At 64.6% G+C, this 42,595-nt stretch carries 44 protein-coding genes and 2 pseudogenes; 34 read left to right on the forward strand and 12 right to left on the reverse strand.

Annotated elements, in window-relative coordinates; genetic code table 11:
* Together ACE3P6_RS06330 and ACE3P6_RS06335 are read left to right on the forward strand one after the other, a co-directional pair.
* Positions 1–604 (forward strand): HAD-IC family P-type ATPase (locus ACE3P6_RS06330; protein WP_374392848.1); only part of this gene is annotated, 604 nt, incomplete at its 5' end.
* A gap of 82 nt (positions 605–686) precedes the next feature.
* Positions 687–914, forward strand: a complete 228-nt coding sequence (locus ACE3P6_RS06335; protein ID WP_374392850.1) for a hypothetical protein — start codon at positions 687–689, stop codon at positions 912–914.
* 35 nt (positions 915–949) lie between these two features.
* On the opposite strand, the gene ACE3P6_RS06340 is transcribed toward ACE3P6_RS06335, so the two are convergent.
* From ACE3P6_RS06340 to ACE3P6_RS06360, 5 genes are all read right to left on the reverse strand, one after another.
* Positions 950–1,669, reverse strand: coding sequence for a sulfate/molybdate ABC transporter ATP-binding protein (locus ACE3P6_RS06340; RefSeq protein WP_374392853.1), 720 nt, complete (start codon positions 1,667–1,669; stop codon positions 950–952).
* A 10-nt stretch (positions 1,670–1,679) separates the two neighbouring features.
* Positions 1,680–2,543 (reverse strand): sulfate ABC transporter permease subunit CysW, encoded by an 864-nt coding sequence (gene cysW / locus ACE3P6_RS06345; protein WP_374392855.1) that lies wholly within the window; start codon positions 2,541–2,543, stop codon positions 1,680–1,682.
* Complete coding sequence (gene cysT, locus ACE3P6_RS06350) at positions 2,536–3,372, reverse strand: sulfate ABC transporter permease subunit CysT (RefSeq protein ID WP_374392858.1); 837 nt, start codon at positions 3,370–3,372, stop codon at positions 2,536–2,538. The genes cysW and cysT overlap by 8 nt, the downstream gene beginning before the upstream one ends.
* Positions 3,373–3,381: 9 nt before the next feature.
* On the reverse strand, positions 3,382–4,476 hold the full coding sequence (locus ACE3P6_RS06355) for a sulfate ABC transporter substrate-binding protein (protein WP_374392860.1): 1,095 nt from the start codon (positions 4,474–4,476) through the stop codon (positions 3,382–3,384).
* Positions 4,477–4,656: 180 nt separating this feature from the next.
* Entirely contained in the window at positions 4,657–5,121 is a 465-nt protein-coding gene (locus ACE3P6_RS06360; protein ID WP_374392862.1) for an Rrf2 family transcriptional regulator, read from the reverse strand.
* A gap of 216 nt (positions 5,122–5,337) precedes the next feature.
* On the opposite strand from ACE3P6_RS06360, the gene ACE3P6_RS06365 reads away from it, so the two are divergent.
* A complete protein-coding gene (locus ACE3P6_RS06365) occupies positions 5,338–5,811 on the forward strand; it encodes an Lrp/AsnC family transcriptional regulator (RefSeq protein WP_374392863.1) in 474 nt (157 codons plus the stop codon).
* A gap of 396 nt (positions 5,812–6,207) precedes the next feature.
* Here ACE3P6_RS06365 and ACE3P6_RS06370 read toward each other — a convergent pair whose 3' ends face one another.
* The 3 genes from ACE3P6_RS06370 to ACE3P6_RS06380 all read right to left on the reverse strand — a co-directional run bounded on the left by ACE3P6_RS06370 (position 6,208) and on the right by ACE3P6_RS06380 (position 11,946).
* The gene (locus tag ACE3P6_RS06370) at positions 6,208–7,512 is read right to left on the reverse strand and encodes an McrC family protein (protein WP_374392864.1); all 1,305 of its coding nucleotides are present in this window, start codon (positions 7,510–7,512) and stop codon (positions 6,208–6,210) included.
* On the reverse strand, positions 7,509–10,316 hold the full coding sequence (locus ACE3P6_RS06375; RefSeq protein WP_374392865.1) for an AAA family ATPase: 2,808 nt from the start codon (positions 10,314–10,316) through the stop codon (positions 7,509–7,511). Before ACE3P6_RS06375 ends, ACE3P6_RS06370 begins: the two co-directional genes overlap by 4 nt.
* A gap of 85 nt (positions 10,317–10,401) precedes the next feature.
* On the reverse strand, positions 10,402–11,946 hold the full coding sequence (locus tag ACE3P6_RS06380; RefSeq protein ID WP_374392866.1) for a Fic family protein: 1,545 nt from the start codon (positions 11,944–11,946) through the stop codon (positions 10,402–10,404).
* Between the two features lie 551 nt (positions 11,947–12,497).
* Here ACE3P6_RS06380 and ACE3P6_RS06385 point away from each other — a divergent pair.
* From ACE3P6_RS06385 to ACE3P6_RS06490, 22 genes and pseudogenes are all read left to right on the forward strand, one after another.
* Complete coding sequence (locus ACE3P6_RS06385) at positions 12,498–13,241, forward strand: hypothetical protein (protein WP_374392867.1); 744 nt, start codon at positions 12,498–12,500, stop codon at positions 13,239–13,241.
* A 245-nt stretch (positions 13,242–13,486) separates the two neighbouring features.
* Positions 13,487–14,440 (forward strand): ArdC family protein, encoded by a 954-nt coding sequence (locus ACE3P6_RS06390; protein ID WP_374392869.1) that lies wholly within the window; start codon positions 13,487–13,489, stop codon positions 14,438–14,440.
* The gene (locus ACE3P6_RS06395) at positions 14,437–14,838 is read left to right on the forward strand and encodes a DUF2958 domain-containing protein (RefSeq protein ID WP_374392870.1); all 402 of its coding nucleotides are present in this window, start codon (positions 14,437–14,439) and stop codon (positions 14,836–14,838) included. The genes ACE3P6_RS06390 and ACE3P6_RS06395 overlap by 4 nt, the downstream gene beginning before the upstream one ends.
* Positions 14,839–15,189: 351 nt before the next feature.
* Entirely contained in the window at positions 15,190–17,484 is a 2,295-nt protein-coding gene (locus tag ACE3P6_RS06400) for an AAA family ATPase (protein ID WP_374392871.1), read from the forward strand.
* A 136-nt stretch (positions 17,485–17,620) separates the two neighbouring features.
* The gene (locus tag ACE3P6_RS06405) at positions 17,621–18,205 is read left to right on the forward strand and encodes a poly-gamma-glutamate hydrolase family protein (RefSeq protein WP_374392874.1); all 585 of its coding nucleotides are present in this window, start codon (positions 17,621–17,623) and stop codon (positions 18,203–18,205) included.
* 36 nt (positions 18,206–18,241) lie between these two features.
* Complete coding sequence (locus ACE3P6_RS06410; RefSeq protein WP_374392875.1) at positions 18,242–18,556, forward strand: hypothetical protein; 315 nt, start codon at positions 18,242–18,244, stop codon at positions 18,554–18,556.
* Between the two features lie 215 nt (positions 18,557–18,771).
* Positions 18,772–20,910: a ParB/RepB/Spo0J family partition protein gene (locus tag ACE3P6_RS06415; RefSeq protein ID WP_374392878.1), complete on the forward strand. Its 2,139-nt coding sequence runs from the start codon at positions 18,772–18,774 to the stop codon at positions 20,908–20,910.
* Positions 20,911–21,001: 91 nt separating this feature from the next.
* The gene (locus ACE3P6_RS06420) at positions 21,002–21,307 is read left to right on the forward strand and encodes a hypothetical protein (RefSeq protein WP_374392880.1); all 306 of its coding nucleotides are present in this window, start codon (positions 21,002–21,004) and stop codon (positions 21,305–21,307) included.
* Between the two features lie 416 nt (positions 21,308–21,723).
* Positions 21,724–21,888, forward strand: a complete 165-nt coding sequence (locus ACE3P6_RS06425; RefSeq protein WP_107325957.1) for a hypothetical protein — start codon at positions 21,724–21,726, stop codon at positions 21,886–21,888.
* A gap of 195 nt (positions 21,889–22,083) precedes the next feature.
* Positions 22,084–22,632 (forward strand): hypothetical protein, encoded by a 549-nt coding sequence (locus ACE3P6_RS06430; RefSeq protein ID WP_374392882.1) that lies wholly within the window; start codon positions 22,084–22,086, stop codon positions 22,630–22,632.
* A 66-nt stretch (positions 22,633–22,698) separates the two neighbouring features.
* Entirely contained in the window at positions 22,699–23,115 is a 417-nt protein-coding gene (locus ACE3P6_RS06435) for a hypothetical protein (RefSeq protein WP_374392885.1), read from the forward strand.
* A complete protein-coding gene (locus ACE3P6_RS06440) occupies positions 23,108–23,752 on the forward strand; it encodes an antitoxin of toxin-antitoxin stability system (RefSeq protein WP_374392887.1) in 645 nt (214 codons plus the stop codon). Before ACE3P6_RS06435 ends, ACE3P6_RS06440 begins: the two co-directional genes overlap by 8 nt.
* 146 nt (positions 23,753–23,898) lie before the next feature.
* Positions 23,899–24,300: pseudogene (locus tag ACE3P6_RS06445) on the forward strand (hypothetical protein); the annotation flags it as partial.
* Positions 24,281–24,466, forward strand: a complete 186-nt coding sequence (locus ACE3P6_RS06450) for a hypothetical protein (protein WP_374392937.1) — start codon at positions 24,281–24,283, stop codon at positions 24,464–24,466. The pseudogene ACE3P6_RS06445 and the gene ACE3P6_RS06450, both read left to right, overlap by 20 nt.
* On the forward strand, positions 24,466–25,518 hold the full coding sequence (locus tag ACE3P6_RS06455; protein ID WP_374392932.1) for a toprim domain-containing protein: 1,053 nt from the start codon (positions 24,466–24,468) through the stop codon (positions 25,516–25,518). The genes ACE3P6_RS06450 and ACE3P6_RS06455 overlap by 1 nt, the downstream gene beginning before the upstream one ends.
* 339 nt (positions 25,519–25,857) lie before the next feature.
* Positions 25,858–26,784, forward strand: a complete 927-nt coding sequence (locus tag ACE3P6_RS06460; RefSeq protein ID WP_374392889.1) for a DUF2493 domain-containing protein — start codon at positions 25,858–25,860, stop codon at positions 26,782–26,784.
* Positions 26,785–27,062: 278 nt separating this feature from the next.
* Positions 27,063–27,503, forward strand: a complete 441-nt coding sequence (locus ACE3P6_RS06465; protein ID WP_374392892.1) for a hypothetical protein — start codon at positions 27,063–27,065, stop codon at positions 27,501–27,503.
* 570 nt (positions 27,504–28,073) lie between these two features.
* Positions 28,074–28,400 carry a DUF736 domain-containing protein gene (locus tag ACE3P6_RS06470; protein WP_058096062.1) on the forward strand — a complete coding sequence of 109 codons (327 nt, stop codon included), beginning with the start codon at positions 28,074–28,076 and terminating at the stop codon, positions 28,398–28,400.
* A 280-nt stretch (positions 28,401–28,680) separates the two neighbouring features.
* Positions 28,681–28,929: a helix-turn-helix transcriptional regulator gene (locus ACE3P6_RS06475; protein WP_058096061.1), complete on the forward strand. Its 249-nt coding sequence runs from the start codon at positions 28,681–28,683 to the stop codon at positions 28,927–28,929.
* 57 nt (positions 28,930–28,986) lie between these two features.
* Entirely contained in the window at positions 28,987–29,262 is a 276-nt protein-coding gene (locus tag ACE3P6_RS06480; RefSeq protein ID WP_374392894.1) for a DNA -binding domain-containing protein, read from the forward strand.
* A 123-nt stretch (positions 29,263–29,385) separates the two neighbouring features.
* Complete coding sequence (locus tag ACE3P6_RS06485; RefSeq protein ID WP_374392897.1) at positions 29,386–29,709, forward strand: transcriptional regulator domain-containing protein; 324 nt, start codon at positions 29,386–29,388, stop codon at positions 29,707–29,709.
* Entirely contained in the window at positions 29,618–30,151 is a 534-nt protein-coding gene (locus tag ACE3P6_RS06490; RefSeq protein ID WP_374392899.1) for a DUF2285 domain-containing protein, read from the forward strand. Before ACE3P6_RS06485 ends, ACE3P6_RS06490 begins: the two co-directional genes overlap by 92 nt.
* 300 nt (positions 30,152–30,451) lie before the next feature.
* Here ACE3P6_RS06490 and drt5 read toward each other — a convergent pair whose 3' ends face one another.
* A complete protein-coding gene (drt5, locus tag ACE3P6_RS06495; protein ID WP_374392901.1) occupies positions 30,452–32,062 on the reverse strand; it encodes an antiviral reverse transcriptase Drt5 in 1,611 nt (536 codons plus the stop codon).
* Between the two features lie 451 nt (positions 32,063–32,513).
* On the opposite strand from drt5, the gene ACE3P6_RS06500 reads away from it, so the two are divergent.
* From ACE3P6_RS06500 to ACE3P6_RS06535, 8 genes are all read left to right on the forward strand, one after another.
* Positions 32,514–32,795, forward strand: coding sequence for a helix-turn-helix transcriptional regulator (locus ACE3P6_RS06500; protein ID WP_374392904.1), 282 nt, complete (start codon positions 32,514–32,516; stop codon positions 32,793–32,795).
* Between the two features lie 114 nt (positions 32,796–32,909).
* Positions 32,910–33,947: a replication initiator protein A gene (locus ACE3P6_RS06505; RefSeq protein WP_374392907.1), complete on the forward strand. Its 1,038-nt coding sequence runs from the start codon at positions 32,910–32,912 to the stop codon at positions 33,945–33,947.
* Positions 33,944–34,126: a hypothetical protein gene (locus ACE3P6_RS06510; RefSeq protein ID WP_374392909.1), complete on the forward strand. Its 183-nt coding sequence runs from the start codon at positions 33,944–33,946 to the stop codon at positions 34,124–34,126. The genes ACE3P6_RS06505 and ACE3P6_RS06510 overlap by 4 nt, the downstream gene beginning before the upstream one ends.
* Positions 34,123–34,641, forward strand: a complete 519-nt coding sequence (locus tag ACE3P6_RS06515; RefSeq protein ID WP_374392912.1) for a DUF2840 domain-containing protein — start codon at positions 34,123–34,125, stop codon at positions 34,639–34,641. Before ACE3P6_RS06510 ends, ACE3P6_RS06515 begins: the two co-directional genes overlap by 4 nt.
* Positions 34,638–35,183, forward strand: a complete 546-nt coding sequence (locus ACE3P6_RS06520) for a S26 family signal peptidase (RefSeq protein WP_374392915.1) — start codon at positions 34,638–34,640, stop codon at positions 35,181–35,183. The genes ACE3P6_RS06515 and ACE3P6_RS06520 overlap by 4 nt, the downstream gene beginning before the upstream one ends.
* A gap of 33 nt (positions 35,184–35,216) precedes the next feature.
* Complete coding sequence (locus ACE3P6_RS06525) at positions 35,217–35,552, forward strand: DUF736 domain-containing protein (protein WP_374392918.1); 336 nt, start codon at positions 35,217–35,219, stop codon at positions 35,550–35,552.
* Positions 35,553–35,557: 5 nt separating this feature from the next.
* Positions 35,558–36,232, forward strand: a complete 675-nt coding sequence (locus tag ACE3P6_RS06530) for a lytic transglycosylase domain-containing protein (RefSeq protein WP_374392921.1) — start codon at positions 35,558–35,560, stop codon at positions 36,230–36,232.
* 1,263 nt (positions 36,233–37,495) lie between these two features.
* Positions 37,496–37,948 carry a DUF3363 domain-containing protein gene (locus ACE3P6_RS06535; RefSeq protein ID WP_374392935.1) on the forward strand — a complete coding sequence of 151 codons (453 nt, stop codon included), beginning with the start codon at positions 37,496–37,498 and terminating at the stop codon, positions 37,946–37,948.
* Positions 37,949–38,560: 612 nt separating this feature from the next.
* On the opposite strand, the pseudogene ACE3P6_RS06540 reads toward ACE3P6_RS06535, so the two are convergent.
* The 3 genes and pseudogenes from ACE3P6_RS06540 to ACE3P6_RS06550 form a co-directional block, all read right to left on the reverse strand.
* A pseudogene (locus tag ACE3P6_RS06540) lies at positions 38,561–39,361 on the reverse strand (DEAD/DEAH box helicase); the annotation flags it as partial.
* Between the two features lie 8 nt (positions 39,362–39,369).
* Positions 39,370–40,245, reverse strand: coding sequence for a WYL domain-containing protein (locus ACE3P6_RS06545; RefSeq protein ID WP_374392924.1), 876 nt, complete (start codon positions 40,243–40,245; stop codon positions 39,370–39,372).
* A 247-nt stretch (positions 40,246–40,492) separates the two neighbouring features.
* Positions 40,493–41,581: a site-specific integrase gene (locus ACE3P6_RS06550; protein ID WP_374392927.1), complete on the reverse strand. Its 1,089-nt coding sequence runs from the start codon at positions 41,579–41,581 to the stop codon at positions 40,493–40,495.
* Between the two features lie 152 nt (positions 41,582–41,733).
* Here ACE3P6_RS06550 and dusA point away from each other — a divergent pair.
* A partial coding sequence (dusA, locus tag ACE3P6_RS06555) for a tRNA dihydrouridine(20/20a) synthase DusA (protein WP_374392929.1) occupies positions 41,734–42,595 on the forward strand: 862 nt, incomplete at its 3' end.

Here is a 42,595-nt window from a genome sequence, read left to right on the forward strand (position 1 = left end):
GGACGGCCGGATGGCGGGCTATCTCGTCATGGCGGACCCTCTGCGCGAGGGCGTCGCGGCGACGCTGGAGGGGATGCGCGCCCGCGGCGTGGAGCGCATCCTCCTGGCCACCGGCGACCGCGCCGAAGTGGCCGAGGAGGTGACCGCGGGGCTCGGTCTCGACGGGCTCAGATCGGGGCTCAGGCCCGACCAGAAGGTGCTTCTGGTGCTGACCGAGCGCAAGAACGGCCCGGTGATGATGGTGGGCGACGGCGTCAACGACGCGCCGGCGCTGGCGGCGGCGGATGTCGGCGTGGCGATGGGGGCACGGGGCGCCGCGGCCTCGGCCGAGGCCGCAGATGCGGTGCTGCTGGTGGACCGGCTCGACCGGCTCGGTGCGGGAATGGAGATCGCGCGGGGTGCGCGTGCGATCGCGCTGCAAAGCGTCGTGGCCGGGATCGGGCTTTCGGTGCTCGGCATGGTGGCCGCCGCGCTTGGCCATCTGAGCCCGGTCGAGGGCGCGCTGATGCAGGAGGCGATCGACGTGGCGGTGATCCTGAACGCGCTCAGGGCGCTCAGGATCGCGCCGCGGGGGCGGGCGGGCGCGGCAGAGGCGGCGGCGTGAACGCGCCGGCATCGGCGGCGGGAAGCGCGTGGGGCTTACGCTGCGCCCCCGCGAGGCCCATATCGCCCCGAGGGAGGCGGAGATGACGTTCAGGGCGCGGCTCAGACGGACATTGGTGCGGATCCGGCAGCGGGTGCCGCCGGGCTTGCGCACGCTGCTCGGTCTTCTGCTGGTTGCCGGGGGGATCGTGGGCTTCCTGCCGGTCCTCGGCTTCTGGATGATCCCGCTCGGGGTGCTGGTGATCGGGCTCGACGTGAAGCCGGTGGTGCGGCGGTTCCGCGCCTGGCGCGCGGGCGGGCCCGGGCGCTGAGCAGAGATCCTGGCGCCGGGGCATGCGCCTGCGGGTCACGCGGTCAGGAAGTCCCGCACGAAGGGCGTTGCCGGCCGGGCGCGGATGTCCTGCGGCCTGCCGATCTGTTCGATGCGGCCCATCGACATCACCACCACCAGATCGGCGAGTTCCATCGCCTCCTCCTGATCGTGGGTGACGAAGACCGTGGTCAGGCCGGTGGTGTCATGAATGTCGCGCAGGCCCTGGCGGAGGTCCTTGCGGACCTTGGCGTCGAGCGCGCCGAAGGGTTCGTCGAGAAGCAGCATCCGGGGTTCGATCGCCAGCGCGCGCGCCAGCGCCACGCGCTGGCGCTGGCCGCCGGAAAGCTGGCACGGGTAGCGCTCGTCGATGCCGGGCAACTGGATCAGTTCCAGAAGCTTCGTGACCCGGCGGGCGATCTCCGCCCTCGCGGGGCGCGAGGCGCGCGGCCGGGCGTTCAGGCCATAGGCGATGTTGTCGAACACTGTCATGTGCCGGAAAAGCGCGTAGCTTTGGAACACGAAGCCCGCACGGCGGTCCTGCACGGTCAGGCCGGTGGCATCCTGCCCGTCGAAACGGACCCGGCCCGAGGTCGGGAACTCGAGCCCCGCGAGGATGCGCAGCAGCGTGGTCTTGCCCGACCCCGAGGGGCCAAGCAGCGCCACCAGCGCCCCCGAGGGGATGGCAAGCGACACGGGATGCAGCGCCGCGGTGGTGCCGAAGATCTTGGAGATCTCGTCGATTTCGATGTGCATGGGCGGTCTCCTAACGGCGGTGCGTGGCGGCAATCTGGTCGGCATGACGGAGTTCCAGCGCGGTCTTCAGCAGAAGGGTGACAAGGCCGAGAAGGGCCAGAACGGCCGCCAGGCTGAACGCCGCGACCGGGAGGTATTCCTGGTAGAGCATCTCGATCGTGGTCGGCATCGTCGCGGTCTGGCCCCGGATTTTCCCCGAAACGACCGACACCGCGCCGAATTCGCCCATCGCCCGGGCGTTGCAGAGCAGGACGCCGTAGAGAAGCGCCCAGCGGATGTTGGGCAGCGTCACGGTCCGGAAGGTGCGCCAGCCGCTTGCCCCCAGCGTCAGCGCCGCCTCTTCCTCGGCCCGGCCCTGTTCGATCATCACCGGGATCAGCTCGCGCGCCACGAAGGGGAAGGTCACGAACATCGTGGCGAGGATGATGCCCGGCATGGCGAAGACGATCGGGTGGCCGTGGGCGACCAGCCAGCCGCCGACGAGGCTGTTGGTGCCGAACATCAGGACGATGCAAAGCCCCGCGACGACCGGCGAGACCGAGAAGGGCAGGTCGATCAGGGTGATCAGGAAGGCCTTGGCGCGGAAGTCGAACTTGGTGATGAACCAGGCCGCCGCGATGCCGAAGACGGCGTTCAGCGGCACCGAGATGGCGGCGATGGTCAGCGTCAGGCGGACCGCGGCGCGGGCATCGGGGCTGGCGAGGCTTTTCAGCGCCGCCGCCACGCCATCGGCCAGCGCCTCGACGAAGACGGCGACGAGGGGCGCGAAGACGAGGATGGCGAGGCCGGCGAAGGCCAGGCCGATCAGCGACCGGCGGGCCAGGGGCGTTTCCTCGGTGGCCGAGCGGAAACGGAGCGGCGCGGTATCAGACATTGCCGATCCTCCGCCGGCTCCAGACCTGGATGAGGTTGATCGCCATCAGCATCGCGAAGCTGATCAGGAGCATGGCGATGCCGATCGCGGCGGCGGCGTCATAGTTGAATTCCTCGAGTTGGATGACGATCAGAAGCGGCGCGATTTCCGTCACCAGCGGGATGTTGCCGGCGATGAAGATGACCGAGCCGTATTCGCCCACCGCGCGGGCCAGCGACAGGGCGAAGCCGGTCAGCGCGGCGGGCGCCAGCATCGGCAGGATGACATGGCCGAGCGTGTGCAGCCGGGTCGCGCCGAGGGTGGCGGAGGCTTCCTCCACCTCGCGCTCGATCTCTTCGATGACCGGCTGGACCGTGCGGGTGACGAAGGGCAGGCCGACGAAGACCAGCGCGATGAAGATGCCCCACTGGGCATAGGCGATCTTCCAGCCGATCGCCGCGGCCAACTGCCCGAAGACCCCGTTCGGGGCGTAGAGGGCGGTCAGCGAGATGCCGGCGACGGCGGTGGGAAGCGCGAAGGGCAGGTCGACCGCGGCATCGAGGATGCGGCGGCCGGGAAAGCGGTAGCGCACCAGAACCCAGGCCAGCAGCACGCCGAAGACAAGGTTGAAGAGCGCGGCGAACAGCGACAGCCGGAACGAGAGGAACAGCGCCGCCCAGACGCGTTCGCGGTTCACGGTTTCCCATATCCCCGCCAGCCCATAGGTGGCGCCCTTCAGGAGAAGGGCGCCGATCGGCAGCAGGACGACGAGCGAGAGCATCGCCAGGGTAATCCCCATGCTGAGCCCGAGGCCGGGCATGGGAGAGCGGTGGATCAGCGGTCTGCCCATCGGATCAGCTCACTTCGGCACATAGATCTGGTCGAAGATGCCGCCGTCGCCGAAGTGTTCGGGCTGCACCTTGGCCCAGCCGCCGAAGTGGGCGATGTCGACCAGTTCCAGCTTGGGGAAGCGGGCCACATCCGCGGGGTCGGCCCTGGACGCGTCCCAGGCGCGGTAGAAGTTCCTGAAGGCGATCGCCTGGCCTTCGGGCGAGTAGAGGAAGTCCAGATAGGCCTGGGCCAGCTTGCGCTGCCCCTCCGACCTGATGTTGCCGTCCACCAGCGCGACCGGCGGCTCGGCCAGCACCGAGACCGAGGGCACGACGATGTCGAACTGGTCCTCGCCGATCTCCTTCAGCGCCAGATAGGCCTCGTTCTCCCAGGCCAGCAGCACGTCGCCGACGCCGCGCTGCGCGAAGGTGGTGGTCGCGCCGCGGGCGCCCGAGTCCAGCACCGGCACATGCTGAAACAGCGCCTTGACGAAGGCCTGCGGGTCCTGGCCGTTCTTCTCGGCCCAGGCCCAGGCGGCGAGGTAGTTCCAGCGCGCGCCGCCCGAGGTCTTGGGGTTGGGCGTGATCACCTCGACCCCCTCCGCGACCAGATCGCCCCAGTCCCTGATCCCCTTCGGATTGCCCTCGCGCACCAGGAAGACGATGGTCGAGGTATAGGGCGAGGAATTGTGCGGCAGCTTCGTCTGCCAGTCGGCGGGCAGCTTCCCGGTCTGGGCAATCTTGTCGATGTCGCTGGCCAGCGCCAGCGTCACCACCTGCGCCTCGAGCCCGTCGATCACCGCGCGGGCCTGAGAGCCGGAGCCGCCGTGGCTGGCCTCGATGGTTGGGGTTTCGTTGCCCTGGGCGACCCAGAAGGCGGCGAAGGCCTCGCTGACCTCGCGGTAGAGCTCGCGGGTGGGGTCGTAGCTGACGTTCAACAGCGTCTCCGCCCTGAGCCCGGCCGGCGCGGCACCCAGCGCCAGCACCGCCAGGGCGACGGCGGACAGCAATCCGCGCAGCGTTCGGGCGCCCCGCCGTCCGGCCGGGCGACGCAGCACCGCACGGGTGACATGGCCGCCGGAGTGAACGGTGGCGGCGCCCGCGTGGGTGAGGGTGGCAAGCATGGTCTTCTCCTTCGCTGTCGGTCAGGGCCCCGGGCCCGTCACGGCAGTAATTACGACAGAGATTGTCGAGTATTGCAAAGGAAAATTCACGCTAAAGTTTGTCGTGTATAGAGAGGATTATTCTCCGCCCGGCGGGCGCGACGCCCGCTTCGCCATTAAATCCCGTTGTCCTGGAAAGGCTTACGCCTGCTGCGCGCTGCTCATGACCTGATCTGCCACCGCCGCGGACCGCAACATGTCCTCAAGGGTCAGCGAGTCGATCATCACCAGATAGGACCAGAACAGCTCGGCAAAGACCTTGCGAATCCGGCAGGTGGCCTCGTCCGCGCAATCCTCGCAGCGCTGATAGGCACGGCGGGACAGGCAGGGCAGGGGGGCGATCGGCCCGTCAATCGTGCGCAAAAGCTCCGAGATCGATACCTCGGAAGGCTTCCTGATCAGGACATAGCCGCCGGACCGCCCGCGGATCGAGGCGATGACGCCCGCGTTGCGCACCTCCAGCAGGATATGTTCCAGAAACCGTTTCGGCGTGCCGGACCGCCTGGCGATTTCTTCGATCGTCAACGGTTCGGGCTGGCCCTTGGCGGCCTCGTCGGCAAGCGCCAGAAGCGCCTTCAGGGCGTATTTCATCTTCTGCGTGATCATGTCCCAGAGGTATCCGCGGGAATGACGAGAATCAATGTCGGGTTGCGGACTCCGGACGGCAGGCCCGGCGATCGCCCGAAACCGCCGGGAAGCAGTGGAAAAGGGTCGACGATCCGAAGCCGCCGACTATACACGATCAAGATTGTAGACTTTATGTGGATTTGGCGCATTCTGATCTTCAGGCCCGCCCGACCGGGCCCGAAAGGCAGCAGGCCCATGACCGACCTCGACCTCATCGACCGCAAGATCGTCGCAGAACTGATGCGGGATGCGACACTGCCCATCGTCCAGATCGCCGAGAGGGCGGGCCTGTCGCAGACGCCGTGCTGGAAGCGCATCCAGAAGCTGGAGGCGGCGGGGATCCTGACCGGCCGGGTCGCCCTGGCCGACCCCGCCAGGCTGGGCTTCGGCCTGACGGTCTTCGTCGGCATCGAAGCCCCCGACCACTCGGCGGCCTGGCGCGAAGCCTTTGCGACGGCGGTGGACGCGATCCCCGAGGTGATGGAGGTCTACCGCATGGCCGGTGAGATCGACTATCTCCTGCGCGTGACGGTGGCCGACATGGCGGCCTTCGACCGGCTCTACAAGCGGCTGACCGATGCGGTGCCGATCAGGACCGTGACCAGCCACTTCGCGATGGAGCGGATGAAGTTCACCACGGCCTACCCGCTGGACACGGTGTCGCGCTGAGGGCGGGATCGTGCGCCGCCCCGGTCGTCTTGGCCTTGCCGCACCGGCCGGTGGTCCGGCGCCTCAAGGCGTGGTATCTGCGCCGCGGGGTGCGCACGAGGTGACGCGCGCCGAGGAGACCGCCGCATGCCCCTGAACGCAGCCCCCGAGGCCGCCCGCCTGTCCGTCGCGCCCATGATGGATTGGACGGATTTCATATAGAAAACAATTGCTTGCAAGGTGGCGTGTGCACTGGATGTTCCCGTTTTGATCGCAGAATTTCGCGCTCTGGCGTAGGGCAGCGTGGGTCCTTTGGATGACTGGACCGATCGGGATTTCGCGCAGGTTGGATGAGGCAGATACCGGTTCATGCCTCTCCGATGGCAGCCTCTCCGCTCGCCTCGCCCGGCGCGTTGCTTAGGCCGCCACGGCAGCCGGCAACACCCGCCCCAACAGCGTCTTCAGCGCATCGACATGCGATCCCGAGGGACCGGTCATGACAAGGGTTGCGATGTGAAGGGTCTCTTCGGCGCCTTCACGTGCGATGGCGTATCGGGTGCAAATCGGTTCTGGCGGGAGATCGCCGTGATGGGGGTAGAGCAACATGACGTCCCGGCAGCCATAGAGTTGGCTGTAGGCCATCAACTGATACACGTCGGCCTGGCTGATCCCCTGTTTGGGGTCGTCGATGCGAGAGGCCATCCGCTTCCACTTGGTGTCGACGACGAGGACGGTTCGATCTCCGTGCCTGATAATGAGGTCCGGCTTGGTCCGAAATCTGCCCGTATCGGCTTCGAACAGGCAGTCCCGGTGGCCACCTTGCGCTGAAACACGGTAACCGCTTCCGGCCAGAGCGCGGGTGACCAGTCGGGCGACGTATTGCTCGAACAAGGCATTCATCTCGAACAGGAGCGCATGGCCATCCATGGATCCTGCGCTGGTCTGCTGATGCCGATCCCCGAGAAGCAGGCGCGCGAAGGAGAGGAGCTCGCGCCACCTTTGGTTTGTCCGATCCAGAGTGATCTGGTCCCATCGCAACGCTGACACGGGAACCTCGCCCACATCCGCATAGGCGAAGCCCAGTTCGCGCAGGATACGCTGATTGTCGGGGGCCTGGGCCACGCGCTGCAAACGGGTCACGGCGGCGCGTATCACCTGGTTGAGCGCGATGTCGGAGGACAGCTCGTCGTACCGACAGGCCAGCCGCTGCGGTGCGACCGCATGGCGGGAAAACTGTCGGGTGACGTCGAGCCTTCCGCGCAGGGCGGGGAGGTCGTCTGCATGATCCACATACCGGCGCGGCAGACCCATCCGCACCGCTTCCATCAGGCGGGCGCAAAACAGGCGGATCAACAGTTCCAGAATAGTGTCCTTCTGCCATCCGAGCTGCGCCATCGATCCTGCATCGATCCGCAGATCGTGAACCACCGCCAGCATGTGGATGAGACGGCGACGAAGGGTTTCGTCAGAAGCGTCGTGCTCTCCAAGACCTTCGATCTTGGGGAGGATCTCCAGCTGACATCCTGGCGCGGCGATCACACCGACCACACCGCGGGCCCGAAGGCCTTTGCGGCCGTGTTCGAGCACGCCTTCGCCACCTCGGCCCGCGAAGCTGGAACGCGCCGCGACGGCGGCAATCCGATCAGCCTCGGCCGTCGGGATGGTCGAGTCGTCATCCCCGTAGCCGATGCGCTGCCACTCGCGGAGCGTGCGGCGGATCATGAGCCGAGCAGCCGCGCATAATCGAAGCTGTCTTCGCGCACGTCCCACCGGAAGCGCGGCATCGCCTCACCATTGTCGAGCCCAGGCGGTGCCTTCAGGACGGACCTGTTCAGAAAGCCCCCCTTGATCGGCCTGTCATGCGTTTCCAGATCGCCGAGTACCGCGGCGATCTTGCCCCAGTCCTCGAAGAAGTACTCGGCCAGCAGCGGGATCACCTTGTGCCGCATCACCGCGTCGACATCCGCGCGGGTGTCGCAGCCGGTGAAATAGGCATGACCGATCTGGTGATCGCGATCGTAGAGATATTCGATGCGTTCATTGATGATCGTCAGAAGGTTCGGCAGATCGATGCCCGTGCGGGTCGCGGCCTTCTTGAGGACGGCCGGATCGGGCATCATTTCCCGGAATGTGAACCGCCGCCGCAGTGCTGTGTCGAGCAGCGCGATGGAGCGGTCTGCCGTGTTCATCGTGCCGACGATATGCAGGTTCGACGGAACACCGAACTCATCCGCCGAATAGGGCAGGCGCACCTTGAGCTGGTTGGGCTGGCCGAGCCGCTTGTCGGGTTCCAAGAGCGTGATCAGCTCGCCGAACACCTTGGAGATATTGGCCCGGTTGATCTCGTCGATGATCAGGACGAAGGGTTCGGGTTCGGACGGTCCCTCGGTTTGCTGGCTGTTCATGTAACGCTCAAGGGCCGGCACGTTGAGCTCGGCGTCGTAGAGAGCGTAGATCGACTTCTGGGAGAACTTCCGGGAATAGATCTCGCCGACCGGCACGCCGTCCCGATCGATCCAGAGCCAGCGGACGGCGCGGCGATGGGCATACCCGCCTTCGGGGCGGGGGGCAAACTCGTACCCGCCCGTGAATTCCCCGATGGCTCGAAACAGTCCATTGCCTTTGGACACGATGACGATGTCGCCCTTTCGGACCCAGTTCCGGAAGATGAAGGGCATTTGCACCATGCCGGATCTGGCATCCACAGTGCCGTTCTGGCTGCCCTGGGCTTTGCAGGCTTCGATGATCGCCTCTCTGCTTTCGAACTTGTCGTCCGACCAGTCAATGTCCTCGAAGCCGAGTAGGGCATAGTTGCCCTTGATCGCTTCTTCGAAGAGATGCGCGTCCTCGGGGTTGTTCGCTTCGCCAATCGACATCTTGAAGACCTGGCGGCCTTCAACACGTGTCGACTCCTCCTCGGATGAATGCCCACGGCTGGTCTCGGCGCGTTTCGCGATGCGCCGGAAGATGCCGGGCACCGTCTCCAGCCGGAAGCCGGCCGAGGATGTGTCCTCGCCATCATCTGCGCCGGTCATCGGCTGGCGACCCTCGACGAACTCTTCATAGGCCATCGACTGATGGAAGGTGACGAATTCAATCCGACCGGCGGCCAAGAGGCGTTGGTAGGATGACATCAGAGTGGCGCGGTCATCCGGGACAGGTTCCCCGCACAACCGAACGGCCTCCTCAGCGGTCCGGTATGTCTTTCCGGTACCGGGAGGGCCGTAAAGGATGATGTTGTGATAGGTTGATCCCATGATCGGCACGGCCCTTTCGACGTCTGTTTTCGCGGGTTCCGCGTTTTCCCAAAGCTTTTCCAGCGCCCGCGCTGCTGCGGGCTTGATCAGAATTCCGGAAGACTGAGGGCTCCAGTCCTGCCCGCTGATCTTGCTCGTCAAGACCGCATGCGGGATGTAGGCATCCTTCCCTGGGTCCCGTATGTCCTCGAATTCCACATCGATGAAATCCGCGGTCTCACCCGCGGCAGCCCGCTCTTTGTCCCAGTGGAGGTCGGAGTAGGCGGCCTTCGCAACCCGTCCCCTTGCGATGATGCCACGGAAATCATCACCGGTTCGGATCAGGAAGACCTTGTCGTCCGGCTTGGGCTTTTTCGAACTCGTGCGCCACCGATGGACCACGGTGCCTCCGGACGCGGTCTGCTGGCGGTCCGGCGCGAAAGTCTCCCAGTCCCAGCGTGACGGATTCCAGCTGATCAGATAGGTCGCGCCGCTGTCGCGCCAGCGCTGTTCAATCTCCGGCTCATAGAAATCGATCTCTCGGCCGAGCTCGGTCTCGAGCTTGCGACGCAGGGTCAGCAGATGGGAATCCAGCTCGGAAATCCGCATCTTCCGGATGTCCTTCCGCGTTGCGACGTCAAAGCCTTCAAGGATCTCTCGCTTGTGCCGCGGGCTTGAAATCCGCTCATAGAGATCGGGAAACAGGAGATGAGGAAGGATCTGACGCAGTTGGCGGCCATCGACCCTGGGCACCTTGTCCAGAAACGCGCAAAACGCTTCATGGTCCTTGCGCTGTTGGGCCTGCATCTCAGGCGGCAACTCCTTCCAGTCACGAACCAGGGCAATCAGAAAGCTCAGCTCCCGCCATCTGTGCGTGTTATAGGCCGTGCCCGCGTGGCCGATGCCTTCCAGAACCTCCGCGCTCAAGGCCGCAACACCCTCGGGAAGCGGGGTGCCCGACCAGGACCAGATCTCTCTGACTCTCTGCGCTTTGGTCGCCGGTCCCATGTCGCTGGGAAAGGTGAACAGGACCCAGTGCAACTCAGCCATCAGCTGGCGGCTTTCCGGTGTGCCTGAGGACATCTGCTGCTCGAGCTTCATGTAATAGCTGTCCGTGCCTTCATCGGGATTCTGGACAAAGGTGCGGTCGAGCTCCGCGAGGTTCTCGGCTGTCCAAAGCTGAAGGTCTGGCTGGAGGATGGAGCGATCCTGCAGCAAGCAGCGGTCGGCGAAGTCCGAAACCACAGGATACAATGCGGCGCTTTTCTGGTGCGGGTTGAATCTCGCCATTACTGCTGTCCTGTGCTTTCGAGGGCCGTCAAATCGGATGTTTGCGCGTATTTGGATAGGGCGCCGTGCGGGGTGCGGGTTGAATTCAATTCGAGAACGCCGTCGTCACGATCTCCTCCAGCTCTGCAATCTCGGCATCGGTGAGTTTGTCGAAGGGGTCGCGGTCGCGCCTGCGCTTTGGGAACCGCCCCTCATTCTGGGTGACGAACAGGATCACCTGCCTTGCCAGAGCGTCCGGCATCTCGATGCGGTTCATGATCCCGCGCATCGCCGCGTCGTGGCGCTTGAGATAGGCGATTTCGCGGGGCAGGTCCTCCTCGATGGTCTTGCGGACGCAGTCATAGAGGAATTCGGCCTCCGCCGTGCAGTCGTAGAAGCGATAGAAGTCGGCCGTGTCGTTCAGCACCTCGACATTGCCGGTGGGCGTTGCGCGCCACGCGATGTGCTCCATCAGCGGGGCGGAGTGGCCCTGCAGAACCGCCCGGTAATCGTCGATGCGGTCCAGCATCACGGACGAGACCGGGAAAACCATCCCGGGTGGGGTGAACTTCCGCTCGGCGAGAACGTGATGGATCAGGCAGCGGTGCAGGCGACCATTCCCGTCCGCCAGCGGGTGGATATAGACGAAGCCGAAGGCGATGATGGCGGCCTGCAGGACGGGATCGACCTCTTCGGCATCCGTCAGCCGCAGCCGGTTGTTGCAGTCGTTCAGCGCTGTCATGAGGTCGGGAACATCCTCGGGCCGCGCGCCGATGAACTCGGGCAAGGGGTCGTTGCTGTGGTCCCGTTCGCCCAGAAAGACCCCGTCGTCGCGATAGCCGATCGGGGTCAGGCGATCATCGCCGATCAGGATCCGGTGCAGGCGGTAGATCTCGGTCTGATTGAGGGGGCGCTTGCCGGCCTCGAGCACGGCGCGTCCCCAACGCTCCAGGCGGTTGACGGGCGGGCGCTCGCCTTCGATCTCGAAACTCGCGCGGCTGTCGGCCAGCAGCATGAAGCTCGCCGCACGCGTCACGACATGGCCGCCCGTCTTGCCGATGGTCTCCTTGGCCCGCCCGGCCAGATCGAGCGCGATCAACGCCTCGAGCTTTGCGGTGCGCCGGATCACCGGGCAGAGGGCGCCGGTGCCAAGCAGATTGTCCCGGACGCGGTGGCGCTGCGAGAAGCGCTCTTTGCCGGTGAAATAGTGGGCGGGGTCCAAGGCCGGGACCGCCGTGACGGTCGGCGCATCCTCGAGATCGAGCCTGCGTCCCGTCAAGGTCTCGAAGAAGAACCATAGCCGCCGGGAGAAGGCACCAGTTGGTGTGGCGCGGACAATCGCTTCGATGTCCTGTTGCGGAACGGCGTCGAAAACACGCTTGAGGATCAGGAGGTCGATGCTCTCGTGCCGAAGGGCAAAGCCGAGATGGCCCTCCAGCGTCGCCTCGGGCAGGTATCGCTTGTCATAGACCTGCCAGATTCCATCCGCGCGGACGTTGCCGCGCACATGTCGTTCCGAAATGCAGGTGGGGTTGCGCACCGGCGCAGGAATGCCGAAGGCGGAGACCAGCGCGGCCCAACCCGCGAGGCTGGCGCCCTCGGGAAGAGGCTCATCCTGGAAGAAGGAGGGCATCAGGCTCTCGGGTCTCATGCGTCGAAAAGGCCTCATGCGCGCGGATTATGGCCACATATCATGGGCCAGTGTCGAAAATCCTTATACGCCCATCGCGCCGAAAATCAATCACGAACGTCGAAAAGCCGTCATGACAATGCGCGATGCAGAAAATGGCATGATGCGGGGCCCGGGTTGAGCCGGTTGCCCTGTCAGTGGCCACGGCGGCGCGTCGTTGCATTGCGCCGACAGCGGGACGGCCGATCGCCTTTGACCTGCGTTCACCCGGGGGGAGCTTCGCGCCTCTTTTCCCGCGCCAGTCGCAGCTCCTCTTCATAGCATTCGCGCGCCGCCTGCTGTGCGAGAAGGCGGACAAGGCGCATCAATCTGGGGTCGGGCGACCCACGGGGGGTGAAGGTCAATTCAGGCCCTTCGAAGACCATGCTTTCGCGAAGCACCTCGAATTCGCTTGCCTGGGTCGGGCCTTCTTCTGGGCGGTCTTGCTTTGTCATCGCGGAAAACTCCTGAATCAAGGCGTTGAAACGGGGGGAACCCGTGGTTGAGCCTATGGCGCATTCAAGGAGGAAGACATGTTCATGAACCAGCGAACCCAAGTCGTTTACAGCCTTCTAGCCGAGTATGTGCGCAGCCCCTCCCTGCGCCACATGCGGGAGGAGCGGTCCCTCGCCAAGCTGGCCCTCGAGATTGTCACGAAGCTCGATCAGGACAGTTCGGTCTGGAAGAAATGGGAAGGGCCGCGCGACAAGATACTTGGCGCTGCCATCGAATGCTGGATCCCGAAAGAGGACATGCTCGAATTCCTCAACAGCCTGCCGGGTCCGGCCCTGACGGTGACGGACCTCGAGCAGCGCATGAAATCGATGATCGAGGAGGAGTATCTCGGGGACCCCGAGCCGAAACTCGAGGCCGAGTGCCTCGCGATCTATCAGGCCGAGAAGGAGGCGGGCACGGAGATGCCCGCGATCATCGGGCGGCTGGCGGATTACACCAGCGCGCAGTTCCAGCGGCTGCGCGATGAAAGGCGTGCCGAGGAGGAACGGCGTCTGGACGAAGCGCGGCTGGAGCGGGAGCGGCGGCTCCTCTCCTATGCCGATTGTCCCTGGACCCAGATCAAGGGCTCGAAATTCGTCTATTGCCGCAAAAACGGTCGGGTATTCCAGCTCAAGCCCAACAGCGACAAGAGCCTGACCCTCTACCGGGTGCAGGCGGTCGATGATGCTGCCGCCGGTGAGATGATCGGCCGATACCGATCGCGCGGGGATGCCAGCAAGGTGGTGGCCAAGGCCGCCTACGAGCCGGAGCCCTGGCGCTAAGGCAGAAGCTGACGGCTGTGCCGGGCCGGGATGAGGAGGAAGGTGGCACAGTTTTCATAGGATGAGGGTCGAGGATGTTTGTGGGGGAAGGCCTTCCCCCTGGTCGGCACTGACGTTGCCGACGCACCCCCTTCGAGCGGGGAGACCCCGCAACGCCCCCTCAGAGGGAGAGTGCAGAGGGGATTTCCGTGACGGGTTGAGGGTCGGGGGAGAGGCCCCCGGCGCCCGTCGTGGAGATCACCCCGATGGCCAGACAGGACCGCGCGCCCCGCAACAGTGGCGCCCGCAGCAGCATCTATGACGACATCACCACCCGGATCATCGCGGAACTGGAGGCGGGGCGGCTGCCCTGGGTCCAGCCCTGGGGTACGGCCTCGGCCAAGGCGCCGCTCGCGCTGCCGCGGAACGCGGCGACCCAGCGTCCGTATTCCGGGATCAACATCCTGATCCTCTGGGGCGCCGTGGTCCAGCAGGGCTATCCGACGCAAGCCTGGCTGACCTCCCGTCAGGCATTGGCGCTCGGCGGCAATGTCCGCAAGGGCGAGCGCGGCACAACCGTCGTCTATGCCGACCGCTTCACCCCCGAGGACGAGAAACGCCGCGCCCGGGAAACGGGGGAAGCGCCCGGACAGATCCCCTTCCTCAAGCGCTTCACCGTCTTCAACGCCGCCCAATGCGAGGGCCTGCCCGAGGAGATCGCCCTCGTGGCACCCCCACCACCGCCCGGCATGATCGAGCCGCAGGTGGAGGCGCTGATCCGCGCCACCGGCATCGACTTCCGCATCGGCGGTGACCGGGCCTTCTACGTCCCGGCGCTGGACTACGTTCAGGTTCCCCCTCCGCAGGCCTATTTCGAGCCGATCAACTGGCATCGCACGGCGCTGCATGAACTTGGCCATGCCACGGGCCATGCCTCGCGGCTGGGGCGGGACTTCTCTGGGAGTTTCGGGACCAGGGCCTACGCCTTCGAGGAACTGGTGGCAGAGATGAACGCGGCCTTCTGCTGCGCCTCGCTTGGGATCGTGCCCACCGTCCGCCATGCCGATTACATCGGCACCTGGCTCGAGGTGCTGCGCGAGGACAACCGCGCCATCGTCCGCGCAGCCTCGCAGGCGAGCAAGGCCGCAGACTGGCTGCTGGCCCATCTGCCGGAGCCTGTCGCGGCCGAGGCGACCGGACAGGGGAGGGCTGCGGCATGATCCTCCTGACCCCCAGCCAGCGCGCCCGGCTTCTTGCCAATGGCCGGGTTCCGGACGCCGATCACATCCCTGTCGTGAAGTTCTTCAACCCCTTCGGCCAGGGCACCTGGCTGGCCACCGAGCTCGATGAGGACGGCGACACCCTCTTCGGTCTCGCCGATCTCGGCTATCCGGAGCTCGGCTCCTGGTCGCTCAGCGAGATGGTGGCGATCCGGCTGCCCTTTGGCATGGGCATCGAGCAGGACCTGCACTTCGAGGGGCTGTTCCCGATCTCGGTCTGGGCCGAGGCGGCGCGGGCCGAGGGCAGCATCAGCGCGGCGGAGCGGGTGCTGTATGCGCGGGCGCAGAGGGAAGGGGGCGCGAGGTTCGGAAGGACGGGGTTAGGTGGGTGCCCTTGATGCCCGTAGGAGCCTTTTAGCAGACGACCGCGCCGCTTTCCTAAGCAAGGGGGCGGCGCGGTCCGGTCGGTTGATGCAGAGCCGTTGCATCACACGAAAGGCGTAGAAGCTGTCGTCCGTTGCCTGGCTACCCAGAAGTCAACCAGGCGGACGAGGCACTAAAATTGCGTCTTTCCCATGTCTTGCATCAGCGGCGAATAGGCCGAGGCGTTGCGCCATGTGGCCCTTGAAACGTTGGCAAGCATAACACACAATCCAACATAGCGGCTGCCCACAGGGGACTTATGGCTACCGTGCACCTCTCAGGACATCGAGGCCGCTAAAAAATGCCGAAGGACATGACTGAGAAAAATGACGATTGAGCGTATTTCTTTACTTCGTAATGTGGGTCAATTTGACAACGTATCGTCTGGCGCGCACTTGCCGCTAACTCCTTTCTCGGTGATCTATGCGGAAAACGGTCGCGGCAAGACAACGTTATCGGCCATTTTAAAGTCGCTCTCGTCGGGCGATCCTTCCCTTATCCAGAATCGGAAGCGTCTGAAGGCCCAGCATGAACCGCACGTTATAATTCAGTTTTCTGGCGCATCGGCAATCTTCCAGAATGGCGCATGGTCCGCGACGCAGCCTGAGATACATGTCTTCGATGACGCATTTGTTGCAGAAAACGTATGTTCAGGGATCGAGATTGAGACCAGCCATAGGCAAAATCTACACGAGTTGATCCTCGGCGCGACGGGCGTGGCGCTGAGCAAAGCACTTCAGGGCCATGTCGAACGGATCGAGCAACACAACAAAGACCTGCGGGCGAAACAGGATGCGATCCCGGCGGCGGCCCGCGGCCCGTTTAGCGTCGACGCCTTCTGCGGCCTTAGCCCGAAAAAGGACATCGACCAGGAGATCGAGGAAGCCGAGCGCCGGCTGGCGGCGGCCAAGGCCGCAGGTGCGATCCATCAGCGCACTGCGTTTCAGTCCCTCAACCTGCCAGGCTTCGACCTTGATCGAATTCGCGCCGTGCTGGCTCGGAGCCTTCCGGAGCTGGAGGCCGCAGCGGCAGCCCTCGTAAGGGAGCATCTGCGGAAGCTCGGCCGGGACGGAGAGAACTGGGTCGCCGATGGCATGCCTCGGATAGAGGCGGCCTCAGCCGGGCTTGATCACAACGCGTGCCCATTTTGCGCCCAAGACCTCGCGGATTCCAACCTGATCCCGCACTACCAAGCCTACTTCAGCGATGCCTACAGCCAGTTGAAGGCCGATATTCGAACCCTCGGCCGAGGGATCGCTGCGGACCATGGCGGCGAGGTGATGGCCGGCTTCGAGCGATCCATTCGGGACGTCTCGGAGACCCGAGATTTTTGGAAGGCCTTCACGCCGATTCCGGATATCCACGTCGATACCGCCGCGGTCGTCCGGGCATGGACTGCCGCCCGGGAAAGCGTTCTCGAGATCCTACGGGCCAAAGCAGTGTCGCCGTTGGAGCCCATGAAGCTGCCCGACCAGGCTGTCGAGGCAGTCGCCGCTTTCGATGAACAGCGGAGGTCGGTCGCAGAGGCGTTCGACAAGTTCCTAGCCTGCAATGAGGCTATCAAGACGGTGAAGGAGCAAGTGGCTTCGGCGGACGTATCGGCTCTGGAAGGCGACCTTGTGCGCCTGAAGTCGATCAAGGCTCGCTTTGAGCCGGATGTGGCGGCGAAGTGCGACGATTATCTGAAAGAGAAGGCCGAGAAGGCAAGGACGGAAGCGGCCAGGACGAAGGCGAGGGAGGCCCTCGACAGATACCGCGAGACGATTTTTCCGGCTTATGAGGTCGCAATCAATGCCTACCTCGCAAAATTCAACGCGGGGTTCCGGCTGGGATCAGTGACCTCGGTCAACAACCGGGGCGGCTCGGCCGCGAACTACCACGTCGTTATAAACAACGAGAACGTACCGCTGACGGCTGACGCTGGCCCATCGTTCCGAACAACGCTGAGCGCGGGCGACCGAAACACGCTTGCCCTCGCGTTCTTCTTTTCGTCGCTGGAGCAGGCAGGCAACCTGGCCGACAAGATCCTCGTGATCGATGACCCCATGACCAGTCTGGATGAACACCGATCGCTCACGACAATGGAGGTCATGCGGGAACTGTATGACAAGGTCCGGCAGATTATCGTGCTGTCCCACTCGAAGCCCTTCCTTTGCGACCTGTGGGCGTCGGCTGACAAGAATGGCCGGTCCTCGGCGCGGATCGCACGCTCAAACCCGGGGTCAACGATCTTGGCATGGGACGTCTCGGCCGACGCGGTGACCGAGCACGACCGGCGGCACAAGCTCGTCCGGGACTACCTTCATGCCGCCGATCACACCAAGGAGCGCGAGGTTGCCGCTGCTCTCCGGCATATCCTCGAGAGCTATATGCGGGTCGCATGCCCCGCCCATTGCCCGCCCGAGCGCCTCCTCGGCAATTTTCTTCTTGAATGCGAGCGGAAACTCGGCGCTCAAGACGAGATACTGTCGGAAGCGAACGTGAGGGAGCTAAAGCAGCTTCTTGGGTATGCGAACCGCTTCCACCACGACACAAACCCGGCCTGGCAAACAGTGCTGATCAACGATGCCGAACTCGTGGGCTTTGCACAGCGCACGCTGAAATTCCGCTCAAGAACTTGACCCATCGTACTACTCATTACCGAACGCAGCGACCACGTCTCTACCCAGAATCGCGCGAAAGACATTGACTTTCACTCAGCAAATCTGGGTCCCGTGTTTGTTTGATGCGCGATTTCGTCCCTATGAAAGGTGGACTATGCCCGACCGCTACACATCCTTCGTCGATCTTGCCGCCAACGAACAGCCCGACATCGACTACTGTATCCGAGTAGTGGATCGTGGCTCAGAGATCGGCATCTTGGCGCCCCACGGCGGATGGATTGAACCCGGGACCTCAGAGATCGCTGAAGCAATTGCCGGGTCCGTCTTTTCCTTCTACACCTTCGAGTCATTAAGAAACGCTCCTCACGGCCATTTTCACATAACGTCACACCGTTTTGACGAACCCAAAGGCGTGGCACTCGTCAACAGATGTTGGATGTCAATTGCGATTCATGGAAGGCGCGACGAGGGGAACAATGCGGTCTGGCTGGGTGGTCGCGCCAACCGCCTGCGTGACGCTATCGGAGTTTCGCTGCGCGACGCAGGGTTTGAGACCGCGCTCAACAATCGGCTGCCAGGTAGAGAAGAAACAAACATCTGTAATCGAACGCGCTCCGGACAGGGTGTGCAGCTCGAGCTTCCACGTCGGTTACGCAGTCAATTGATGTCCGACGCCAATCTTTTGCGAAGCTTCTGTGAAGCTGTTCGAAACCCCGCGCTGCAATCACCGACAATGTGAAATCAGCCAATGGTTGAATGAAGGAGATTATGAGCGATGGAACTGATCTACCCAATTAACTTCATCGGCCACGATGAGTGGATACATGGCGGGTACGACCCCGGACTTGCGCAGGGTGACGTGATCACTCGCGATGGGGAAGTCATAGGCAGTTGGCGCGCTGTCGGCTATGATCCGAATGATGAGTATTCCGGTGGGCGTTTTGAGTTCATACCTTCCGGGGAAGATACAGCAAGGTTTACTGAGGAGTTTGCGTCGCTTGATATCCGCATGAGCCGCGGCCTTGCACTTTCAAACCTGACCAGAACCATTCGCGAATGGTATGAGCTCAACAACTCGACAATCTCCTAACTGGATCACTTTGAAGGATTTGTCGGCAACGCAGCTTGCATCTGCGAAAGTGCTGCCGACCATTTGTTGCCGGCCATGGAGCGGCTGGTGCGCGTCCCGCGATGCGAAGGATCATCGGGTTCCCCACGCCTAGAGATAGAGGTGGGGTTTGGGTTCCGTGACGGGTTGGAGGCCGGAGAGAGAGGCTCCCCGGCGCCCGTCATGGAGTTGCGACCATGGCCTCTGCCATCCACAAGATCACGCTGTCGTCCTCGCGCGACATTCCCTTCAACAAGCTGGTGCTGAGCCAGGCGAACGTCCGGCGCGTCAAGGCCGGGGTTTCGGTCGAGGAACTGGCCGAGTCGATCGCCCGGCGCGGGCTGATCCAGTCCCTGCATGTCCGGCCCGTCCTTGACGCCGATGGTCAGGAAACCGGCCAGTTCGAGGTCCCGGCGGGTGGGCGCCGCTTCCGGGCGTTGGAGCTTCTGGTCAAGCAGAAGCGCCTCGCCAAGACCGCGCCCGTGCCCTGCGTCCTGTCCGAGGCGCAGGCCGGCATCCTGATCGACGAGCTGTCGCTCGCCGAGAACATCGAGCGTGCGCCGCTGCATCCGCTGGATCAGTTCCGCGCCTTCCAGGCCATGCGCGACAAGGGCATGACCGAGGATGCCATCGCTGCCGCCTTCTTCGTGGACGCCAAGGTGGTCAAGCAACGCCTCCGCCTCGCGTCGGTCTCTCCCGCGCTTCTGGAGATCTACGCCGAGGATGGCATGACGCTCGAGCAGCTGATGGCCTTCACTGTCTCGGAGGATCACGCCCGGCAGGAACAGGTCTGGGAGGCGATTCGGAACGGCTGGCAGAAGGAGCCCTATCACATCCGCCGCCTTCTGACCGAAACCACGGTGCGCGCCTCGGACAAGCGCGCCCTGTTCGTCGGCATCGACGCCTATGAGGCAGCGGGCGGCTCTGTCCTGCGCGATCTGTTCCAGCAGGACGACGGCGGCTGGCTGCAGGACCCCGTCCTGCTCGACCGTCTGGTCGGCGAGAAGCTGAAGGCCGAGGCTGAGACGATCGCCGCCGAGGGCTGGAAGTGGATCGAGGTCGCCGTGAACTTCCCCTACGGCCATCTGCAGGGGCTTCGGCAACTGGCGGGAACGACCGTCGACCTGACCGACGACGAGCGCGCGACGCGCGAGGCGCTGCGCGACGAATACGACCGGCTGGAGGCCGAGTATGCAGAGGCGGAGGAGCTGCCTGATGACATTGACCAGCGGCTCGGCGAGATCGAGGCGGCGCTCGAAGCCTTTGACAGCCGCCAGATGGTCTATGCCCCCGGTCAGATGGCAAAGGCGGGTGCTTTCGTCAGCATCGACTCCGACGGTCGGCTGCGGGTCGAGCGGGGGTATGTCCGGCCCGAGGACGATGCGGTCGCGGAACCCGAGGGTGAGGGGGCCGATGGCGCAGAGGGGTATCCGCCCGCAGGGACTGAACCGGGCCAGCGGCAGCGGGCTGTCATCACGATCGGCGGCGCGGCCGTGGAGGGCGATGACGATGAGGATGGGGCGGATGCGATCCGACCCTTGCCGGATCGGCTTGTCACCGAACTGACCGCCCATCGCACGCTGGCCTTGCGGGATGCGGTGGCGAAATCCCCCCATGTCGCCCTGACCGCGCTTCTGCATCGGCTGGTGTCGGACAGCTTCCTGCGGCAGTCGGGAAGGGGCTGCCTCGAGGCGCAGGTCCGCGAGGTGCATTTCCCGGCGCAGGCCGAGGATCTGCGCGACAGCGCCTCGGCCCTCTCGATCGCCGAGCGGAATGAGCGCTGGGGCGATCACGTGCCGGCCGATGACGCGGCGCTGTGGGACTGGCTCGACGCCCTCGACCACGCATCGCGTCTGGAACTTCTGGCGCATTGCGTGAGCTTCGGGGTCAACGCGCTCTACGAGAAGCCGAACCCCTATGGCGGCATGGGAGTGAGCCAGCACGGACTGGCGCAGCGCCTTGCGCAGGCTGATCGTCTGGCGCAGGCGACGGGCCTCGACATGGTCGCGGCAGGCTGGCGGCCCACCGTCGAGAACTACCTCGGCCGGGTGACCAAGCCGCGCATCATCGAGGCGGTGCGGGAGGGCGCGGGTGACCGCGCGGCCGATCTGATCGCGCACCTGAAAAAGGGCGAGATGGCCAAGGAGGCCGAGCGCCTGCTGGCGGATACCGGCTGGCTGCCGGAACCGCTTCGCCGGGCGCTTCCGGATGCGGGCGCCGATATAAACGCGGCCTCGGGGTCCGAGGGCGAAAACCTGCCCGACTTCCTCGCGGGTGAGGACGATGCACCGGCCGAAGATGAGGATGAGACGCAGCCCCCCGTTGCTGCCGAGTGATCACTCCGGGGCGGCGCGGGTCGCCCGATTCCGCCCAAGCTTCAATTCCTGGCCCGGCCATGTGCCGGGCCTTTCCGCTTTTGGAGACCCCATGCCCCCTGTCATCGATATCGACGAGATCTTCCGCGAAGACCGCACCAACCCGGTGGCCGAGCGGTCGCTTCCCTGGAAAGAGACATGCGACGGGATCACCGTCGTCGTGGAGCCGAAGCCTCACTGGGCCGAAGACCTGCGCGCCTTCCGTCTGGAAGCGCGCGAGTATTGCCGTTACGCCGACTGGCTGCACCATGGCGCAAGGGCCCGGTTCTTTGGCCATGCCGACCTGTCCGGCGACGAGGTCATGCTGAAGGCGCGTGCGATGGTCGCGCGCGAGATTGCGGAGGGGCTCTGGGACTGAAACCCCGGCGACACTGTCCGTCGATGCAGGGCGTGGCTGCATGCCCGTGCGTGGATCAAGTGCCAGTTTCACCCCGCCTCTCGACCCGCATTCTGGCGTCGGGATCGGGTGCGAAATCACCGGCCCCCGGTTCTGCTTGAATCGTCACGCTGCGCGTCAAGGCTGGCGCGGCAGGGCATCTGCGACGGGTATCCGGCTGCAGGTCCGTGGCAAAGACCATCCCCGCTTCCATTCGCTGACCTTGGTCTGATCCGTCTCTTTGGCATTCAACCCCAGAGGGGTCGGCTTACGCACGCGTGCCGCCCTCGGCGTTCAGCGATCTGAACGCGCGAGGGTGAGTGCAGATCCGGTCAGACACTTCGGGCGCCTGTCGCGCGGGGGATGGTCCCTCGCCTCCAAGACAGGAGCCGGAACCCATGTCCTACGCAGATGCCATCGCCTTCGCCGCCAGCCTCGCCGCCACATTGCTCGTGTCGATCGTCGTGTTCGAGGCCGGTGACGGCACCCATGGCGCCATGCCCGCCGATGAATTCGACGGCGAGGAGAGCATGGTGAAACTGGAGCTCGATCCCTGGGCCTGAGGCGCGGCAGCGCCACAGGCCTGCACGGCCCGGACCCGCGCGCGGGTTCCGGGTTTTTCCGCTGCCATTGCAGCGCCTCGGCGCGCGCGAGCCCGGGACCGCAGCCCCCGGCGGAGAGGAAGAGGGCGGGCATTCGGGCCGTGACGGGTGCGAGGTGGAGGAGAGGCCTCCGCCGCCCGTCGCGGAGTGATCCCGATGACCCTTGTCCGACAGGGCGGTTTCCGCCCCATCGGCCAGATCTTGGCCCATGACGTCCTTCCCGCGCTGCAGGGCGCGCGGAGGCTGCCGCTGCGCGTCTCCTGCCTCGGCAGCATCAGCCCTGACGATGCCGACGCGCCGCGGGACCACTGTCTTCCCCTCGGCGAGGTCACCTGTGCCGAAGAGGCCATGCGCCTTGCTGCGCGGGGCGTGTCGAAGGGCGACTATCCGGGCGCGGTCGCTCTTTCCGACTTTCAGCCGCGTCTGGCGGTCATCGAGGATCGCGCACATGGCCTCGTCCTCGCCGGAGCGATCCGCGCCGGGGTCATTCTCTGGCAGTCGCCGGTGGCTTCGGACGCCGAGGCGCGCCGGATCGTGACCGAGGCGAGCCTGCTACGCGGCCAGGCCTTCGCCGCCGAAGGGCGCGGTGATCGCAAGATCGCAAGGACCCTGCGGGACCGGGCCAGCCTTCTCGAGCCGCGGCTGGTCGATCCCGTCTGGCGGGAAGAAGCGGCGGCGCTGCTCAGCCTGCCGCAAGCCGCCTGATTTCTGTGTCCTTTTCCCGAAACCGGCCCGGTCGCGTACCGGGCCCTCGCCTGTCCGGAGGCTGTCATGGCTGATTACTACACGCAGTTTTCCTGCCTGCTTGATGTGGGCACGCCTGAGAACGCTGCCCGCGCGCTCGAGCTCTATACCGCCTTGTCGATGCAGAACGCGTCCGAGGACCCGCCCTCGGACTGGTTCGTGGTGTCGATCCAGCCGGAGCACGGCGGCACGGTGCTCTGGATGCGCGACGAAGGCACCGGCGATCCAGCCCATGTCCTCCAGTTCGTCAGACGCTGCGCCGCCGCCTTTGGCCTAACGGGCCGGTGGGGCCTGCAATACGCCTCGACCTGCTCGAGGCCGCGGGTCGACGGGTTCGGGGGCGGGGCGCATGTCATCGACCTCGCGACCGGCGAGACGGTCGACTGGATCTCCACCGATGGCTGGCTGTCGGCCCTGCTGAAGGGAGTTGCGAGCCATGCCTGAAGTGATCGAGACCACGGTCTACCGCCTCGATGAACTGTCCGAGGTGGCGAAGGAAAAGGCCCGCGCCTGGTATCGCGAGGGCGGCTTCGATTACGACTGGTACGATGCCGTCTACGAGGATTTCCAGAGCATCGCCGAAATCCTCGGCATCCACTTCCGGACCAGGACCGTCCGTCTGATGGGCGGCGGCACGCGTCAGGACCCCTGCATCTGGTTCCGGGGCTTCTGGTCGCAGGGCGACGGCGCTTGCTACGAAGGGGGCTGGCGACATGCTAGAGGGGCAGCGGCCCGACTGCGTGCCTATGCTCCGCAGGACGCCGTGCTGCACGGGATCGCGGACCGGCTCCAGGCGATCCAGCGGCGCAACTTCTTCCAGCTGCGCGCCGAGATCACCCATCACGGGCATTACTCGCACGAATACAGCATGCGCATCAGTGTCGAACGCGACAGCCCGACCGGGCATGACATGACAGCCGATGCCGAGGACATCGTCACCGAGGCGCTGCGCGCCCTCGCCCGTTGGCTCTATCGGCAGCTCGAGCGGGAATACGAGTATCTCACCTCGGACGAGGCGGTCGACGAGAGCCTACGCGCCAACGATTACACCTTCACCGAAGCCGGTCGCCGCTTCGGGTGACCTGAAGCGCCCCACCGCGAGGTCGGGGCGCTTCCTTTTTGCGGCGCGTGCGAGAGGGAGAGGGGGGCCGCGACAGGGCGGGTCCGGGCGGGGGAGAGAGCGCCGTCCGGAACCTTGCCCATCCCGCTCTCCCGAGGTCATCCGACATGAACAGCCTTTCCCCCGCGGCCGGACCGGCCGCATCGATTTCGCCTGCCACGGCCATCCTGGCCGCGGCCCGGCTTCTGCTTCCCCATCTCGAGCGTGGAGCGCGGATCGACGCTGCGATCCTGCGCGCGGCCATGGAGAGCGCCTTCGGGGCCTCCGACGCTGCCGGCGTTTGGGACTGGAAATCCGCCTATGAGGCCTGCGAGGTCGCCACGGTCCTGTTCCTGCGCAAGTATGGCCCTGCGCTGTTCCGCAAGGCCGTCAGCATGGACGCCCGTCTGGCGCAGCTCACGAAAATCGCGGCCCTGATGCCGAGCCAGACCCGCCGCTCGGAGGACAGCCAGAATTTTCAGCAGTTCAGCACACCGATCCCGCTCGGCCTTGCGGCTCTGGCTGCGGCTCACCGAGGCGATGCGCGAGCGGCTGCGGGCCTATGGTCTCTTCACCGAGATCATCGCCTGGAAGCTGCGCTTCTTCGTGCCCGTCGACGCCACCGGCATCGAGGTCCTCGGCAAGCTCTTCGGGCGGTTTCCGGTCGAGCGGATCGGCGAGCGGGAGGCGGCCTGATGACCCGGCTTACCGCCACCGATCTGGCGGAGCGTCTTGGCCGACAGGCCGAGGCGGTCTGTCGTCATTACCTGTCGAACGGGCGCAAGCAGGGCAACTACTGGCTGGTTGGCGATGTGCGCAACACGCCGGGCCGATCAATGTTCGTCCGGCTGACCGGCCGCGCATCGGGCAAGGGGGCCGCCGGGAAATGGGTCGATGCGGCCAGTTCCGAACATGGCGACCTTCTCGACGTCATCCGCGAAAGCCTCGGGCTGGTGGAGTTCGCCGAGATCGCCGAGGAGGCCCGCCGGTTTCTCAGCCTGCCGCACGATGCCCCAACCGCACCGGGCTACCCTTCGCGGCCCACCGCGGGACCATCCGGGTCGACCGGCGCGGCGCAACGGCTCTGGCGCATGGCCCGGCCCGTCGCTGGCAGCCTCGCCGAAACCTATCTGCGCGGGCGTGGTATCGCGGATCTGCAGAACGCCGATCCGTTGCGCTTTCTTCCCGATTGCTACTGGCGGCCCGATGGCGGGGGGCCGACCGAGACCTGGCCCGCGCTGATTGCCGCCGTCACCGACCTCGAGGGGACTGTCACCGGCGCGCATCGCACCTGGCTTGCACGGGATGGCAGGCAGAAGGCACCGCTCGAACCGCCGCGCAAAGCGATGGGCACGCTTCTCGGGCACGGCGTCCGGTTCGGCCGCGCGCAGGATATCCTGGCAGCGGGCGAGGGCATCGAGACGATCCTGTCGCTGCGCCAGGTCTTGCCCGGTCTGCCGATGGTCGCCGCCCTGTCTGCGGGTCACCTGGCAGCCCTCCTGTTCCCGGCGCAGCTGCGCAGGCTCTATATCGTCTGCGACAACGATCCGGCAGGACGGATCGCGCGGGAGGCGCTGGTCGCCCGGGCCAGCGAGGCCGGGGTCGAGGCGCTGGCACTCTCGCCGATGCTGGGGGATTTCAACGACGATCTCGTTGGACGCGGGCGGGATGCGCTTCGGGCATGGGTCCGACCACAACTCGCCCCGGAGGACGTGAGCCGCTTCATGGGTCCGATGCAGGCGCCGTGACGGGGCAGTGGATCGGCCTGTGGCGAAAGGATCATGGGCGCGGGAGTCCAGCGTCGTCGGGCAGGAGGACCGCGCCTCGGCCTTCGAGAGGGCGATCGGCCCACAAGCGGCCCGGCCCGGCAATGGCGGCGCCCGACTGATTTCCGTCGGCGGGCATCCACCCCACGCGACAGGTCGCGCGGGGACCCCGGAAGGCCCGCCTTTACAGCGCGATCCAAATCAGCCGGGCTTGGCCATCAAGGCCCTCGCAAGGGGCTCGGGCTGCCTGACCGGTCCGCCCGTGGGCTTTCGTCGCCACGAAGGCCGCGACGGTCGCGGTCCAGCCCAAGGACGCCTCCCATGAACGCCCATGACGATTTCGACGCCGATCACAGCACCTCGTCCACGGGCCATGTTATCGAAGCCCTCGAACTCTACGGCTATCGTCCCGCCGAGGACGAGGCCGACCCCCGGATCACGCCCGAGGATGACGTCATCCGCACCGCGGTCGCCGACATCTTCGACGCCCTGATCTCCACCATGGCCGATACCAGCCTCGATTTCGACCTCGACGAGATCCTCTGGTCGACCGTCAACACCTTCCACCGCGCGGTCCTGCGGGTCGAGGGCAAGCTTGACGACAATGAGCAGGCCCAGAAGCGGCTGCAGCGCGAACAGGATGGCTCCGAGGTCAAATCGGTCCAGCTCGAGACGCTGATCGCCATCGGGCAGAGCCTGCTCGATCGCCGCGACAGCCTCGAGCTCTTCTGCGAAACCGCCGCCGACATCTATCTGCGCACGCTTGGCACCCCCTGGTCGCCGCGCACCGGCTCCCGCGTCAACCACCGCCAGATGACGGCGGCCATGATCGACAGCCGCGATTTCCTGGCCGCCAAGCGCCGGGCCGATGCCGAGGTGCTGCTGCCCGCAGGGCCGAAGATCGCCTTCTCGGGCGGCGAGACCACCGACCACCGCCTGATCTGGGACAAGCTCGATCAGGTCCATGCCAAGCACCCCGACATGGTCCTCCTGCATGGCGGATCGCCGAAAGGCGCCGAACGGATCGCCGCCACCTGGGCCAGCAATCGCAAGGTCCCGCAGGTCGCCTTCAAGCCCGACTGGACAAAGCACGCCAAGGCCGCACCCTTCAAGCGCAACGACCAGATGCTCGCGACCCTGCCAATCGGCGTCATCGTCTTTCCGGGCACCGGCATTCAGGACAACCTCGCCGACAAGGCCCGCAAGATGGGCATCCCGGTCATCCGCCTCGGGGCCGGCAGCGCGTGAGCGCTGCCAACCCCTTGAAGTCCGACACTGTGGTTCGATTGACCCGCATCGGTGGGGTGCTCTCTCCGATGCTCGGGTCTGCCGGACGGAAACCCCGGTATTCGGCTTCATGGCAAAGGTTGAGGTGATGAGCTCGGATGCCACCGCTGCATGGGGCGGCCGCCGCCGATGCAAGTTACCTGAGGCTCGCTGCCGACCTAAATCAATGCTAACTTTGTGCTCGCGCCGTGGTGGTGGTGGAGGCGCGACCGTCCAACCTTTTGTGCGGAGCCACCACCATGATCTTTCTCGGAATCCTCATCTCTCTGGCGGCCATCGGCACGATGTGCTGGCTGCTGTTCAATCTCGCCGTCTTCGCGCTGCCGTTCTTTGCAGGCGTCAGCATTGGCACCTGGGCCTATGGGACCGGTGCCGGGTGGCTGGGTGCGATCGTCATCGGCCTCGCAGGCGCCGGGCTTGTTCTGGCCCTCGGTCAGGGCCTTCTGATGGTCGTCCGTCCGCTTTGGGCGCGGCTTCTGATCGCGCTGGCCTTCGTCGCCCCGGCTGGCGTGGCAGGGTTCCACGCCACGTTGGGGATCACCCGGCTTCTGATGCCGTCGGAGGCTTGGCAGGTCGTCTTTGCCATCATCGGCGCGGTCGCGGTGGGCATCACGGCCTTTCTGCGGGTCGCAGGCATGGCGGCCCCTGGCGATGCGAGCGGGAGCCTGGTCCGCGGCTGAAGGCCGGGCAGGCAGATGGGGCGACCAAAGCAACGAGGCCCTGCCTGCCTGTCTCGTCGGATTGCGTGGCTGGATCGCGTGCGTTGCTGCAGATCGTCGCGAGGCCCTGTTCTTGTTCTGTCCAGAGCGCGGGACCGGCAAGGCCGCATCAGCGGGCTGTCATCGAACCCGTCAAGGGGCGGGGCCGCTGACATGGTTGGGGTTGGACAATGCGCAAGGGCTGGAGGGGGGAGGCGGATCGCCGGCGTGGTCCCGTCCTGTCTGTCTTGGCGGTGGCCTGTCGCCAGTGTCTCCGTCTGCTCCCCGTGTCCAGACCGCTCCATACGGCCTCTTCAATGGCCTGATCTGGCCGAAGACCGGCTTCGCCTCGACCGCTTCGGCGCAACAGCGTCGTCACAACTTTCTTCCCCTGTCGGCCTGAAGGCCGCCATTCCTCGCGGGAACAAGAAAGTTTCTCCTGTGCTGTCAGGCCCCCGCCGGGCGGGGGTGCGCCAGCGGTCGTCTCCGTCCTGTCGATCGCCATCGAGGCCGCAATGGTGCGGGCTCGGAAACGGAAAACGGAGACTTACCATGGCGACCATCGGCACCTTCAAGAAGACCGGCACGAACGAATTCACCGGCGACATCGTCACCCTCAGCGTCCAGGCCAAAGGCGTGCGCATCGTCCCCGACCAGCGCGCCACCGGCGAGAACGCCCCCAGCCACCGGGTTCTGGTCGGCCGCGCCGAGATCGGCGCCGCCTGGTCCAAGCGCTCGAACGAAGGCCGCGACTACCTGGGCCTCAAGCTCGACGATCCGAGCTTCACCGCCCCGATCTACGCCAACCTCTTCGACGACGAGGACGGCGAGGGCTTCTCGCTGATCTGGTCCCGCCCCAACGGCCGCCGCGCCGACTGACGCGGACCACAAGGCCCCGGTCGCAAGACCGGGGCCTTTTCCATGCCTGCCGCGAAAGGCGATGCCCACCGCGACCGCGCCGGGGCCGCAGCGTGACCTGCAGGGACCGCGCGGCCGGCCTCAGCCGCAGGTGAAGCCGGCGCTGGCGGCGAATCGCGGGAATTCACAACGGCATAGGCCGCGCTGCAAAACCGCAGTTTCCAGTGGCGGATTGGATTAGAGCGACTAAAATAGTCGTAGTTCTGGAATGCGCGCCGGTCGCGATGGGAGGTGATCATGCATGATCACCGCTCGACAGTCGCGGGCCGCACGCGCGTTGCTGGGTTGGACGCAGGAGACGCTCGCTGACAAGGCCCGAATATCCCTGACTGCCCTGAAACGCCTCGAGTCCGAGAACCGGCTTGAGGTGTATGAATCGACACGGGATCAGGTTCGCCGGGCACTCGAGGCCGCAGGGATCGTCATCCTGTCTGACAAGCGCGGGCAGGGAGTGATGCTGGAGCATGGCCGAGACGAGAAGACCCACTGACGCGACAGGGCGGCGTGACGGACAACTGGCCGCGCCGATGCACCCGGGGACCGCGCCATGAAGCCCACGACCCCGGCCTTCGACGAGCTTGCCCCGACCAGCGAGGACATCACCGATTACGACCGCAGGCACATCAAGCTCTACATGCGGCTTCTCGATGCGACAGCCGATGGCGCGGCCTGGACCGAGGCCGTCGAGGTCCTCTTCGGGATCGACCCTGTCCGCGAACCCGATCGCGCGCGGCGGGTCCATGACAGCCATCTGGCGCGGGCGCGCTGGATGACGCAGAGTGGCTATCGGCAGCTGCTGGGGCCGCGTTCCGGAACCCCGTGAGCCCCTGCGCGAGGTGATGCTGCAACGGCATCATCTTCTGCATCCTTCCGTGCCTTTTCCCAGCTTCCTTGCGCTGGAATCTTTTCGCCTCATACGTGTGTTGACTCTGTCGAGGGTTGAGAGATGGGGCCGGATACATCGAAGTGGTGGAACCACGACTCCTATGACTTCTTTGATGAGCTTTCGGTTGAAGGCATCGCCTGGGAATGCCTGCGCCGCGATCTCGACTATCAGGCGCGCTTCGCTGACATCGTGACACAAATGGCCGAGCGTGCCCCGTTCGAGGAGGAAGCCCAGCATCGCTGGGGCCTACGATTTTCCGGCCGACCCAAGGCTCTCCATCCTCGACCAGCCGGTGATCTGGTCACCTCACGCCAATCCGGGCACCGTGCTTCTGGGCGAGGCCCCAGGTTTCCGGCCCCCCTTGCCGCGGCCCATTGCGCCTGATCTGCCGTCGCAGGCGGACGCAGAGGAAGGGCGCTATGGCGCTTTCGGCACGGATGGCTCCGTGCCTTTTCTGAACATGGCGGGGCGCACCGACGCCGGGCCCATGGCCATGGTGCTGCCCCTTGATGACGACCTGCCCGGCCGGATCGAAGCGATCCAGCGGTTCTGGCAGACGCTGAAGGCGCGCCCGGTCCCGCGGGACACCCGCATGACCCCCTACCAGCGTCAGCGGTTCCGCCCGATGATGCAGGCCGCCGACGGGCGTGCCGCGGGCGCGAGCTACCGCGAGATCGGTATCGCGCTCTACGGTGAACGGCGCGTCCTGGGTGAACCATGGAAGACATCCCCGCTGCGGGCCGCCGTCATCGCGCTCGCCCGCAATGCCTCTGCCCTGATCGGCGGCGGGTATCTCGGCCTCTTGCGGCACCGCCGTAAGCCGTAGGGTGCACCTTGCACAGTCTGGGGGTGCATACGATCGTAGGGAGCCCAAACCGACCGAGACCGAACAGACGGTATTCGCGCGTGCAACGGGGAGCGCCTCGTAAAGGCCGGCCCCTTGCGGACGGTCGTTAGACCAGTAGGCAAGTGGAGCGACGTTCCCCAAACCGGCCAAAGAGGCGCACCGCAGCGCTGTTGCGTGTAATTGTGTTTGCCCCTCGATGCGTCATTGTTTTCCGTCACTGCCAGGAGAAGAAGAATGCAGGTCAAATCGATGTGTCGAGCTGTTCCGGCTAGATAAATGTTACTTCATGACAATAGTTGCTATCAGATGATTTATCTGAGAGCAGTTCCCGAAATACTTCAATGTATGATTTCGGCTTCCAGGCTTCAGGCTCCGACTGCCAACTGCTGATGCCCACCCCAGCCAGTCAGACTGCCCGGTGGAGAGAATACTCGCTCGCAGCTCTGTTAATCCAAATCGAGCATCCATGATCTCTAGCACACGAGCCTTTGTGATAGGCGTTGCTGAGGGATGATTGAAAATTAGGTCGATTAGAGCAGATGTCTTGCTGGTTGACATTAAGTGATCTTCGAGGATCGCTGCAAACCAAAAAAGTTGAAACTCCAGAAGCCTAGCCGATTTCTCCAGAATATCGACAAGGATATCAGCGAGCGCCTCTTTATCTTTGATCCCTGAGCAGAACGAATGAACGCTTTTTGACAGATTGGGAAACTGCTGGATGATATCTGGCAATCTTGCCTCAACCTTCTTTGTGTTCTCGCGCATCATCGTCAAGATAAGTTCAGCATCTTCTTCATCGATCTCAGGTTGCGCGAGAATTTGAGTCAAATAGCTTACTTCCTCCTTCGTAAGCGGCGTTCTCAGCAAAAATTCCTTTGTCTCGGCCTGATCGCCATAGCCGACCTCTAGTATGAGGCGCCGTTTTCGCAAAAGATCCTCTTTTGCTTTGTCAATCTGCTTCTCAAGGTTGACATGTTGTGCTGACGTTCGACTGGTCTTTTGTGGGTTAATCGATAACCCCTTGTCTCCCAGAATTGTCTGGACTAATGTGAAATCGTTCATGATGGTCTGTTCACTGTTCGAAAACAGGTAAATATCATCCATGAAACGGATCACTCGATCCGATTTTATCCCATGGTAGTTTTCAACAAATCGAAGGAAGTCATTTCCAATCATTTTGGCCGGATACAGCCCTTGGGGCAGACAGTCCACAGACCTTCCCGAGTTGATCTCACGAAGCATTTGACCGAAACCATTTACCTCGTCTTCATCAACACCTAATTCGCGAATCCAGTTCACAAGGTCGTGGTGATAAACTGAATTAAAGTATGACGCTACATCTAGGCTTATGAAGTGCTTAAATTCACTGGAATACTGCGCAATTGCGCTCTTGAAGGCCCGGTATGCCGATGTCGCTGATATCGGTGTTCCAGAATCAAATCTATATCCAAAGTGCCTACGATGGTCGCTAAATGGCTTTCGAAACTTCGCGCGATTCTTGAACACCACATCATACAGATAATATTCGCTAACAACGTCAAGCTTCACGGTCCTTCTCAGATGAAAAGAGGGCTTGGCAGCATAAACACGTCGCTGAGGTAAAAATGCATGTGCTTTCTCCTCGGCGTCCAAGCATTTTTCAATAAACGCTTGGATATCCGCCTCGCCATTCTCGATCAGAAACAAATTAGTCCGTAACGGAAAGAGCGTTCTTGGTAGATCGTCTCGATAAAAATCAACCGTAGAGGTAATTGACGACTTGACAGCTGTGGGTTCGTTAGAGGACTTAGCCTTCTTGCCTGCTTCTTCGGTCTTGCTGCGCTTTGTCATATGCGTGAACCAACTTTTAGCGACGGCCTGGCTGCTTTGATAGCGGTGTTGCTGTTTCAATGGAAGTGGAGTTTGCGAAGTCGGCCAGTGCAGACAGTCAAGAAAGACTTCCAGACGGCGCAGGCAGTTGAATGCTAGTCCATTTGCGGGACAAACTAGCCGGGAGTTGCTCGAATGTTCGTTTTGTACCTAACGGCAACCGCAATGCTGTCGCTACTTTGGGCCGCTTCCCGCCATTCTTCCCGAGTGCCTTCGCGAGTGCAGCGGAGATAGGGCCCAGCAGCGAAGGTTCCGAGGGTCCGCAAAGCTGTTTATCGCAACCAAGCGGCCCGGGTAGTCGGAACCTCTCACCTGCTGTTGAACCCCAGCCCCTGAGGCTAACCGCCGAGGGGAGTAGGATAGTTTCACCCCCAACCTTCCTCATCCCCCTCTCCGGTCCTTCTTCGCCAGCCTGCGCGGGACAGGCCTTCCTTTGCCGACGGCCTTCCACAGACCCACGGAGGCCCCATCCATGCGACCCGATCTCGCCGTTCTGCCGCCACGCTACCTGCGCACCAAGGAAGCGGCCACGTTCCTCAGCCTGTCGGCGCGCACGCTGGAAAAGCACCGCACCTACGGAACCGGCCCCGCCTATCACAAGCTCGGCGGGCGCGTCGTCTATTCGGTCGATGATCTGACGGCCTGGGTTGCGCGCGGCTCGGTCACTTCGACCTCCGATCCGCGCGGGCAGGTCCTGCCGGCCAAGCGCCTGACGGCGTCGCCGTATGCCGTGCCAGCGCGCGCGACGCGCTGACGAGCCTTCCGGTTCCTCATGCCCCCGACGCCCCGCAGCGCCTCCGAGCGCGGCCAACTCGACCTCTTTCGGGCGCTTCCGGGGGAGTTCGCCCCACGTGACGCGCAGGATCTCATGGCCTATCCCTTCTTCTCCTTGTCCAAGTCGCCGCGCATCCGCCCCATCGATTTCGTGGCGGGCAATGTCGCGATCCGGGTCGAGGCCGTGCCCGACCACGGCATGGCCACGATCTGGGATGCCGACATCCTGATCTGGGCAGCGAGCCAGATCGTCGAAGCGCGCGATGCAGGCCTGCGCACATCGCGGCTGATGGCGGCCACACCCTATGAGATTCTCAACTTCACCAGGCGCGGGACGTCGCTTCGAGACTATCAGCGCCTGAAGGCCGCGCTGGACCGGCTGCAATCGACCACGGTGGCGACGACGATCCGCCAGCCCGCCGAGGGGCGGCGTCATCGCTTCTCCTGGATCAACGAATGGCATGAACGCAGCGACGCGAGGGGGCGACCTGACGGCATCGAGCTGATCGTCCCGGACTGGTTCTACCGTGCCGTCCTCGATGACGCGCTGATCCTGACTATCGACCGCGCCTATTTCGATCTGACAGGCGGCCTCGACCGCTGGCTCTACCGCCTTGTGCGCAAACATGGCGGGCGACAGGCGGGTGGCTGGCGCTTCGATTTCCGTCACCTGCATGAGAAATCCGGAAGCCTCTCGCCATTCAAGCGCTTTGCCTTCGAGCTGCGCGACATCATCCGCCGCCAGCCGTTGCCCGGCTATGCCCTCTTCACCGAGATCGAAACCGGCGGCCGCATGCTGCTGGCCTTCGAGCCTGCCGCGTCCTGTGGAAAACCTGTGGACGGCCTCGTGCCATCGGGAACCCGGGGTATCGTGCCATCAGGAACCCGGGGCTCGTGCTATCGGGAACCGAAACCGGGCTTAACCACCTGCACCACAACAGAAAATCGCGCCCTTAACTTAGAGTCTAACAAAGATTCTAACCTTGAAGAGCGCAGGACCGCTGTCGAAACCCTCATCTCGCGGACCGGTGCTGCGCTGAAGGCACGGCATCGCCGCAGGGGAAGCGGAGGCGATGTAGCCGCCGCGAACGAGCCCGAACTGCCGCTCGGCAAGCCGGGGGCACGCCCATGATCCGCGCGCTCTACAGCCCGAGGGGCGGGGTCAGGAAGCCAACCTTTGCCTTCGATCTCGCCGTCGAGTTGTCGGGCCGCGTCGAGGGTTTGGCCGGTCAGAGAAGCAAGACCCTCGGCACGATGCCGCGCAACCTGCTCGGTCGGGGTCTTTCCGCTGCAGAGCGAGCCCTGTCATGACTGGCCAATTCCCGCCGCAGCGCCACGGACACACGACGCACGACCAGCCCATCTCATCGATCACGTGGGTCGATCTGACGTTCCAGCGACGCCGCGTCGAGCAGTGGATCCGCTTCGGCCACCCGTGCCGGGAACAGGTGATCGACAGGCAAAGACGCAGGGTCGGCTTTGCCTCCGGCGCGATCTTCGGCTGCGTCCGTTGGGCCGGAAATGAGCACGGAACCGTCGCGGCACGGCTCGTCATCCTGCGCGCGGTCTTCCGCACCGAGCCCTTCCAGACGCTCGGTTTCGTGCATCCCGGTGCCGAAATCCTGCTGCAGCTCGATGGCTGGCCGAGGGTCAAGCGCACACTGGAAATCATCGACGCCATCGAAGCCCTCGGGATCGATCCGACCGCCGTCGCGCCGGATCATTGGCGTCATGTCCACAATCGCCTGGCGGCCGGACAGTCCACGTCGGTCTATTCCTCGGCGCGGCATGCGGCCTGGCTTGCGCGGCGCAGGATCTGGCCATGAAGCGTCCCGTGATCCTCCTCTTGGCCGCGATGGGTCTGGCGAGTCTTGCAGCTCCGTCCGTCGCAGTTCTGCCGGCGTGGCTGATCTGGAACGCGTCTGCCAGCGTGCCGCCCGGACTCTACTGGGTCGAGCGCCCGACCGGGCTCGAAATCGGCGACCTCGTCGCGGTCATGCCGCCTGCGCCTCTTGCCGCGTTCATGGTTACGCGTGGCTACATCGGCGCGGATGTCCCGCTCTTGAAGTATGTCGCGGGCCTGCCGGGACATCGCATTTGCCGCAGCGGCGCAACCATCACCGTCGATGACGTCGTCCTCGGCGAGGCGCTGCCGCGGGATCGGCGCGGTCGCGATCTGCCCGACTGGCAAGGCTGCCGCCTGCTTCAGGACGGCGAAATCTTCCTGATGAACCGCGAGGTCCGGGACAGCCTCGATGGTCGGTATTTCGGGCCGCTCCCGGCTGACGCCGTCATCGGCATGGCGCGCCCGATCTGGGTGGCTTCCGACGCAGCCGAGCCCCGAGACGGGCGCTTCATCCACCCCTGACAACCCACCAACCCAAAACAGAGGAGACCTGACATGTCACAGATCGGACAGTTCACCCGCGAAGAAACGGGCTTCACCGGACAGCTCCGGACGCTCACACTCGACCTCTCGCTTGCCCTCGTCCCGGTGGAAAACAGCGAGGCCGAGAACGCACCGGCCTACCGGGTGCATGCCGATGATGCAGAGGGTCCGGAGGTCGGAGCCGCCTGGAAGCGCAGCGGCGAGAAGGCTGGTGAGCACCTCTCGGTCCTGCTCGACGATCCCGCTCTGCCGCAGCCGATCCGCGCCAATCTCTTTCGCGACGATGACGCCGGTGCCGCCTGGTCGCTGCACTGGAATCGTCCGAAACCCCGCGAAGACCGGGACTGACGGCGATGCGGCACTGTCACATCGTTGCGCTCATTTGCGCCCTCTTGTCGTTCAGCCAAGGCCCGGCCATCGCGCATGCAGAGCCCGTTCCGGCGCAGATCGCGGCGCATCCCCATGGCGCCTTCATTGCCGAGGCTGCACAGCGTTTCGGGATCCCGGCACCCTGGATCGTCGCGGTGATGCGCGCCGAAAGCGCCAATGATCCCGGCGCCGTCAGCCATGCCGGAGCCATGGGGCTGATGCAGGTCATGCCTGGCACTTGGGCCGCCTTGCGCGCGCGCCACGGGCTCAGAGATGACCCCCATGATCCGCGCGACAACATCCTCGCCGGGACCGCCTATCTGCGCGAGATGTGGGACCGCTACGGCAATGTCGCTGCCATGCTGGCCGCCTACAATGCCGGTCCAGGTCGCTACGACGACTATCTCGAAACCGGGCGTGCCTTGCCAGCCGAGACACGCGCCTATGTGGCGGCACTCGCCCGTCTTCTCGGCAGCGGGACTCCATCGGAGGCGCAGATCGTTGCGCAAGCTCTGCCGCCGGACTGGCGCGATGCGGCGCTGTTCGTTGTGCGGTCCGAGCAGCAAATCGCGCCTGGCATGCCGGGAAGCGCGCCGGGATCCGCAGCCCCGGCGGACGGGATTTTCGTGACGCGGGGCGCGGGATCGGGTGGCCCATGAGCGCATGCACGGCATCGGAATGCCACCAGGATTTGACCGGTTCGGGGAAGACACGCCTGGCTGCGATCCCGGCGGCAGAAGCCGAAAAGGCAGGGAAGGCGGAGGGCAAGATAAAGGAAACCGGCACCCCAAGGCGTCGGTTTCCGGGCAAGCCCTTGTCTGCACACTGTTTTCGGGGCTCGGATGTGGCACCCTGTTTTCCGGGCCGTGGTGCCGCGCTGTGCGGCAAGTCACTGAATTTTAGCGGCTATTTGCGGCACTGTGCCACGTTTTTTGCCCGCAAGCGCCCCTTGATCCCCGGACGGCTCCATGAGCGGCGATGACGAGAACCGGTTCGAGCCGCGGCCGGGGGCCATCCGATCGGACAGTCCGAAAGCGGGCAAGGCCAAGAGCTTTCTGACCCGTGCGAAGAAGCTCGCCCGCCAGCACAGCAACCGACTCGCGCGCGGCGCGGCGCGCGCGCCCTTTAGCGCCTCGCGTTCCGCTTCCAATTCGGCCGGGAAGGGCGCGAAGGCGGCGGGCCGGCGTGCGGAAGGGGCCTGCGTCCGGCGCGGGCGGGGCGCGGCCTTCGTCCGCGCCCGTGGCCTCTCGGGCGGCTGGCGACACAGCGCGCCGGGCATGCGCCGGGTCGTGGTGAAAACCCGTTATGTCCGGCAGGCGGGCCAGAGCGGGAAGGGGGCCGCCCATCTGCGCTACATCCAGCGCGACGGCACATCCCGCGACGGCGCGCCGGGACGTCTCTATTCCGCGACCGAGGATCAAGCCGATGGCGATGCCTTCCTCGCGCGCGGTCGCGACGATCGCCATCAGTTCCGGTTCATCATCGCGCCCGAGGATGCCGCGGAACTTTCCGACCTGACAGGGCATACCCGCGACCTCATGCGCAGCGTCGAAGCCGACCTCGGCACAAAGCTCGACTGGGTCGCCGTCAACCACCACAACACGGGCCATCCCCATGTCCATGTCATCGTGCGTGGTCGCGATGATCAGGGCGAAACCCTCGTCATCAATGGCGACTACCTCGCCCATGGCATCCGGGAGCGGGCGAGCGCGCTTGCGACTCTGGAACTTGGCCCGGTCTCGGAACGCGAGCAGACCCGCAAGCTTGTGGCCGAGGTCGACCAGGACCGGCTCACCCAGATCGATCGCGCGATGATCGCGGAGGCCGAGGACGGTCTGCTCGACCTGCGTGCCGAACCGCAGGAGGTGCGGCGGCAGTTTGACCGGACCTTGCGTCTGCGTCGTCTGGGTCGGCTGCAGAAGATGGGCCTCGCCACGGAACAGGCTCCGGGCGTCTGGGAACTGAACCCGAGGCTGGAGCCGACGCTGCGCGCCATGGGGGAGCGTGGCGACATCATCCGCAGCATCCATCGCGCCCTGAAAGCCGATGGCCTGGGGTTGATCGAGGCAGCAGGGACAGAACCCGAACTTGCCTGGGATGAACCAGAAACTGAGCCCGTCCGGACTGTAGCGTCCATCGGGTCGCACCGTGACCTGCTCCGGCAGTCGGCCCTTCCGGTTGGCGCGCAGGCGTTCGACGCCATTGCGCTCTTCGCGCCAATCTTCCGGATAGGTCTCTACCTCGCCGGTGAAAGCGTAGTCCGGGTCAGTTCCGCCAACGGGTGTCAGATAGCCCGCGATATCGCCATCCGGGTCTTGGATGGGGGTGTCGTCGATGTTTCTGGGCAGAAAACGCAGCCCGTCGGCATCCTCTGATTTCGTGACGACATGGACTTCGTGACCGCACTCGCGGCAGAACCGCGTCGGATAGAGGCGATGGCCGGGGGCATCGGGATCCTCCAGCTGGCCTTCGAACAGAACCCGCCTCGGGCGACCGGTCAGCGTCGTGAAAATCTCTCCGGCACCGGAAATGAAGCGGTGCAGTTTGAATGCGAGGAACGCGCCGGACCCTGCGCCGCCGCGCTCCGTTTCCGGTAGGCTGACGCGGGTCAGGAATTGCTCGAAGCCGGTTCGGCATGCCTCCTTGTCGAGGCCGCTGTCCTGCGCAAGCTGTTCTACAGCATCGTCGAAGGGGACAGGCTTCTTGCGCTTCAGTTCCTGGCCGTCATCAAGCCCGATCGCCAGCTCGGCCCAAACAGCGAGGGGATGGCGCCGAAGCGCCTCATCCGTCAGTGTTTCCGGCAGGCCGCTTCCAAGGGCTGGCGCAAGCTGTGGCCGAACATCTTCCAGCTTCAGGCGGTCATCCGTCGCGCGCTGGAGGGACTCGTCGATGACGGCATCAGGGCCGATCGACGCCCCGAACAGGCGCGAGGCGACATCGGCCACTGCTTTCGCGCGACCGGCCTCTGATCCCTCGCTTGCCATGGTGGCCGATGTGCCGATGCAGATCGGCGCTTTGGCCGGTGCGCAGCGGTTCCGAAGACGGCGCACGAGGATCGCCACATCGGCGCCCTGGCGCCCGCGATAGGTATGCAATTCGTCGAGCACGATGAACTCGAGCCCGCTGGCATTGTCGATGACTTTGGTATCAAGCGCGTCCTGCCGTGTCAGGAGAAGTTCGGCCATCATAAAGTTCGTGAGCAGGATATCGGGCGGATTGTCAGCGATCCGCTGGCGCTCTTCCTGGCTCTCCTGACCCGTGTAGCGTCGCACCACGGGCTTCAGCTCTTCCGGCAAGCCGGATTGGGAAATGAACTTATCGATTTCCTTGATCTGGCTGTTTGCCAGAGCGTTCATCGGGTAGACGATGATGGCACGCGTCTTGCGTGGCTGCCCGGCCTTGCGCGAACGAACGATGGCATCGACCACAGGGACAAAGAAGCACAGGGATTTCCCTGAGCCTGTGCCGGTCGTCACGACAAAGCTTTGGCCCGCCCGCGCCTTGGCGATGGACTGCGCCTGATGACGGTGAAACCGGATGGGCGTGGCGCCGATCCTGAAAATCCGGGCCGTTGCGTCGTCGATATCCCCCGATGCGACAAGGTCATCCACCGTGGGGCCCGACAGGAACCTGGGATTGAGCGAAAGAAGGGCGTCGGGCCAGAAGCGGCCGTCGTCATATTGGCGCGTGACTTCGGCGGCGATGTCCGGTGCCCGGATGGTGCTGAACGACCGCGAGAAGCGCGCATAGTAGTCGATGAGGTTGTGATCGAATTCAAAAGCTTTCATGGAAAATCCTACTGCCCCTCTGCCTGACCCTGGCGGCCGAGGATCGCGTCACGGTTCAAAAGCACTATCTGCTGGTCATGAGGCTTCCGGGCGACAGGATCTGTATCGAGCCCAAGTCGCCGAAGCGCATAGTAGAGCAACGCCCGACGGACCCTGATCTCCGCCTTGCCGCCCTGCATGCCATAGTCGAGCGCGATCACCTTGGCTTGCGTATCGGACAAGGCAGGATGGGGGCCGATTTCCAGCGTTGCGAAGGTGTGCCAGTCCACGTCGTTCTCGGCCAGAACGTCGGACGCGCGCGATCCGCGGATGTCGAGGATCCGCGACAGCAGGAAATCCTTGAACACCTCGTCAGTGAGGCAGAACGCGCGGGCGTGCCAGCGGAAGCCGTCGAAGGCGATGGCATGTGGTGCGATCCAGCGCCAGCGAGGCCCCGGGTTGGAGAGGGACTGATACTGCACCTCGATCGCCTCAGATCGGCGGATCGCATCGACCACGGACCGAAGGGTTGCAGGATCGACGCCTCGCGCTGGGGTGGGAGCGTGATCGTAGTCGGGCAGGCCAGCGATCCAGCATTCATCCTGATCGAGGATGCCGTCAGCGACCGACCGCAGCTGGGCCAGGTATCGAGCGGCATCGAGCTTGTCGAACACCGGTCTGAAGGCTGGTTGGCGCACATAGGTCCGCAGGCTGCGATCGTAGTCCATGTTGTTGGGCGCGAGGCCGATGTAGCGGCTCAGGTCGGATGACGCCTGGTTCACCGACAGGCCGAACTGCTCCATCACATCGCTACGGTTCACATGCCCCTCCCAGAACAGGCGGAACTCGATGAACTCGAGCCTCTGCTCGACCCCCCAACGAAGCTCCGACCTGTCGTTGCTCACCATGCTCTCCCGTCATCGGTCGATGCGCATGGAAATCATGCGCGCCCAATTTCTGGGCTTTCTGAGACCGTAGCCGCGGCAGTCGTCGGTATCAATCAAAATGGTGGGTGTTCGCGCGAAGTAATCCTAGGGATTGCAGTGCCTTCCGTGCTGAAGGCGACTCACGTTGTGGCTCGCTGTGCCAGATCCGAAACTGGACTTGAGATTGCCAGTCGGTCGAATTCAATAGGCCGCCGGTTCGGAGATCTCACTCGGCCGCGAAATTCTCCGCTGGGTAGGGCGCCCGCGCTGCCACGAGGCGATGCAGTGCCTCGGGCCGGATATGGGTATACCGTCGGAGCATCTTCCAGTCCTTGTGACCGGTCACCAGCGCAACTTGTTCGATGGACAGGCCGACCTCGAACAGGCGGCTGGTGCCTTCGTGGCGGAGGTCATGGAAGTGGAGGTCTTTGACGTCAGCATCGGCGCATGCGCGCCGGAACGCTGTCCCGACGGATTTGGAGTTGTAGGGGAAGATCGCACCCTTCGCCTTTCCGAGATGCTTGGCCTGCGCCATAACGAGGGCCCAGGCATCGAACCCCGTGGCTGCGAAGAGCGGGATCCGCTGGTCGTTGCCGGCCTTGTTGCGCGGGTCCTTGCGGTCCCGGATCAGGAGCATGCGGCGGTCTATGTCGAGGTCGCCCCAGTCGGCGCGGCAGATTTCGTCCAGCCGCATCGCGGTCGCGATGGCGAACTGCACGATGCGCGTCATGGGCATCGTCAGACGCGTATTCTCGTCGAAGCAGCGGAAGAGGCGGCTCAGTTCAGCGGTCGTCGGGCGTCGGTCACGCTCGATACCCTTGCCGATGAGACCAAGCCGCTTCAGCGCTACGCGGGCCAGATCGACGCCTTCAACGCGAATTTCTAGCCCGTGGACGGCAGCGGCATGGGTCAGGATCATCTTGATGACGCCGATGTCGATGCCGAGCGTCACGGGCCCGGCACCCTGGTCCGCACGCTTGCGGCCATACTCGATGAGCTTGTGACGATCGAGATGCCCGATCTTCTCTTTCCCGAGGTCGCGCTTCAGCGTCGCGAGTGTCGCCGCCTTGCTGCGTCGGGGTGGTTTCCCTACGGCGCACATATCGGCTATATGAAGGTCAACCAGGTCACCGAAAGTGTGCAGGCGGGCCACGGACGATCGGTTGGGCGGAAGCCCCTGATCGACCAGGGTCTCGGCTTGGCGCGCCCATTTCTGGGCGTCGTCACGGCGCAGGAACGTCTCGCTCGCGTAGCGGCCCTTCCGTCTGACTTGGACCCGGTAAGCACCGGAGGGAAGCTTGGTGATCGAGGCCATTTTCGTGTGCGCTATGTGTGCAGTGAGTCGTCGAAACAGGGGATATTGGGGGCTATCAGGGCGTAGTCTGGCGTGGACACAAACTGTGCCAACGGATTGAAGATACAAGAAAAATGACAGAAAATCAATCATATAGACTATCGATTGCGCCCATGATGGACTGGACCGACCGGCATTGCCGCCTCTTCCACCGCCAGATCAGCGGCCGGGCGCTGCTCTACACCGAGATGGTGACGGCGGCGGCGGTGATCCACGGCGACCGCGACCGGCTTCTCGGCTTTGATGCCGCCGAGCAGCCGCTGGCGCTCCAGCTCGGCGGGTCGGAGCCGGGCGAGCTGGCGCGGGCGGCGCGGATCGGCGCCGGGTTCGGCTATGGCGAGATCAACCTCAACGTCGGTTGCCCGTCGGACCGGGTGCAGTCGGGCGCGTTCGGTGCGGTCCTGATGGAGCGGCCGGGGCTTGTCGCAGACTGCGTCGCCGCGATGATCGCGGCCTCGCCCGCCGAGGTGACGGTGAAATGCCGGATCGGCGTCGACGACCAGGTGCCGGAGGAGGTGCTGCCGCGCTTTCTCGAAACCGTCGCCGCGGCCGGGGTGACGCGCTTTGCCATCCACGCCCGCAAGGCCTGGCTCCAGGGTCTGTCGCCGAAGGAGAACCGCGAGATTCCGCCGCTCGATTACGCGCTCGTCCTGGCGATGAAGCGGGCCTTCCCGCATCTGCACATCTCGGTCAACGGCGGCATCGACTCGCTGGCAGAGGCGCGGGCCTTCCTCGACGCCGGGCTGGACGGGGTGATGGTCGGCCGCGCCGCCTATCACGCCCCCTTCGACATCCTCGGGCAGGCCGACGCCGAAATCTTCGACGCAGGCCCCGGGCCGGACCGGCTCGAGGTGGTCGAGCGGATGCGGCCCCATGTCGCCCGCCACCTCGCCGCCGGCGGACGGCTCCACCAGATCACCCGCCACATGCTCGGCCTCTTCCACGGCCAGCCCGGCGCGCGCGCCTGGCGGCGCA

The organism is Tabrizicola sp. (assembly GCF_041911175.1).
Lineage (GTDB): Bacteria > Pseudomonadota > Alphaproteobacteria > Rhodobacterales > Rhodobacteraceae > Tabrizicola.

Bases quoted from the DNA above. Each gene is read 5' to 3' on its own strand.
- ACE3P6_RS06335 (WP_374392850.1), top strand. From the start codon at position 687: ATGACGTTCAGGGCGCGGCTCAGACGGACATTGGTGCGGATCCGGCAG.
- ACE3P6_RS06340 (WP_374392853.1), bottom strand. From the start codon at position 1,669: ATGCACATCGAAATCGACGAGATCTCCAAGATCTTCGGCACCACCGCG.
- cysW (WP_374392855.1), bottom strand. From the start codon at position 2,543: ATGTCTGATACCGCGCCGCTCCGTTTCCGCTCGGCCACCGAGGAAACG.
- cysT (WP_374392858.1), bottom strand. From the start codon at position 3,372: ATGGGCAGACCGCTGATCCACCGCTCTCCCATGCCCGGCCTCGGGCTC.
- ACE3P6_RS06355 (WP_374392860.1), bottom strand. From the start codon at position 4,476: ATGCTTGCCACCCTCACCCACGCGGGCGCCGCCACCGTTCACTCCGGC.
- ACE3P6_RS06360 (WP_374392862.1), bottom strand. From the start codon at position 5,121: ATGATCACGCAGAAGATGAAATACGCCCTGAAGGCGCTTCTGGCGCTT.
- ACE3P6_RS06365 (WP_374392863.1), top strand. From the start codon at position 5,338: ATGACCGACCTCGACCTCATCGACCGCAAGATCGTCGCAGAACTGATG.
- ACE3P6_RS06370 (WP_374392864.1), bottom strand. From the start codon at position 7,512: ATGATCCGCCGCACGCTCCGCGAGTGGCAGCGCATCGGCTACGGGGAT.
- ACE3P6_RS06375 (WP_374392865.1), bottom strand. From the start codon at position 10,316: ATGGCGAGATTCAACCCGCACCAGAAAAGCGCCGCATTGTATCCTGTG.
- ACE3P6_RS06380 (WP_374392866.1), bottom strand. From the start codon at position 11,946: ATGAGACCCGAGAGCCTGATGCCCTCCTTCTTCCAGGATGAGCCTCTT.
- ACE3P6_RS06385 (WP_374392867.1), top strand. From the start codon at position 12,498: ATGTTCATGAACCAGCGAACCCAAGTCGTTTACAGCCTTCTAGCCGAG.
- ACE3P6_RS06390 (WP_374392869.1), top strand. From the start codon at position 13,487: ATGGCCAGACAGGACCGCGCGCCCCGCAACAGTGGCGCCCGCAGCAGC.
- ACE3P6_RS06395 (WP_374392870.1), top strand. From the start codon at position 14,437: ATGATCCTCCTGACCCCCAGCCAGCGCGCCCGGCTTCTTGCCAATGGC.
- ACE3P6_RS06400 (WP_374392871.1), top strand. From the start codon at position 15,190: ATGACGATTGAGCGTATTTCTTTACTTCGTAATGTGGGTCAATTTGAC.
- ACE3P6_RS06405 (WP_374392874.1), top strand. From the start codon at position 17,621: ATGCCCGACCGCTACACATCCTTCGTCGATCTTGCCGCCAACGAACAG.
- ACE3P6_RS06410 (WP_374392875.1), top strand. From the start codon at position 18,242: ATGGAACTGATCTACCCAATTAACTTCATCGGCCACGATGAGTGGATA.
- ACE3P6_RS06415 (WP_374392878.1), top strand. From the start codon at position 18,772: ATGGCCTCTGCCATCCACAAGATCACGCTGTCGTCCTCGCGCGACATT.
- ACE3P6_RS06420 (WP_374392880.1), top strand. From the start codon at position 21,002: ATGCCCCCTGTCATCGATATCGACGAGATCTTCCGCGAAGACCGCACC.
- ACE3P6_RS06425 (WP_107325957.1), top strand. From the start codon at position 21,724: ATGTCCTACGCAGATGCCATCGCCTTCGCCGCCAGCCTCGCCGCCACA.
- ACE3P6_RS06430 (WP_374392882.1), top strand. From the start codon at position 22,084: ATGACCCTTGTCCGACAGGGCGGTTTCCGCCCCATCGGCCAGATCTTG.
- ACE3P6_RS06435 (WP_374392885.1), top strand. From the start codon at position 22,699: ATGGCTGATTACTACACGCAGTTTTCCTGCCTGCTTGATGTGGGCACG.
- ACE3P6_RS06440 (WP_374392887.1), top strand. From the start codon at position 23,108: ATGCCTGAAGTGATCGAGACCACGGTCTACCGCCTCGATGAACTGTCC.
- ACE3P6_RS06455 (WP_374392932.1), top strand. From the start codon at position 24,466: ATGACCCGGCTTACCGCCACCGATCTGGCGGAGCGTCTTGGCCGACAG.
- ACE3P6_RS06460 (WP_374392889.1), top strand. From the start codon at position 25,858: ATGAACGCCCATGACGATTTCGACGCCGATCACAGCACCTCGTCCACG.
- ACE3P6_RS06465 (WP_374392892.1), top strand. From the start codon at position 27,063: ATGATCTTTCTCGGAATCCTCATCTCTCTGGCGGCCATCGGCACGATG.
- ACE3P6_RS06470 (WP_058096062.1), top strand. From the start codon at position 28,074: ATGGCGACCATCGGCACCTTCAAGAAGACCGGCACGAACGAATTCACC.
- ACE3P6_RS06475 (WP_058096061.1), top strand. From the start codon at position 28,681: ATGATCACCGCTCGACAGTCGCGGGCCGCACGCGCGTTGCTGGGTTGG.
- ACE3P6_RS06480 (WP_374392894.1), top strand. From the start codon at position 28,987: ATGAAGCCCACGACCCCGGCCTTCGACGAGCTTGCCCCGACCAGCGAG.
- ACE3P6_RS06485 (WP_374392897.1), top strand. From the start codon at position 29,386: ATGGGGCCGGATACATCGAAGTGGTGGAACCACGACTCCTATGACTTC.
- ACE3P6_RS06500 (WP_374392904.1), top strand. From the start codon at position 32,514: ATGCGACCCGATCTCGCCGTTCTGCCGCCACGCTACCTGCGCACCAAG.
- ACE3P6_RS06505 (WP_374392907.1), top strand. From the start codon at position 32,910: ATGGCCTATCCCTTCTTCTCCTTGTCCAAGTCGCCGCGCATCCGCCCC.
- ACE3P6_RS06510 (WP_374392909.1), top strand. From the start codon at position 33,944: ATGATCCGCGCGCTCTACAGCCCGAGGGGCGGGGTCAGGAAGCCAACC.
- ACE3P6_RS06515 (WP_374392912.1), top strand. From the start codon at position 34,123: ATGACTGGCCAATTCCCGCCGCAGCGCCACGGACACACGACGCACGAC.
- ACE3P6_RS06520 (WP_374392915.1), top strand. From the start codon at position 34,638: ATGAAGCGTCCCGTGATCCTCCTCTTGGCCGCGATGGGTCTGGCGAGT.
- ACE3P6_RS06525 (WP_374392918.1), top strand. From the start codon at position 35,217: ATGTCACAGATCGGACAGTTCACCCGCGAAGAAACGGGCTTCACCGGA.
- ACE3P6_RS06530 (WP_374392921.1), top strand. From the start codon at position 35,558: ATGCGGCACTGTCACATCGTTGCGCTCATTTGCGCCCTCTTGTCGTTC.
- ACE3P6_RS06535 (WP_374392935.1), top strand. From the start codon at position 37,496: ATGGGCCTCGCCACGGAACAGGCTCCGGGCGTCTGGGAACTGAACCCG.
- ACE3P6_RS06550 (WP_374392927.1), bottom strand. From the start codon at position 41,581: ATGGCCTCGATCACCAAGCTTCCCTCCGGTGCTTACCGGGTCCAAGTC.